This window comes from Pseudonocardia sp. TRM90224 (assembly GCF_021245725.1).
Lineage (GTDB): Bacteria > Actinomycetota > Actinomycetes > Mycobacteriales > Pseudonocardiaceae > Pseudonocardia.
This window is the reverse complement of record NZ_JAJGSX010000043.1, coordinates 1-57,671: the sequence shown is the minus strand read 5'-3', so window position 1 is coordinate 57,671 and position 57,671 is coordinate 1. Positions and strand designations below refer to the sequence as shown.

The window sequence follows — 57,671 nt, the reverse complement described above, 5'->3', positions numbered from 1 at the left end:
AGCCCTGGCCGCACGACGAACAGCGGTGATCGGGGCTCGCGTCGTGTCGGCCCGCGCTGTCGACCGCCGGATCCGCGCGCCTCGTCCATCGCGCGGAGACGATCTGAAGACCACGGCAACGCTCTCCATGACTGCGCACCGGCATGGGCGGCGCGCGATGCGGCCTGCCGATCAACCTGAGCAGCGGACGCTCGAAGTCGACGTGCAAGACCGGTACAGGCGGGCCCGGATGTCACGATCGCGAAAACTACGTCGGCTCACGCGCGCGGCACCGTCCACGCTCGATGACGCCGAGCACCACTTGCGCAAGCGGCCTTCCTCTGCCTCATCAACCCCGACGCGGTCACTGCGCTCGCCGATCGCGTTCACGCGCCTGCGCGCCCTACCCATCCCGGCCGGCTGACACCGGCCTCTCGACCCCGCGATCAGACGGCGCACCCGGCAGAACCGCAGGCCGGACACTCACCATGCCCGCAACCTACAACGGCCCGACCAGCACCAACAGAAGATCAACCACAAGCCTCATGAATCACCGAGGCTAAGAGTCTCAGCACGTCGCGTGTCCGTCCGTCCGCGGCTCGGACCTGCGCGTCAGCACTCACGCCGCGCCCGTAGGCCGAGCACGCCGGCATCTCGCTGTCAGCATGGACATCGGCTGCAACACGTCGCGACGCCGTCCGGCTCGGCCCCGGCGCCAAATGGGGCGATTACCTCGCCGAGGCGCTCGCCGCCGACGCTGATGACGTCGCGGCAGAACAGGATCCTCGTGCGGCGGGGTGAGCTGCGCAGCAATGTCCGTCCACGCCCGATAAGGTCCGCACCGTCGTGCTGCTGTCCAGCGACGGGATCAACGACTCGCTCCACCCGTGGCGACTGTCGAACGCGCGCGGAGGCTGCAGGGCACGTGATCATCTCGCCGCGGTCACCAGCGCCCGAGACGGCAGACCGACCAGTGGATCATGTTTCATGACCGCTTTACTACCACCCCGACAGGGTCAATAAGATCAACAACTCCCGAATCCCGGCTGCCGCGAACCGCGCCATACTGACGCGAACCTTCCCAACCTCACCCGAACGGCCCAGAAATCCTGGAGCAGATCCTGACCCCATACGCTCGTACTGTTAGGCGTGCTCCAGTTTTGCTCCAGATGTCGATCTTCGAGCTGATTTCAAGATCAACTGAAGATCGACACCGAGCAGGGCGAAGATCGCTAGCGGCGACGTTTCCGCAGGTAGATATGCTGATGGGCGGCTCCCCCGTCGAGTGGGAACCGCCCATCATGCCGTCGGGACGACAGGATTTGAACCTGCGACCCCTTGACCCCCAGTCAAGTGCGCTACCAAGCTGCGCCACGTCCCGGCCGCCCCCGAGGAGGCTCGATCAGCCTACCGCACGGGCTGAGCGACCCTGTCGGCCGGTCATGGCTCCCCCCAAGGACGCCGGTAATGCACTTGCTGGCCGCAACACCCGGGCGAGCCCGAGGGCTGCGACCCGCACAGTCTGTGCAACTGCAGCCGCCGGCAACACCGTCCATGGTCGCCCGGCGGAAGAGACTTTCGTAGGTACCCACCGGTAGATGATTTCTGACGGCGCTAGACAACTGCCTCCGACGCCGCATAGCCTTCACGAAGTCTGACAGCGATAGATTTTGGAGTATCGATGCGTGTACTGCTGACCGGTGCCTCAGGGACGATCGGCGAGGCGATCCTCAGGTCGCTGGTCGAGCACGGCCACGACGTCGTTGCCGTGCGCCGGGCGCCAGGTGGTTCAACGGGCTCGCAGGTCGAGGAGCGGGTCGCCGACCTGTACGAACCGGGTGCGCTCCGGCAGGTCGCGGAGGGGGTCGATGCTGCCGTGCACGCAGCGTCGAGCAACGACGAGCGGGCCGGCGCCCTCGATCGCTCCGTCGTCAGCGACCTGCTCGACGCCTTCGCCGGCACCGGCAAGGCGCTCGTCTACACCAGCGGGTTGTGGTTGCACGGGTCCTCCGGCGACGGCCCGATCCGCGAGGAGTCGCCACTGGCTCCGCCGGCAGTGGTGGCGTGGCGGCCGGCGATCGAGGAGCTCGTCGCGGGCGGGGCCGCGGGCGGTGTCCGGACCGTCCGGATCCGGCCGGCGCTCGTCCACGGGCACGGCCGCGGGTACGTGCCGTGGGTGCTCGGCGTGCACCCCGGACCCGTCGTGCGGATCTTCGGCACCGGCGCCAACCGCTGGTCGACGGTGCACGTCGACGACCTCGCCGACCTCTACGTCCGCGCTGTCGAGTCGGCGCCGGCGGGTTCGGTCTACCTCGGCGCGAGCGAGCGGCAGTCGGTCCGCGTCGCCGAGATCGCGCAGGCCGTCGCCGACCGCGCCGGCGCACGCGTCGAGAGCTGGAAGGCCGACGACGCCGAGCGCACCTGGGGCGTCATGCAGGAGCCGTTCCTGCTCGACCAGGTCGCGTCCGGCGAGAAGGCCTACCGCGAGCTGGGCTGGCTACCGAAACGGCCCGGCGTGCTCGACGACCTCAACGCGCGCTGACGTCGGCGACGAGCAGGTCCAGCAGTCCCCTCGCCCGCCCGGGCCCGCCCTTGAGCCGCCCCTTCAAGGCGAGCGTCGTTAGGCCGTGCAGGTACGCCCAGAGCAGGTCGGTCGTCTCGTCGTCCGCCGCCCGCGCGACCGTCCTGAGCAGCTGGAAGCATCGACGTGCCGGCTCGGGCGTCTCCGCCGTCCCGAACGGGACGTCGGGCAGGCTGTGCATGAGCTGGTACAGCTGCGGGTTGGCGGTGGCGAACTCCCACCATGCGTCCGCCATCGCCGGCAGATCGCCCTCCCCCGCCGCCGCGAGCCGGTCGGCGAGGTCGGCGAAACCGGAGTCGACGACAGCGAGCAGCAGGGCGCGCTTCCCGCCGAAGTACTCGTAGACGACGGGCGTTGTGTACCCGACCCGCTCCGCGACCTGCCGCACCGTCACACCGTCGTAGCCGCCCGCCTCCGCCAGCTCACGCGCAGCGCCGAGCAGCTCGGCGCGCAGTTGCGCACGCGCCTGCGTGCGCTCGGCATCACTGCCCTTGACGCGATAGCTCCCCCGCGGCACGACGCAAGGGTAGCCAGCCCACCACGAGCAGCAGCGCCGCCAGCGGCAACACCGTGACGAGGTAGGCGACGCGCAGGTCCACCGCCTCGCCGACGGCGACCAGCACGGCGGGTGCCGCCAAGATCGCCGTGCCCGACGCCAGCGCGCCGTACGCGGCCGAACGCGCGGCCGTCAGACCGGGCACGTGCACCAGCCGGGCCAGGCAGACGGGATACAGCGCGGCCACGCCGAGGCCGGCGATCCCGAGGCCCACGATGACGAGCGCGGGCGCGGAAGGCAGCGCGACGAGCAGCGTCCCCACGACGGTCACGGTGACGCTCAGCGGCACCGTCGCCAACCCACGCCGGATCAGCCACGGCGCCGCGAACCGGCCGGCCGCCATCCCGACGAGGAACGCGCTCACCGCGGCGACGGCGGCCGCTGCCGGCAGGCCCGTCGCCTGCAGCCGCGCGCCCGCCCAGATCGTGAAGCAGAACTCGATCGACACCGCCAGCACGAGCGCGACCCACGCAACGCCGACCGCACGCCGCGACGCCACCGCTTCGACCGGTTCCGGCACGGTCGCGGTATGGCCGCGCCACGCCCCGACCGCCAGCACGAGCAGCGGCGGCACGGCGACCAGCAGCGCGAGCCGGCCGGTCACGCCGACGCTGTCGAGCGCGCCTAGCGCCAGCGGGCCGAGCACGCCCGTTGTGCTCGCGACGGCGTTGACCCGGGCGAGCTGTGCCGCCGCCCCCGGCCCACGCAGCAGCGCGGGTGTCACCAGCACCAACCCGGCCGCGCCCAGGCCCAGGAGCAACGCGCCGGCCGCGGCGGCGCCGGCGCTCACCGCCGCGCCGAGCAGCGCCACCCCGACCGCGGCGACGACCGACGCGCCGGAAAGCGCGCGGTGCGGCCCGACCCGCAGGATCAACCGCCCCGCGGCCCCGACGACGAGCAGCCCAAGCCCGAACGACGACGACAGCCAGACCAGCTCGGCCGGCACGGCGTCGAGGTCGCGGGCCAGCAGCACCAGGCAGACCCCGAGGCTGTTGATCGTGAACCCGACGGCCGCCTGCCCGAGCCCGACCTGCCGGACCACCTGCCGTGTCGGCTCCACCGCACCTCCCAATTAACTCGTGACGCGAGCATAAGCGGCTGGAGAAGCCCATGGGAGGGTTTGTCGGTGCCGACACATGACGATTGGGAACGCCGGCTCGCCGCAGCATGGGCCGCTCTCGACGAGTACGGCGAACCCCGTGCCGCCGAGTTCCGCGAGCTCGTCGACGGACTGGTCGCCGAGCTGCCGGCCGGCAGCGCGATCGGGGCGTTCGAGCGGGCCTGCGCGTTCGACTCGACGGGCCATTCCGACCGGGCCGTTCCGCTCTACCGCGAGGCCATCGAGGCTGGCCTGACCGGCATCCGCCGCCGTCGTGCCGCCATCCAGATGGCCAGCTCGCTGCGCAACCTGGGCCGCGCGACGGAGTCGGTGGAGCTGCTGACCGCCGAGCTCGAGCAGCCGTCCGACGAGCTCGACGACGCCGTGAAGTGCGTGCTCGCGCTCGCCCTCACCGACATCGGACGCGAGCGTGAGGCCGTCTCGCTCGCGGTCGGCGCGCTCGCCCGGCACCTGCCGCGCTACCAACGCTCGATGGCGAACTACGCAAGGCACCTCGTCGAGACGTGAGCGTCGACAACGACGTTACGGCTGTTGTGAGCGCTAACAAACAGCCATTACGTCGTTGTCGACGGTTCGGCGGGGCGCGTTCCGGTTAGCCACGTGTGTGATCACTCGGTACGTCGCTGCGGCCGTGCTGGCCCGGATCGCCGACGAGGGCGCGCGGGTCGCCTTGATCCTGCTGGCTCTGCAGCGCACGGGTAGCCCCGCGCTCGGCGGCGCGCTCGTCGCCGCGCTGCTCGTCCCGCACGTCGTGGCCGCGCCGCTGACGGGCGCCCGCGCCGACCGGTCCGCCAGGCCGCACCTCGTCGTCGCTGCCTTGACCCTGCTCTTCGGCGCCGGGCTGGTCGCCGTCGACGCTGCCACGGGCCGCCTCCCGTTCCCGGTCGTGCTGTTGATCGCGCTGGTCGTCGGCTGCTGCGGACCCGCCGTCACCGGCGCGCTCTCCTCCTTGCTCTCGGCGCTCGTTCCGGCCGAACGGCTGCCGCGCGCGTCCGGTGCCGACGCGCTCTCCTACACGATCGCGGGCATGGCCGGCCCGGCCCTGGCCGGCGTCGTCGCGCAGGTGGCGTCGCCGAGCACCGCCGTGCTCGTGCTGGCGGGCGCCGCGGCGGCGGGAGCCGTGATGATCGCCCTGCTGCCGGTGCCGAAACGGCAGCCGGAGCCGGCGCCGGACGGCACGCTGCGCATCAGCATCCGGGCGATCACCCGCGACCGGCTGCTCGCCGCAACGACGTGGTCGGTCGCCCTGGCGCAGCTCGGGATCGGCGCGCTCCCGCTGATCGCGGCGGCGCTCGCCGTCCGTTATGGCTTCCCGGCGCTCACCGGCTACCTGCTCACGGCCTCCGCGGCGGGCGCGCTCGTCGGTTCGTTGCTCTGGACGGTGCGCCCGGCGGCGGACCGGCACGTCCCGCTCGCCGCGATGGCCGGTCTCGCCGGGGCAGGTCTGCCGCTCGCCGTCGCCGGGACGTTCAGCGATCCCGCGGTGATCGGCGTGCTGTTCGGCGTCTCGGGAGCGTTCACCGGGGCGTCGGCGGCGGCGGTCTTCGTGATCCGCCACCGCGAGGCGCCGGCGGCGGCGCGCAGCCAGGTCTTCACCCTCGTAGCGGGCATCAAGATGAGCGCCGCGGCCGGCGGCGCCGCACTCGCCGGGCTGGCCGCCGGCGCCCCGATCGAGGTGCAGCTCGCTTGCGCCGGGGCCGTTCCGATCATCGCGGGGATGCTCGGGTTCTTCCGCAGCCGCGGCGCCGTCACGTCCGCCAGCACCAGTAGTCTCGGCGGATATGGCAGGTGAGGACCTCACGGGGTCGAGTGTGGACGTCACAAATCCGGCAGAGAAGTCCCAACCGGACCTTTTGCATCCTGCTGCCGGCCCGGGCGCCCTGCTGCTCGGCGCGCTCGGTGTCGTCTTCGGCGACATCGGCACCAGCCCGCTCTACGCGCTGCAGACCGTGGTCCGCTCCGACGGCCTCCCGATCAACGAAGCGAGCATGTACGGCGTCATCTCGCTGATCGTCTGGTCGGTCACGATCATCGTCTCGATCAAGTACGTCAGCGTGATCATGCGCGCCGACAACGAGGGCGAAGGCGGCATCATGGCCCTGATCGCGCTCGTGCAGGGGGCGAAGCTGCGCGGGCGCATGGCGAAGGTCGCGCTCGTCGCGCTGGGGATCTTCGGGGCCGCCCTCTTCTACGGCGACGGGATGATCACCCCCGCGATCTCGGTGCTGTCGGCCGTCGAAGGGCTCAAGGTCGCCTCGCCGGCCCTCACCTCGTTCGTACTCCCGATCGCCCTCGCCGTGCTGACGCTCCTGTTCGTGATCCAGCGTTTCGGCACCCACGCGGTCGGACGGCTGTTCGGGCCGGTCATGGCGATCTGGTTCGCGATACTCGCGCTGGCCGGCCTGGCCGAGGTGGTCCGCGAGCCGGGGATCCTGCGCGCGCTCTCCCCCACCTACGGCATCCAGTTCTTCATCGACCACGGCGCCGTCTCGTTCTTGACGCTCGGCGCGGTCGTGCTGGCCGTCACCGGCGCCGAGGCGCTGTACGCCGACATGGGCCATTTCGGCTGGCTGTCGATCCGCAAGGCGTGGTTCTTCTTCGTCTTCCCCGCCCTGACCCTCAACTACCTCGGCCAGGCAGCGCTCGTGCTGAACTCGCCCGAGGCGATCGAGAACCCGTTCTTCCTGCTCATGCCGGAGTGGTCGCGGCTGCCGATGGTGCTGCTGGCGACCGTCGCGACGGTCGTCGCGTCGCAGGCGGTGATCTCCGGCGCCTTCTCCGTCACACGGCAGGCCGTGCAGCTCGGCTTCCTCCCCCGCCTGCGGATCCGGCACACGTCCTCCGCGGAGGGGCAGGTCTACGTCCCCGCGATCAACTGGCTGCTGTACGTCGCGGTCGTCGCGCTGGTCGTCGGGTTCGGCTCGTCCGAGGGTCTCGCGTCGGCCTACGGGATCGCCGTCACCGGCACGCTCGCCATCGACACCGTGCTGTTCTTCGTCGTCGTGCGGACGATCTGGGGCAAGCCGATGTGGATCGTCGTGCTCGGCGCAGCCGCGTTCCTGCTGGTCGACCTCTCGTTCTTCGTCGCGAACCTGCCCAAGATCACCCACGGCGGCTGGTTCCCGCTCGCGCTGGCGCTGGTGGTGTTCACGCTGCTCACGACGTGGCAGCGGGGCAGCGCGCTGGTGACGGCGCGGCGCGCGCAGACGGAGGGCAAGCTCAGCGACTTCGTCGAGGACGTCCGCACGATCGAGCCGCCGGTGTTCCGCGCACCCGGCACCGCGGTCTGCCTCACGTCCAGCGTCGGCGGGATGCCGCTCGCGCTGAAGGAGAACGTCGAGCACAACCACGTCGTGCACGAGGCCGTCGTCGTGGTCTCGGTGCAGACGTTGCGGATCCCGCACGTCCACCCCGACGACCGCGTGGTCGTCGACGACCTCGGCTACCGCGACGACGGGATCATGCACGTGCTCGCGCGGTTCGGCTTCCAGGACGAGCACAACGTCCCCGGCGCCCTGCGGCTCGCCGTCGAGAAGGGGCTGGAGGTCCCGATCGAGATCGCCGAGGCCACCTACTTCGTCTCGCGCATCACCATCGTGCGCGGCAACGCGCCGGGCATGAGCGGGTGGCGCAAGCAGCTGTTCCTCGCGATGGCCAACACCTCGACCAACCCGGTCGACGTCTTCTGCCTCCCGGAGCACCGCATCGTGACGATCGGCTCGTACGTCGACTTCTGATCGGCGCACGCGAGGGCGGGCCGACGAGTCCCGCCGGTCGACCAGAAGGGGTCAGGAAAGCCACTTTCATGCAACCACGTTGCATGAAAGTGGCTGTCAGGTGAATCGCTGCAGCCATCGTGGTGGATCGGCACACCCAACTCACAAGCACACTGGTCACGTCCCCTGCCCGGCCCCCGAGCATCCCTCCGCCCGCACGCCCCGGGCGTACGCCAAGCCGGGAAGTGAACGAACGGCACTTTCGTCCACTAGGTATGGACGAAAGTGCCGTTCGTTCACCGACCCAACCGCGGCCACCTGGTCGACGTTGCACACCATCGACACACGTTGCACCTGGCCGGCCATGTGCAACGCACACCCACCGTGTGCAACGTCGACTCCAAGCGGTCGCCGCAGCGCCGGACCGGGGTCAGGAAAGTGGCTTTCCTGACGTCCCGTGCCGGCCCGTCGCACGCGAGATGGGTGCGGGACGCACACGTTGCCGGGAAAGCCACGTTCCCGGCCCCACACGCCGGGAAAGTGGCTTTCCCGGCAACCCTCGCCCGACACGGCCGCAGCCGTTCCGCAAGCCGCGCCCCGCACGGATTCACATCCCTCGTCGCGGCCCGAAGGGCCATGACGGACTTTCCTGACCTTCCGCGCACACACCTCGGCCTGCGGCGCCCTCGGTCCCGCTCACCGGCCCGTGGGTGGGTGCACGGACAGCTGGCGCAGGCGCTCGTGCACAGGTTGATGCCGCCGTGCACACGTTCGAACCTGTGCACGAGAAGACGAACCTGTGCACAAGCAACCCGGGCCGTGACGGCCGGTCGGGTTGTGTGCGTTGCGCACGCGAGGTCAGGAAAGCCACTTTCCGGCCCTCACAGGGCAGGAAAGTGGCTTTCCAGCCCTCCCCGCCCCCTGGTTGACGGCGCGAACGGCACTTTCGAACGATAGGTTCGCCCGAAAGTGCCGCTCGCGCACTTCCCGGTGCTGGCCGAGGCGGGTGTGGTCGTCGAGTTGAGTGTGCTGAGGGCTGTCGCGACAGCCCTCAGCACACTCTCGATCGGCCAGTGCCAGGAACCTCGGGTGCCGGTCCACCGCGGTGGCTTTCCTAGCACCCCCAGCCACCCTCCGCACTCGGCCCGGCCTGGGCCGCGTGCGACCAGGCATGGCCACTCCCGGCCTGCCCTTGGCCACCCCGGGGGTACGCAGCGCACTACCGGTTCTTGACGTCGTCTTCCTTGTTGTCGAAGATCGTGTTCCCGCTCCCGGGCGACTTCTCAGAGCCGTTGAACAGCACCCCCGTGCGGCTGCCGAAGATCTGGTTGCCGGTGATCTCGAAGGCGCCGTCGGTGTCGATGTAGACGCCGTAGCGGGCGTTCTCGCCGATCGTGTTGTTGCGGACCATGGAGCCGGCTGCCTCGCTGACCAGCCGCACGCCGTCCTGCTTGTTGCCGCGTAGCTGGTTCTTCTCGATGATCGTGCCCTGCGAGGTCTGCCCGATCCCGATGCCGGACTCCGCGTTGTCGTAGACGCGGTTGCCGCTGATCGTGTTGCCCGACGACTCGTTGATGTTGATGCCCTGCACGGCGTTCGCGAACGTGTCGTTGTTCTCGATCAGGTTCTTGTCCGAGTGCAGGTACATGACGATGCCGTGGTGCTTGTTGCGGAACACGATGTTCTCGCGGATCCGGCTGTTGGTGCATTCCTCGGCGAGGATGATCCCGTGCTTGCCGTTGTCGTGGACGACGTTGCGCTCGATGACCATGTCGTGTGACCCGGTGTGCGGGTCGACGCCGTACAGGATGCTGTCGTGGATCTCGTTGTCGGTGACGACGAGCCCGTTCACGCCGAAGGAGTAGATCCCGTAGTAGAGGTGCGAGACCTTGCTGTTGGTGATCTTGCCGACGGTGCCCTCGGTCCGCCACGACAGGCCGTAGGACTCGACCTCGCTCCAGCCGAGGAAGCGCAGCTCCGACTTGTCGATCGTCAGCGACGCACCGTCGCGGGCCAGCAGGAAGCTGCGGCCGTCGAGGTGGTCGGTGTCGACCTTGTTCTGCTCCGGGTCCCACGACGTGATGCAGGCGCCGACGACCTCGATGCCACCGCCCAGCGCCTTGATCGTGGTGAAGCCCTTCGGCGTGCTCTGCATCTTGAGCCACCGCACTTCGGGGGCCGAGATGACGATGGACGCGCCCTCCGCGACGACGAGGTTGGCCCCGAGCACCCACTCCCCTTCACCGATCTGCTTCAACGCCGCGTCGTTCCCGATCGCCTTGGCGAGCTTCGCGAAGGGGACCTTCTCGCCCTTCGTCATCGTCACGGTGTTGGTGACGCGATCGAAGGTCGTCGTCGCGGTGCCGCCGCCGCTGTCGTCCCCAGCTGGGCCGGCCGCCGCCTCCTGCGTGCAGGGCGCGGCCGGGTCGATGACCACCGGCGGCGGGACGGGCTTGCGGGTCACCGGCTCGGGCGGGGTCGTCGAGCAGGCCGCCACGAACAGGCTCGCCAGCACCGCGAGCAGCAGGGCCGCGAGCGGCCGTCGGGAAAGAACGATTCGGGTCATTTGGGATCGCCTGTCTCGGCACAGGTCCCGCCCGCGGCCGGCGCCGGCGCCGCGGCGGCCGGGACGGAGAGGCGGAACCCGGCAAAATCGGTGTACTGGTCGACGGGTGAGGCCCACGAGGAGTCGCTCCCGCCGAAGAAGGTCGAGAAGAACAAGCCGTCGATGCGCAGGTCGGCGGCGCTGCGGAACTCCAGTCCCGTCACGTCGAGCACTTGCCGCCCGTCCTGCCACACGGTCACCCTCCCGTCCTTGCCGCCCGGGGTGTTGAGCTGGACGCGCTGTCGCATCGTCGTCCACTCACCAGGGGTGAACGACCAGCACCCCCGCCCGAGCGACGTGCCGTGCTCCTCGGAGCTCGGCAAGTAGGCGTAGACCTCGCCGGCGCCATCCGCCCGCCACATGTAGCGCGTGGACAGGCCGTCGGTGCCGTCCGGTATCTCCCGGCCGCCGGTGACGGTGCCGCCGTAGAAGCCGGGCAGCTTGCCGCCCTTGACGAAGTCGAAGCCCGCGGGGAAGCGCACGGAGTACTCCAACTCCGCCGTCTCGGCCGGGCCACCGGCCAGCTGCAGGTAGGCCTGCAGCCCGCCCTCCGGCCCGCCGGCGCTGCGGCTGGCCGACCCGGCGGGGTACGCGACGCGCAGCACCCGCCCGCCCGGCGCGCCGGGCTCGTCGAGCAGCGAGCCCTTGTCGAGGCCGAAGTCGCCGTCGTCGCTGTAGCGCAGCCCGTTGCCGAGGAACGACGTGAGCTCCGCGGACGTCACCCCGGTCGGGGGTGTCACAACAGGAACCCTGCCGGCCGCCGACGCCCCGCCGCAGCCCGCCATCGCCAGCAGGGCGACGGCCGAGGCCAGCAGCAGGCGCGTCGACGTACCGGAACCCATCAGGTGGCCGCCGGAAGCGGTGGCGGGGTCTGCCGCTTGCCACCGCCCACCTTGCGCTGACGGGTCAAGTGGATGAGCTCCAACGCGAACGCGAGCAGGATCAGCGGGACCCCGACGGCACCGAGCAGGTTCAGCGGTGGCAGACCGACGTCGTTGGTCTCGCCGCGGATCTCCACCGCGCCCCGGATCGCCTCGAGCGCGTGCACGCGCGAGTTGGTCAGCAGGAACGGGCTGCCGGGCGCGGTGTTCACCCCCAGCTCGACGGTGTCGACGTTGACCTGGTCGGCGTGCACGAGCTCGGCCGACCGCGAGTGGATGCCCTCGTCGGCCACGACGATCGAGGTGCCGGTGATCGAGGTCGGCGCACCGACGTCGATGCCGGTGAGGCCGCCGGAGATCTCCCCGCCGATGATCTTCGTGCCGGGGCTGTACGTGCGCACGGCGTCCGAAATGACGTCGTTGGCGATGATGTTCTCGATCACGACGCCGGTCGTGCCGCCGGTCGCGACGACGCCGTCACGGCCGCGGTCCACCGTGAGGCCCTTGACGTGGACCTCACCCGCTCCGCGCTCGATGCGCACGCCGGTGCGGGCGTCGGCGACCCTGCTGTCGTTGATCTGGATGTTGTGACCGCCGACCGCGACGCCCGCGACGCGGGCGCCCTCGATCGTCGAGCCGCGCACCTCCAGGCCCTTCGTGCTCTTCTCGATCACGACACCGCGGCGGCCGCCGCTCATGCGCAGCCCGTCGAGGACGATGGCCGAGCTGTTGACGTGGGTGAAGACGCCGATCGGCTGGTCGGTGGCCGCGAAGTCGCGCACCGTGACCTCGGTCGAGCGGCTGATGCGCAGCCCACCCGCGCGGTCGGCCGTCGTGTTGACGCCCTGCACCAGCGGCTTCGTCTGCCCGACTACCGCGACGCCGTAGGTCTTGTTGTCGTTGGTGGAGATGCCGCCGATCGGCCGGTCGGTGGAGTCGCCGGTGACGAGGACGCCGTTGGCGCCGTTCTTCTCCACCTTGACGTTCGTCATCACGGTCTTGAGGTCGCCCTGCATGACGATGCCGTCGCCGCTGGACTCCGAGACCATGACGTCGTCGAGCTCGACGCCCTGGGAGCGGGAGAGCTTCAGCCCGATGCTGTTCTTCGCCATCGACGTGCGGGCCATCTTGCCCGTGCTGTTGCGGTTGAAGACGATCGCCGGGTGCCCGTCGTCGTTGCCGGTGTCGATGGTGCCGAGGTCGTTGAACTGGGCATCCTCGGCGCGCAGCGATCCGTTGCCGGAGACGACGATGTAGGGCCGGCCCTTCGCGGTCGGGGCCAGCGGCTCGCCGTTGTCGCGGTTCGCCGACGTGACCGTGATGCCACGCACGACGAGCTTGCCGCCGCCGGTGTGCACGATCGCGGCCTCGGTCGGCTTGTCGCCGCCGCCGAGCTGCAGGGTCTTGATGGAGCCGCCGCCCAGCTCGAACGTGACACCGGGGGTCAGCACGACCGCTGCGGTGAGCCGTGCGGTCTCGCCGTCGACGCTCATCCACGACGCCGGGAGCACCTTGTCGAGCGCCTCGACGGCAACCGGGCCCGCCACCCGCGGGATCTGCGAGTCGAGGTTTCCGTTGGACACGACGTCGACCCGCGTCGAGCGGATGACGATCATGCGGGACGGCCGGCCGCGCTTCTCCCAGGAGAGGCGCACTTTCCGCTGCGCCTCGGCCAGCTCGGCTGCCTTCTCCGCGGCCTCGCGGGCCGCTTCGGCGGCCTGGCGGGCGGCCTCGGCGGCCTGCTCGCGCGCGATCGCCGCCGGGTCGTTGGCCGGGTCGGGCACCGGATCCGGGGTCTGGGTCGGCGGGTTCGGGTCAGGATTGGGGTTGGGATTCGGGTTCGGATCCGGGTCGGGATTCGGATCCGGGTCGGGGTTCGGGTTGGGATCGGGGTTCGGATTGGGATCCGGGTTCGGGTCGGGGTTCGGCGCGAGCTTCGACCCCGGACCGCCCACCGCCGGAGCACCCGACCCCGCCGACGCCGACGCCGACGACGGGCCCGGGCCTGCGGCCCCGACCATCGCAACGATCACCGCTACCGCGAGCACCGCGGCGGACCGGTGTCGCCACCGGTCCGCCGTGCTCCTACTCCTGCTCGTCACGCCGGCACGTCCTCGGGATAGTCCGGGTGCGGCGGGCGCCGCTGGGGTGGGGAGTGGGGCGGCCGCTGCTGCGGCGGCCCCTGGGGCGGTCCCTGCGGGTGCGGACCCGGCCGGCCCTGCGGACGCGGGCCATTGGGACCGTTCGGACCGAACTGCGGAGGCGGCCCCTGCGGCCGCGGGCCGTTCGGACCGTGCGGTCCCTGCGGGAACGGCGGACCTTGCGGCCGCGGACCCGGACCGTGCGGTCCCGGACCGTGTGGACCGTTCGGATGCGGTGGCCCTTGCCGTTGCGGCGGCCGCCCTTGCGGGTGCGGCGGGCCTTGGCGGTGTGGTCCCTGCGGGTACGGACCGCCCGGACCCGGTCCACCAGGTCCACCCGGTCGCGGGCCCTGCAGGTGCGGTGGCGGCGGCCCCTGTGGCCGTGGCCGCTGCCCCTCGCGGGGCGGACCCTGCGGGGGCCCCGGCGGGCGGCCGCCCGCCCCGACCCCGGCGCCCTGCGGCTGCAGCTCGCGCGAGGGATCGAGCTCCTCGTCGTGCATGTCGAGGTCATCGCGGAACTGCTCGCCGAGCACGACGTCGCCGTCGTCGCCGGCATCGTCGGTCCGCACGACCTCGCCGTTCTCCACCGCGACCTGGCGGGTGAGCCAGCGCTGCTTGCGGATCGTCAGCAAGGCGCCGATCTTGATGAACGCCATGATCCAGGAGACGAACACGTACCCGGGGACGAACAAGAACGACGACGGTCGTCGCCTCAGGTGCGGCAGCAGCTTGGCCGAACGGCTGATCTGCCACCACGCGGCCAGCACGATGCAGAAGATCCAGTGCTGCTGGATCAAGGAGTAGATCATGAAGATCGGGCCCAGCAGCAGCGTGAAGCTGCTGACGCCCTTGTCGATCATCGTGTAGGCCAGGAAGGGGTGCTTCCACACCCACTTCCGCGACAGCGCACGCAGGTCGGAACGCCATGTGTTGCGGGCCCACCGCAGGCGCTGCTTGTAGAAGATGCGCCAGCCGCTCGGGAACGTCGACCACACCTCGGCGGTGCGCTGCATGTACGTCAAATGACCACGCTCCAGGATCAGCGTGGTCAGCCGCTTGTCGTCCCCCGAGAGGCACTGGACACCCATGAACGTCTCGTGCATGAAGTCCGGCTCGATCTCCATCAGGAGCTCGCGGCGGTAGATCGCCGTGCGCCCCGACAGGCACGAGACCGCCTGGCCGAGCAGGCTCTGGCTGGCGTTCTCGTCGAAGTAGCGGTGATCGAGGAACATGTCGGTGATGCGGGCCAGGAAGCCCTTCGTGCCGTAGACGCTCTGCCGGGTGCCGACCCCGCCGATGCGGGGGTCGGCAAACGGCTTGCACACCTCGGAGGCCACGTTCTTCGCCCAGATCGTGTCCGAGTCGACGAGCGCCACCAGCGGGAACCGTGCGGCATTCCACCCCTTGCGCAGCGCGTCGCGCTTGCCGGGGACGTCGGTGATGACGACCCGGACGGGGTAGCGACGCGCGACCTCCTGGCACTTCTTGTCGGACACGTCGATGACGAGGATGACCTCGTTGACCTTGTTGGCGAGCCAGGACTCGATCGCCATCGCGAAGATCTCGGGATCTTCCTGGTACGTCGGTACGACCACGCTCATCGGCAGCCGGAAGTCGTTCCTGATCGGCTTGTACAGCACTGCCGGGATCCGCCGGACCAGCCAGCATCCCCATCGGATGAGCCCGAGCACGCCGAGCGGCGTGCCCAGGACGTAGTAGTACAGCGGTAGGGTCATGCCAGCTCGGCGCCCGCCGCCTCCGCAGTGGCTGCGTCGACCTCACGGCTGACGACGGCCTCGAGACGCTCGTTGGTGTCCACCACCGCTTCCAGCAGCGGCATGTCGACACCGATCCCGGCGGCGAAGCCGAGGAAGCCGTTGGTGTCCTTCGGGAGGCAGACACCGCCGTAGGGGGCGCCGCCGCGGATGCCGTAGTTCGGGTTGATCGAGCCCTCGGCCGACTTCGCCACGGTCGAGGCGATCGGGTCGAGGTCGAGCCCGATCTCCTGCGCGACCAGCCACATCTCGTTCCAGAAGCTGATCTTCGCAGCGTTGAAGACGTTGTGGGCGCACTTGATGAACTCGGCCTCGGCCGGGTCCGAGAACGTGCGCAGCTCGCCGCCGAATGGCAGCAGCAGCTCGCGCAGCGCGGCGAGGGTGTCCTCGTCGCGGCTGGCGATGACCGTCATCCACGGGTTGCGGAAGTCCTCGGCCGCGGAGACGGCGCGCAGGAACTCCGGGTTCGACGCCAGACCGAAGTCGACGCCGGCCTTCTTGCCCGAGTGCTCCTCGAGCGACGTGCGCACGAGACCCTCGGTCGTGCCGGGCGGCACGGTGGAGCGCACGACGACGGTGTGCCGCGCCGTGGCGGTGGCCAGCGCCTTGCCGACGGAGGCGGCGCCGGCGGCGAACGCGTTCAGGTTGTACTCGCGGCCGACGTGCGGGGTCGGCAGCGTCAGCAGGATGAAGGCCTCGGGCTCGTCCGAGAGGTCGATCTCGTCGCGCGCGTCGTAGCCGCGCGAGCGCAGGTCGTCGAGCCGGTGCTGCGCTACATCGATGAAGGTGACCTGGTGCCCCGCGCCGAGGAACCCCTCACCGGTCGCAGTCCCGACAACCCCGGATCCCACGATGAAAATTCTCGATGACCTCATCGACTGTGCCCCCTCCAACCATCGACCAGCATCTGGGTGATCGCCACGGACGGCATCCTGTCCTGGCGGCCGTGACGGGCGGCAGGGGCGTTCAGGGTGCCGGCTCGGGCCGGGAAATTCGTTCCGCCGGGGGGTGCTGACGCGGAAATCCGCAGGTCAGAGGGACAGTCCCGACGAACGACGCAACTGGCGTAGTTCACACTTGTTCAACGATGAGGGCCCTGATGGTCACGAATAGGTGTCTTCGCGAGCGATCAGCGGCAATGTTTATGCGCCGAAAGGTGGGGGTACCTGAGAGCGCCGGACTCAGATGCCGGAACCGATCACCCTGTGTGCGTAACCGTCAACCCGTAGAGGACCACCTGACCAGTGGCAGCCGGGTCCTCGCCGCGGCTGGGATTCGACTGAACGTAACTACCGGCCTTGAAGTACCAGCCGGTCCCACTCACCGGGATCGGCTGCGCGACCTTGCCGTTGTAGCTGACCTCGACACGGCCGCCCGACGCCTTGATCTGCAGGTCGTAGGGGGTGCCGAGGCGGTACGCCTCGTCGAGGACGATCGAGCCGTCGCCGTCGTCGTACTCCGCCAGCAGTCGCTCACCCTCGAGCCGGACCTCGATGACGTCGTCCTCTGCGTCGTGGATCTGCGCGGCGACGACGTCCTGCTTGACCAGTGGCAACTGGGTGATGGCCTGCCGCACCTGCATCGTGTGGGTGCCACTCCGATTGGACCAACTGGCCTTCTCGCTGCCCTTCATTTCGCGCAGCTCGGAGCGCGGATAGCTGCTCCCTTTGGTGGTGACACCGCCGGCGTTCGCCGTGAACACGACGCCGTCGCCGGTCTCGTTGAGCCGGAACCAGTCGCCGCTGTACCGGGCGAGATCGGGCTGGTAGACGTCGTCGGGGTCGTCCGTCTTGCCCGTCGGCAGCGTCAGGTACCAGTTGGTGAGATCGATGACCTCGCTCGGCAGCGACGCCTTCGCGCCGCTCTGCGGGCGGGCGTCGGACTGGGCGGTAGGCGGCGTCACCGGGGCCCCGCTCCCTCCGCCGGACGGGCCGCCGCAGGCCGCGAGCAGCGCGAACGAGGACAGCACAGACAGCACCGCCGTCAACGTGATCGGCAACGACGTGGGGCGATGCATGCGCTTCTCCACCGGGACCTTCCGCTCGGACCGCAGGCCCCGCGATCGGGACCCCTTGGGCAGCGAAGAATCTATCGGCGGCGGGTGAGGTCCTGGTGACGGGCGAACCGTCCCGTCGAGCGGAGGCATGAGGTCGGCGCCGAACGGCCGCTCGTACCGCTCGTCCGATTCGCCCGAACCATGGCGCCGTTCGGCGCAGTCGGCGACGACAACGACGTCAAGGCCGTTCGGGAGCGCTCTCCGCGGCCACGACGTCGTTCTCGACGCACCGCCGGACGAGCGCGGGCTCGTTGGTGGTGATCTCCTGCACGCCGATCTCCTGGAGCAGCCGGACGTCCGCGGGGGCGTCGACGGTCCAGACGCGAAAGCGTCTACCTGCGGCGACGGCCTTGCGGACGGCCTCGGGATCGGCGCGGACGGCCTCGACGGACGGGCCGGCGAGCACGCCGTCGGGGAGCGTGTCGGCGAGGCTTTCGGTGAGCTGGCAGAGGTGGTGCGGGTCGACATGCTCGGCCAGGTGCGCGACCGACCCGGGGTCGAAGCTCATGAACGAGACGAGCACGCCGTCGAGCCTCGACGTCGCCGCGTCCCAGCCCGATGCGCGAAGCTGCGCCAACACCGCGTCCTCCAACGCACGTCCGAACGGGGACGGGTGTTTGAGCTCGATCGCGATGCCGACCTCGCGCCCGGCTCCGCGCAGGATCGTGAGCAGCTCGGACAGGGTGAGGAGCTGCTCGGCGGGCGTCCCGTACGCCGCCGGGACGGGAACGCCCTTCCACGAGCTGACGTCGAGCGCGCGCAGCTGCGCCGCGGTCAGCTCGGCGACCGCGCCGGAGCCGTCCGACGTGCGGTCCACGGTCGGATCGTGCAGGCAGACGAGCTGCCCGTCGCTGGTCAGGTGCACGTCGCACTCGACGCCGTCGGCGCCGTCGGCGAGCGCCTGCAGCATCGCAGCCCGGGTGTGCTCGGCGAACTGCGCGCTGGCCCCGCGGTGCGCGTAGATCAAAGGCTCCATGGGCGGGAGCGTACGTGCGCATCTCGTGCGGAGGTTGCTTGAAGATCGGGTGCGCCTCGGCGAGCGGCACCGCGTCCGTCGACGGGCGGCCCGGCGACCGGCCGGGTAGTGATGGGCCGCGTCGACGAGAGGAAGTTCGAATCCGACAAACGGCTGATCTCATGCATAAGGGCGCATTCCGGCGAGCATCCCGCCGTCGACGGGCAGAACGACGCCCGTAACGAATGACGACGCCGGGCCGCAGAGCCAAACGACGGCTGCGGCGACCTCGTGCGGCAGCCCCGTCCTGCGCATCGGGACCGAGCGCGCCACCTGCTGCTGCGCCTGCTCCCCCGCCCGCTCCAGGTGCCCGGTCAGGATCGGGCCCGGCGCGATCACGTTGATCCGCACGTCCTGAGCTGCATAGTCGAGCGCGGCCGAGCGGGAGAGGCCGACGACGCCGAACTTCCCGGCCACGTAGCCGCCGATGCCGGCGACCCCCTCCACGCCCGCCGTCGACGCCATGTTGACGATCGCGCCGCCGCCCCCCGCGACCATCGCCGGGATCTCGTGCTTCATCGAGAGGAACACCCCGAGCAGGCTGGTGCGGGCGACGGTGTCGAAATCGGCGACGGCGACGTCCGCGAGTGGGGCCGGCCGGTGCCCGGGGCCGCCCGCGTTGTTGAACGCCGCGTCGAGGCGGCCGAACTCGGCGACGGTCCGCTCGACGAGCGCGCCGACAGCGTCGGGATCGGTGACGTCGGTCGGGACGACCAGCGCGGTGCCGCCCGCCGCGCGGATGCGCTCGGCGACGCCGTCCAACGCGTCCCGGTCGCGGGCGGCGAGCGCGACCCGCGCGCCGGCGGCGGCGAGCGCAACCGCGGCGGCCGCGCCGATGCCTCGGCTCGCGCCGGTGACGAGAGCGACCTTGCCGGAGAGGGGCTGGTCCCCCGTGCTGGAGGTGGTGGTCATGGCGTCGACCGTAGGAGCACGGGGATCCCCACCGAATCGGCGAAACCGCCAGTCGGTGGGTGCGGGTGTGCCGCCGGCCGCCCCCGCCCCGCCGCGACGGCCCCTGCGCTGCGGGTACGGCAGGATGGCCGCGGTGGATCACGAGCCGCAGCCTGCTGTCCCCGCGGCGCAAGCCGAGCCGACGCACGTCACCCCGAAGGCCCGCGCCGACGCGCGTTACCGCCAGCCGCACCGCCTGACGGCGCTGTCGGACGGCGTCTTCGCGATCGCGATGACGCTGCTGGCGTTGGAGATCAAGCTCCCGGAGGGCATCTCCCCCGCTGACCTCGACGGGTTCGTCGAGTCGCTCGGCGACCTGTTCTCCAGTCTCGGAGTCTTCGTGCTCGCGTTCTACGTGACGTCGGAGTACTGGATCGGCAACCACCGCGCGATGTCGTACGTGCACACGGTCGACGCGCGTGCGCTGGCGCGCACCATCAGCGTGCTGGTCGGGGTGGCCGTGCTGCCCATCTCGATGCGGCTGATCATCGACTGGGGTCAGTTCCCGCAGGCCTTCTCCATCACCGCGGCGGTCCTCGCCACGACCTCCGTGCTGGCCATGCGGCTCAACATGCACGTGCTGAAGCCGGAGCTGGCCGACGTCGACCCGCACGACCGGCGCCTGCTCGTCGTGCAGCCGCTCGTCTACGGCGTGGTCTACGCGCTGTCGATCCCGCTCGCGTTCCTCCTCTACTTCGGGTTCGGGCTCTCGGCGGCCTGGGCGGCGACGTTCTGGGCGGTCCTCTTCGTCGCCCGGCCGGTCACAAAGCGGATCGTCGCCCGATCGTCCGGGTGACGCGGCATCACCTCGTGCGGTGGCCACGGACGTTGCCGGGTTGATCGCGTGATCCAGGCGGCGCCTCGCAAGGCGCCGCCCGCAGCTCAGACCGGGCGTCTTTGCAAGGGCGGCAACGCCGCGAGGCGTCGTCTGGGCGCGCGAGCGACCCGGTGGACGTTTGTGGCCGCCGCACTAGCTGGTCCGGGCCTGTCGGCACGCCGGATTACCATCACCGGCGTGAGGCGCGGCCGAGCCGGGCCTCACACCTCTGTGGTGCGGAAATGGTGTCGAGGCGGGGGAAGCAGATGCCGAGAGTGATCCGGGTCGACGCATCGAGCAGGAAGTGGGGCACCCACGCGTCGATCACCGCTGCGCTCGCGACGGCCCCGGCCGGCGCCAACATCGCGGTCGCGCCAGGTGTCTACAACGAAAGGTTCGTCGTCGAGCGCCCGGTGGTGATCTTCGCGGAGTCCGGCCGCGGGACCGTCACGATCCAGTCGCACGAGGGCGTCGTGGTCGGCGTCCGCGCCCACACCACGCTCACCGATCTCACGTTGCGCAGCACCGCCGCCACCAACGGCGCCGCTGTGCGGATCGACGGCGCCGAGCTGGTCATGGAGCGGTGCGACGTCGACATCACCGACCACGGCGTCCGCGTGATGGGTGGCAGCTCCGCGCGCATCCGGTCCAGCGCCTTCACCCGTGGCGCGGTCGGGGTGGCCGTCGAGGGCGGCCGCGTCCGGGTCGAGGGCTGCACCTTCACCGACATGGCCTGCAACGGCGTCGCGTTCATCGGCGCGCTCGAGGCCCTCGTGAGGGACTGCACGATCCGCAGCTGCGGCTGCCACGGCATCAAGATCGACAGCGGCTCGGTGTGCACGATCGAGACGACCGACATCTCCGACATCTCCAACTCGTCGGTCTACGTCGACGGCAAGTCCCTGCCGACCATCCGCAAGTGCTACATCCACGACGGCAACGAGCGCGGCATCCGGTTCACCGGCAGCAGCACGGGCACGGTCGAGGACTGCGAGATCACCGGCATGGCCTCCAGCGGGATCCACGTGGAGAAGTCGAGCAACCCCGTCGTGCGGCGCACGAGCATGCGGGAATGCCGCGGCAACGGCATCTTCGTCAGCGACTACGGCCGCGGCCGGTTCGAGGACTGCAACGTCGAGCGGACGCACCTCGGCGCGGTCGGCGTGCAGACCTTCGGCAACCCGACGGTCGTCTCCACCACCATCCGGGGCGGCGACAAGCACGGCGTGCACGTCCTCGACAACGGCCGGGCCACGGTGGAGGTCATGGACGTGCACGACGTCCGCTTCCAGGCGTTCCGCGTCGAGGGCAACGGGCACCTCGTCGTCCGCGACGCCTGCACCTACGGCGCGGGCGACGCCGGGGTGTGGGTGCTGGGCAACTCGTCGGCCGAGTTCACCGAGGTGGAGGTGGCCCTCACCCGCAACGCCGCCATCGTCGACGGCACGGCCACCTTCGCGAAGAGCAGCCTGCACGACTGCTCCGAGTACGGCATCAACGTCCGCAACGGCGGTGCGAAGGTCACCATGGTCGACACCGAGATCGCGAAGATGGGCATCGACGGGATCCGGGTGCAGGACACCAACCTCCTGGAGGCCACCCGGGGCAGCATCCACGACTGCACCGGCGCCGGGGTGCGGGTCGGGGAGGGCGGCAGCGCCACGCTCGCCGACTGCCGGGTCGAGGCCAACACCGGCTCGGGTGTTGTGGTCGAGTCGAACCAGCAGGTGCTCGTCCGTGGCGGGGTGGTGAAGGGCAACCGCGGCGAGCAGATCGACGGCCGGAACCGGCCCACCGTCGTCGTCGAGCGGGTCGACCTCGGCGAGCGCCAGCGGCACGTCGGCACCGGAGGCGGCACGGATCAGGACCAGCGGACCACCTCCCGGCCTGCCGACGCCCCTTCGCAGGACGGGCTGCTCGCCGACCTCGCCGACCTCACCGGCCTGGCCGAGGTGAAGCAGCAGGTCACGTCGCTCGTCGACACGATCGCGGTCGCCGAACGCCGCCGGGCCGCAGGGCTGCCGGTGCCGACGATGAGCCGCCACCTCGTCTTCGCGGGCGCCCCCGGCACGGGCAAGACCACCGTGGCCCGGCTCTACGGGCAGATCCTCGCCTCGCTCGGCGTCCTGCGTACCGGACAGGTGGTCGAGGTCAGCCGCAGCGACCTGGTGTCGGAGAACGTCGGCGGCACCGCCCTCAAGACCACCAAGAAGTTCAACGAGGCCATCGGTGGCGTGTTCTTCATCGACGAGGCCTACTCGCTCGCGCGCCCGTCCGGCGGCGGCGTCGACTTCGGCCGCGAGGCCATCGACACGCTCGTGAAGCTGATGGAGGACCACCGCGACGACGTCGTGGTGATCGCCGCGGGCTACTCCGCGGAGATGCGGACGTTCCTGCAGTCCAACACCGGTCTCGCGTCGCGGTTCAGCCGCACCGTCGAGTTCCCCAACTACAGCCCGCAGGAGCTGCTGGAGATCGTGACGAGCCTGGCGACCGAGCACGGCTACGAGCTGGCTGCCGACGCCGGCGACGTGCTCGTGCAGCACTTCCGGACGATGAAGCGCGACGAGACGTTCGGCAACGGGCGCGTCGCGCGCCGGGTGTTCGAGGCGATGACCACCCGCCAGTCGCAACGCCTCGCAGCCATGCCCGACGCCACCGCCGACGACCTGCGGCTGCTCCTGCTCTCCGACCTCAACGACGTCGCCGAGGGGCTCGGGATGCGATCCGGTTCCCGCGCGCTCGACCAGGCCCAGATCTCCGCGCTCATGGCGGAGCTCGACGCGCTCGTCGGGCTGGGCAAGGCGAAGGAGGAGGTCACCGACGTCATCAGCCTGCTGGGCATGGCCCGGCGGCGGCGCGAGGCCGGCCTCCCCGAACCCGACCTCTCGCGCCACCTCGTGTTCGCCGGGCCGCCCGGCACCGGCAAGACGACCATGGCCCGGCTCTACGGGCGGCTGCTCGCCGCGCTGGGCGTGCTCGCCACCGGGCAGATCGTCGAGGTCAGCCGCGCCGACCTGGTCGCGCAGTACATCGGCCAGACGGCGCCGAAGACCAAGGAGGCGTTCGAACGCGCCCGCGGCGGCGTCCTGTTCATCGACGAGGCATACACGCTGGTCCGCGGCAACGAGAGCGGCAACGACTTCGGCCGGGAAGCCGTCGACACCCTGCTCAAGCTCATGGAGGACCACCGCGACGAGGTTGTTGTCATCGTCGCGGGCCACGCTGAGGACATGCACCGGTTCATCGAGTCCAACCCGGGGTTGGGTTCGCGGTTCAGCCGCTCGATCAGCTTCGACAGCTACGGGCCCGACGAGCTGGTGACGATCTTCTCGCGGCAGGCGGCGACCAGCGGCTACGACTGCTCCGCGGAGGCGCTCGACGCCGTGCGCGCGAAGTTCGAGGTGGCCGTGGGCTCGCCGGCGTTCGGCAACGCGCGCGAGGTCCGCCACGTCCTGAACGAGATGATCAGCAGGCAGGCCCGCCGGCTCGCAACCAACTTCGACGCCACCACCGAGGACCTGCGCACCCTCCTGCCCGAGGACCTGCCCCGCTAGCTGCGCTCGGGCGCTGGCAAGGTGTGCGTCCCGCACGCGAGGGCAGGAAAGCCACTTTCAGGCCCTGTGAGGGCAGGAAAGTGGCTTTCCTGCCCTCCACGGGAGCGCCTCGGAGCGTTCCACCCCCGCCGAATACCATCGGTTGCGTGTTGGTGCACTGTCCGTTGGTCGGAGGGCGATGAAGCCGAAGGTCGTCCGGGTCGACGCGTCCGGCTCGACGCGGGGCGGGTATCGGACCATCGGTGCCGCGCTCGCGGAGGCCCCTGACGGCGCCGCCATTGCGGTGGCCTCGGGGAACTACACCGAGCAGCTCGTGGTCGAGCGGCCCGTCACGATCTACGCGGAGTCCGGGCGCGGCGGGGCCGTGCTCAGCTGGCACGAGGGCGCGACGCTCTCCTGCGGCGCGCAGGCCGCCGTCACGGGGCTCACCGTGCGCAGCACGGCGGCGACCAACGGCGCGGCCGTCCGCGTCGAGGGCGGCGCGCTGATCATGGAGCACTGCGACGTCGACTCCGCCGACTACGGCGTGCGGGTCGTCGACGGCAGCACCGCCGTCGTGCGCGGCAGCCGCTTCACCCGCGGGTCGGTCGGGGTGGCGGTCGAGGGCGGGCGCGGTTGGATCGAGGACTGCGAGTTCGTCGACATGGCCTGCAACGGCGTCGCGTTCATCCGGTCGCTCGAAGGCAGCGTCGAGGGCAGCACGATCCGTGGCTGCGGCTGCCACGGCGTCAAGATCGACGACGGCGCGGTCTGCACGATCGAGCGCACCGACATCTCCGGCACGGCCCAGTCGGCGATCTTCGTGGGCGGCGCGTCGCTGCCCACGATCCGCAACTGCACGATCCACGAGTGCAACGAGCGCGGGGTTCAGGTCACCGGCCGCAGCACGGGCGTCGTCGAGGACTGCGTGATCACCGGGATGGCGTCGAGCGGGATCCACGTGGAGCAGTCGGCGAACCCGGTGGTGCGCCGCACCGTGATGCAGGGCTGCCGCGGCAACGGCATCTACGTCAGCGACTACGGCAGGGGCCGCTTCGAGGAGTGCCGGATCGAGGGCGCGCACCTCGCCGCCGTCGGTGTGAAGTCGTTCGGCAACCCGACGGTCGTCTCCAGCACGGTCGAGCGCGGTGAGCAGCACGGCGTGCACGTGCTCGACAACGGCCGCGGCACCGTGGAGCAGATCGACGTGCGGGACGTGCGGTTCCAGTCGTTCCGCGTCGAGGGCGGCGGCCATCTCGTCGTCAACGGCGCCGCGACCTCTGGCGCGGGCGACTGCGCGGTGTGGGTGCACGGCGGGTCGAGCGCCGAGTTCACGCGGCTCGAGGTGCGCGACACGACCAAGAACGCCGCGCTGGTCGACGGCAAGGCCACCTTCGAGAACTGCACCTTGCTCGACTGCACGGAGTACGGCATCAACCTGCGCAACGGCGGGGCCAAGGTCACCTTGCGCGACACCGAGATCGGCCGGATGGGCCTGGACGGGGTGTGGGTGCAGGAGTCCAACGAGCTGGAGGCCGTCTCCAGCCGGTTCCACGGCAACACCCAGGCCGGCGTGCGCGTCGGCGACGGTGGGCGGGCCACGCTGGAGGGCTGCCTCGTCGAGTCCAACACCGGCGCAGGCGTCGCCGTCGAGACGAGCCTGCCCGTCGTCGTGCGCGGCGGGGTGGTGCGCGGCAACGGCGGGCTGCCCGTCGAGGGCGGGGAACGTCCCGCGGTGGTGGTGGAGCGGGTCGACATCGACACGGCGACCACGTCCACGTCGGGCGAGCCCGGCACGACCGGCGAAGGTGGACGCAGCTCCAAGGACGGCCTGCTCGCCGACCTCGACGGGCTCATCGGCCTCGACGCGGTGAAGCAGCAGGTCACAGCGCTGGTCGACATGATCGCGGTGTCGCAGCGCCGGCGCGACGCCGGGCTGCCCGTGCCGACGATGAGCCGCCACCTCGTCTTCGCAGGCGCCCCCGGCACGGGCAAGACCACCGTCGCGCGGCTCTACGGCCAGATCCTCGCCTCGCTCGGCGTCCTGCGCACCGGACAGGTCATCGAGGTCAGCCGCACCGACCTCGTCTCGGAGAACGTCGGCGGCACCGCCCTCAAGACCACCAAGAAGTTCAACGAGGCCATCGGCGGGGTACTGTTCGTCGACGAGGCCTACGCGCTGGCGCCCCAGCCGGGCGGCGGGGTCGACTTCGGCCGGGAGGCCATCTCGACCCTGGTGAAGCTGATGGAGGACCACCGAGACGACGTCGTGGTGATCGCCGCGGGCTACTCGGCCGAGATGCGCACGTTCCTGCGCTCCAACACCGGCCTGGCCTCCCGGTTCAGCCGCACCATCGAGTTCCCCAGCTACAGCCCGCAGGAGCTGTTGAAGATCGTCGAGCGGCACGCGGGCGAGCACGGCTACGAGCTCGCACCCGACGTCCGCGAGGTGCTCATCGGCCACTTCGGCTCGATGAAGCGCGGCGACACCTTCGGCAACGGCCGCGTCGCGCGGCAGGTGTTCGAGGAGATGACGGCACGGCAGTCGCAGCGGCTCGCGGCGATGCCCGACGCCACCCCCGACGATCTGCGGCTGCTGTCGCTCCCCGACCTCGGTGAGGTCGGGGCCGGGCTCGGCATGCGCGCGGCACAGCGCTCCCACGATCCCGCCCAGGTCACGGCGCTGATGAACGAGCTCGGTGGGCTCGTCGGGCTGGAGAAGGCGAAGGAGGAGGTCACCGACGTCATCAGCCTGCTCGCCATCGCGCGGCGCCGACGGGCCGCCGGCCTCCCCGAGCCCGACCTCTCGCGCCACCTCGTCTTCGCGGGGCCGCCCGGCACCGGCAAGACGACCATGGCCCGGCTCTACGGGCGGCTGCTCGCCGCGCTGGGCGTGCTCGCCACCGGGCAGATGGTCGAGGTCAGCCGCGCCGACCTGGTCGGGCAGTACGTCGGGCAGACCGCGCCGAAGACCAAGGAGGCGTTCGAACGCGCCCGCGGCGGCGTCCTGTTCATCGACGAGGCCTCGGCACTGTCCCGCGGCCACGACGGCGCGCACGACTTCGGCCAAGAGGCCATCGACACCCTCCTGACCCTGATGGAGAACCACCGCGACGAGGTCGTCGTGATCGTTGCCGGGCCGCTGGAGGACATGCGGCGGTTCACCGCCTCGAATCCCGGCCTGTCGTCGCGGTTCAGCCGCACGGTCGTCTTCGACAGCTACACCACCGACGAGCTGCTCACGATCTTCACCGCGATGGCCACGACCAGCGGCTACGACTGCCCACCCGAGACGCTCGCCGCCGTCAGCGCCCGGTTCGACGCCCTGTCCGACAGCACAGGAGCGCGCAGTCCGTCGTTCGGCAACGCGCGGGAAGCCCGACGGGTGCTGAACGAGATGATCAGCCGGCAGGCCCGCAGGCTCGCGGCCGACCTCGAATCCACCACCGAGGAGCTGCGCCTCCTCACCCCCGACGACGTCACGTAGAAGGTCCCCACCGTTTTGCCAACCTGCACACCCTGAAAGGCGTGCAGGTTGGCAAAACGGTGGGGAAGTTCAGGCGGAGTCGGGGTGCAGCTCGTAGACCTCGGCGGTCAGCTTCGGCAGCGGGAAGCTCGCGCGCACGGTGAAGCCGCCCTCCGGGGACGGCGCCGCGGTGAGCTGCCCGCCCGCCGACGTGACGCGCTCGGCGAGGCCCATCAGGCCGGTGCCGCCCCTGACGAACGCGTCCCTGCGGCGCCGCAGCACCCGCGGGGCCGCTGTGTTGCGCACCTGCACCATCAGCTCGTCGGTGCGCCAGCGCAGCTCGAGCCGCACGGCGGAGCCGGAGGCGTGGCGCACCGCGTTGGTGATCGACTCCTGGGCCACCCGGTAGACCGCACGGCCCACACCGGGCGCCAGCTCGACCGGCTCGCCGTGGTGCACCAGCTCGACGTCGACACCGGCGGCGCTCGCGCCCGCGACGAGGGCGGCCAGCTCCGCGAGGCCCGCCACCTGCTCGGCCCCCGCGTCGAGCAGGCCCAGCGCGGCCCGCATCTCGGCGAGCGCGCGCTTCGCGAGCGAGCGGATCTGCTCGGCCGACTGCCGTGTCTCCTCCTCGGCCGTCGACGCCGCCAGCGCCGCGGCACCAACTGCGATCAGCGTCGCGTGGTGCCCGACGGCGTCGTGGATCTCCCGCCCGATCCGGGCCCGTTCCTGCGCGCGGGCGGCGTCCTGCGACGCGCTCATGGCGCTCTCCCGCGCGCTGGTCAGCTCGGCGAGGCTCGCGGTGAGCCGTTCCCGGGTGCTCAGCAGCAGCCCGAGCGCCGCGGGCGCGACGGCGTAGAGCCCGACGAACGCGAACGTGAGCGCTACCCGTTGCCACGGCAGGTCCTGCGTGAGCAGCACCGGCGTGACCGAGACGACGAGGGTCAGCAGCAGCCACGGGACGGTTGTGCGCAGCTGCGTCGCGCGCCGGCCCATCGTGAAGAGCGCGACGAGCGCGGCCGGCCAGCCCAACCCGCCGGCGAGCCCGGCCAGCCCGCCGATCAGCGCGAGCGGCGGCCAGATGTGCCGCAGCGGCAGCAGCAGGCAGCCGATGATCGCCACCGGCACCGACCACGTGAACGGCGGCACGGCCCAGAGCACCGCAACGAGCGGGATCCCCACCGCGGCCGCTTCGATCAGCCCGCGACGCACCCACTCGGGCAGCGCGCGCAGCGCCGGGAGCGACCGGAGCGTCGAGAACGAGGAGAGCAGCGGTGGGCGCACCCACCGCGGCCGGACGCCTGTCGACGCCGGTTCGGGCGCGACCGTTGCAGGCGCGACGCGCTCCTGCGACATCGTCATCGGCGTGCCTCCCTGCCCGATCACCGGCTACTGGACGCCCCAACCTTGCGCCAGCAGCGCGGCCTGGACCCTGTTCTCGGCACCCAGCTTGATGAGAAGTGCCGACACGTACTTCTTGACGGTAGCTTCGGCCAGCCCCAAACGACAGCCGATGGCCGCGTTGGAGTCGCCCGCGGCCAGCCGGCGCAGCACCTGGAGCTCGCGCAACGTGAGGTCGGGCGGACGCGTCGGCAGCGTCGGCGCCTCCGCGGCCAGCCGGGGCAGCAGCCGCGCGGTGATCCGCGGATCCAGCACCGCTCCACCCGCTGCGAGGTCGAGCACGGCCCTGACCAGGGCGTCCGGCTCGGCGTCCTTCAACAGGAAGCCCTGCACGCCGATCTTCAGCGCCTCGGCGACGTAGTCGTCGAGGTCGAACGTCGTCAACACGGCCGCAGGCGGGGCCTGTGGGCGGGCACACAGCACACGCAGCGCCGTGAGGCCATCGGTGCCCGGCATCTGGACGTCCACCAGCACGACGTCGGGCCGGTGTCGCTCGACCGCGGAGAGCATCTCCTTGCCGTCGCCGGCCAACCCGACGACCTGCACCGTGCCGGCCGCTTCCAGCACGGTCCGCAACCCGGCGCGCATGAGCGGCTCGTCGTCGGCGAGCACAACACGCACGGGTGTCGTACCTCGCGAACCTTCCGCCGCTGTCATGGACGGAGGGTAGCTCCTGATCGTCCGAACTGGTCAGCAGTGTTCTGGAGACTACTTCTTGGAGCGCTTCTCCCGCACCCGCACCGAGATCCGGACGGGCGAACCGGCGAAGCCGAACTCCTCACGCAGGCGCCGCTCGATGAACCGGCGGTACCCCGCCTCCAGGAACCCGCTCGTGAACAGCACGAACGTCGGCGGACGGGTGGTGGCCTGGGTGGCGAAGAGGATCTTGGGCTGCTTGCCGCCACGCACCGGCGGCGGGGTGGCGGCAACAACCTCGGATAGCCAGCCGTTGAGCCGGCCGGTCGGGATCCGCCGGTCCCACGACTCCAGCGCGGTCCGCAGCGCCGGTGCGATCTTCGCCACCGACCGTCCGGTGAGGGCCGAGACGTTGACCCGCTCCGCCCACTGCACCCGGACCAGGTCGCGCTCCAGCTCGCGCTTCATCGCGTTGCGGCGGTCCTCGTCGACGAGGTCCCACTTGTTGAACACCAGCACGAGCGCGCGCCCGGCCTCCTCGACCATGGTGATCACCCGTTGGTCCTGCTCGGCGATCGGCTCGGAGGCGTCGATCAGGACGACCGCGACCTCCGCGGCCTCGATCGCGGCCTGGGTGCGCAGGCTGGCGTAGTACTCCATGCCGCTCGCGGTCTTGACGCGCTTGCGCAGGCCTGCTGTGTCGACGAACCGCCACACCTCGCCGTCGAGCTCGACGAGCGAGTCGACGGGGTCGACGGTGGTGCCGGCGACGTCGTGCACGACCGAGCGGACCTCGCCGGAGACCCGGTTGAGCAGGCTCGACTTGCCCACGTTCGGCTTCCCGATCAGCGCGACCCGGCGCGGCCCGCCCCCGCCGGCGCCGAACTGGTCGCGCGGGCTCTCCGGGAGGGCTTCGAGCACGGCGTCGAGCAGGTCGCCGGAGCCGCGGCCGTGCAGGCCGCTCACCGGGTAGGGCTGCCCCAGCCCGAGGCGCCAGAGCGCCGCGGTGTCGGACGTGAGCCGGTCGTCGTCGACCTTCGTGGCGGCGAGCAGCACCGGCCGGTCGGAGCGGCGCAACACGCGCGCGACGGCCTCGTCGGTGCTGGTCGCGCCCACGCTGGCGTCGACGACGAGCATCACGGCGTCGGCCGAGCGGATCGCGTACTCGGCTTGCGCCGCAACAGCGGCCTGCAGACCGGTGGCGTCGGGTTCCCACCCGCCGGTGTCGACGAGGGTGAACCGGCGCCCGTTCCACAGCCCGTCGTAGGAGACGCGGTCGCGCGTCACCCCTGGGATGTCCTGCACGACCGCCTCCCGGCGCCCGATCAGGCGGTTGACCAGCGTCGACTTGCCGACGTTCGGACGGCCGACCACGGCGAGCACCGGGACCGGCGCGGCCGGCTCCGCCGGCTGCCCGTCGTCATCGACGGCGACGAACTCGTCGGGGTCGATCCCGAGCTCCGCCATCGTGGCGAAGGCGGTCCCGTCGACCGTGTCGTCTGTGCTGCTCACGTGGTGCTCCGTATTTCATCGAGTTCTCGGACCATCCCGGCCATCTCGGCCCTGATGGTCTCGGTCGCGGTGGCGAGGCCCGCTCGGCCACCACCGCTGCTGATCGTGATCGGCTCGCCGACCAGCACGTCCACGGGCGGGCGGAACCGGCGGCCCCGTCCGGCCGGCCGCCGGGTGCCGCGGCACACGACCGGCACGATCGTCGCACCCGCCGAGCGGGCGAGCCACGCCGCGCCGTGCTGCGCCGCCTCGACGTCACCCGCGCCGCGGGTGCCCTCCGGGAACACCCCGATCATCCCGCCGGCTTTCAGCACCCCGACGGCCGCCATCAACGGCCTGCGGTCGGGCGTCCCGCGCTTCACTCCGAGCTGCCCGATCCTGACCAGCCCCCAGCCGACGGGACCCGTGAACATTTCGTGCTTGACCAGGAACACCATGCGGCGCCGGAATAGTCCGAAGAGCACCGGCCCGTCGACGTACGAGCTGTGGTTGGCGACGAGCACCACCGGCCCGGACGACGTGAGGCGGTCGGCGTGGTGCACCCGAACCCGGAAGAACGGGAAGAAGATCCAGGTGCCGAGCCAGCGGGCGACGTCGTGCAGCCACGGCCACGCGCCGGGCGGCAGTTCCTGCGCCGACACGCCGGCCGATCCCCCAGCCGATCCCCCGGCCGTCACACCAGCCCTCGCTCCTGCACCAGGCGCAGCAGCTCGGCGAGCACGTCGTCGACGGTGAGCTCGTCGGTGTCGAGCACCAGCGCGTCGGGCGCGGCGTGCAGCGGGGAGGTCTTGCGGGTGGAGTCGAGCCGGTCGCGGCGCCGGACGTCGGCGAGGACCGTGGCGAGGTCGGCGTCGCGGCCGGCCTTGCGGTCCTGCGACCCGCGGCGGAAGGCCCTGATCTCCTCGGAAGCGGTCAGGTAGACCTTGAGCGGGGCTTCCGGCACGACGACGCTGCCGATGTCGCGGCCTTCGACGACGATCCCGCCGCCGTCGGTGAGCGCCTTCGCGATGTGCGCGCGCTGCCGCTCGACCAGCATCGTCCGGATCTCGGGCACTGCCGACACCGCGCTCACCGCGGCCGTGACGGCGCCGCCGCGGATCTCGTCCTCGACGTCCTCGCCGTCGAGGCGGATCGCGGGGGCGTCCGGGTCGGTCACCGACTCCATGGTCGCGCCGGTAGCGATCGCGACGATCGGCTCGGGCGGACCGTCGATGTCGACGCCCGCACGCAGCACCGCCAACGTCACCGCGCGGTACATGGCCCCGGTGTCGAGGTACGCGGCACCGGACTCGCGGGCGAGCCTGCGGGAGACGGTCGACTTCCCGGTCCCCGACGGGCCGTCCATCGCGACCACACCGTGCAGCCTGCCCGTCACCGTTCTCCACCCCTGTCCGGGCCAGCGGCCCCTGCTCGCCGCTTCACCGGCCACCTGTCCCACGCGCGCGGGACCGTCGACCATCATGCCGTCCGCCGAACTTCCCCATCGTTTTGGGTGGATGCGCGCGCAAAACGCGCGCATGTGCACAAAACGGTGGGGAAGTTCGGGCTGCCGGCGGCTACTGCGGCAGGTCGGTGCGCAGCGCCGCGGCTCCGCGGAGGTAGACGTGGCGCAGCTCGCCGCGGGGCAGCTCGGTGTCGACGTGCGCGAGCAGCCGCAGCGTGCGCGGCAGCGCGCCGGGCACCGCGATCTCCGACGCGCACATGAGCGGGACGTCGGTGAGGCCGAGCAGCCGCGCCGCGTACGCCGGGAACTCGGCGGTGAGGTCGGGGGTCGCGGTGAAGAGGATCGAGATGATGTCGTCGGCGGTCAGCGAGTTGCGCTTGAGCACGGCCGTCACCAGCTCCGCCGAGCCTTCGAGGATGTCGTCCCTGGTGTCGGAGTCGACCTGGATCGCGCCGCGGATCGCCCGTACCGGCATCCCTACATCCCCACCGAACGGTAGAGCGAGCCGACCTCTGCCCTGGTCAGCGGCCGCAGCTTGCCCGGGCGCTGGTTGCCGAGCTGCACGTCGCCGACGGCGGTGCGCACCAGCCGCTGCACGGGGTGCCCGACCTCGTCGAGCAGCCTGCGCACGACGTGCTTGCGACCCTCGTGGATCACCAGCTCGACCATCGACCGGCCCGCGTGGAAGTCGACGATCTTGAACGAGTGCACGGAGACCGGGCCGTCGTCGAGCTCGACGCCGGCACGCAGCCGCTTGCCGAGGTCGCGCGGCACCTGGCCCATCACCTCGGCCACGTACGTCTTCTCCACCTCGAACGACGGGTGCATCAGGCGGTGGCCGAGGTCGCCGTCGTTGGTCAGCAGCAGCAGACCCTCGGTCTCGGCGTCGAGCCGCCCGACGTGGAACAGCCGCGCCCGCTGCCCGCCGTCGAAGTGCTCCTCGACCCAGCCGCTCTCGACGACGAGGTCGCCGACGCACGGCCGTCCGCGGTCGTCGGACATCGTCGAGAGGATCCCGCGCGGCTTGTTCAGCGCGAGGTGGACCAGGTCGTCCTGCAGGACGATCCGGGAGCCGTCGACGTGCACGACGGCCGTCTGCGGGTCGACCCGCCGCCCCATCTCCTTGACGATCTTGCCGTCGACGCTCACCCGGCCGGCCGCGATCAGCTCCTCGGCAGCGCGCCGCGACGCAACGCCGGCCTGGGCGAGCACCTTCTGCAGGCGCACGCCGTCGGGGTGGGCGCCATCAGCGTGGGCGCCGGTCTTCACATCATTCATGTCGGTCTTCATCCGCCGGTCAGAGCTCGTCGATCGCGTCAATATCGGGGAGCAGCGGCGCCAAGGGCGGCAGCTCCTCCACCGACGAGAGCCCGAGTCGCTCCAGGAACAGCTCGGTCGTGCAGAAGAGCGTGCCCTGCGTCGCAGGGTCGACACCGGCCTCCTGCACCAGGCCACGGGTGAGCAGCGTGCGCAGCACCCCGTCGCAGTTCACACCCCGCACCGCCGACACGCGCGCACGCGTGACGGGCTGCCGGTAGGCCACCACGGCCAATGTCTCCAGCGCCGCCCTGGTGAGCCGGGCGCGCTGCCCGTCGAGGAGCAGCCGCTCGACGTACGGGGCGTACGTATCGCGTGTGTAGAAGCGCCAGCCCTCACCGGCCCGGCGCAGGTCGATGCCCCGCCCGGCCGCGGCGTAGCTCTCGGAGAGCCGCAGCAACGCCGGACGCACCCGCGCGACGGGCTGCGCCAACGCCAGCGCCAGCGTCTCCTCGTCGGTGGGCGCGTCGACGACCAGCAGCAACGCCTCCAGCGCCGCTTCGAGCGCGGTGTCTTCGGCGAGCTCGGGGTCGGCGTCGAGTTCAGCGCCATCCAGAGCAGCGCCACCCAGAGCAGCGCCATCCAGAGCAGCGCCACCCAGAGCAGCGTCATCGAGATCGGCGGCGGCCAGGTCATCGGCCAGTTCGGCGGCGACGAGGTCGCCGTCCAGTTCCGACCCTTCGGTCGGTAGGGAGGTGGGGCTCACTGGCCGGTCTTCACTCACGCTCATCAGGGGGTTCAGCCGGCGTCGCGCCGGGCTGGGCATCGGGTGTCCAGCGTACTGTGAGCTCGCCGAACGGCTCCGGCTGCTCCAGGTCGATGCAGGCTTCACGGTACATGTCGAGCACCGCGAGGAACCGCGCCACCACCTCCAGCGGCCCTGCGCAGTCGGCGGTCAGCGTCGCGAACGTGGCCGTGCCGAGCCGCGCCAGCCGTTCCCGCAGGATCGCCGCGTGTTCGGGGACGGACACCTGGGCGGCGTGCAGGTGGTCGAGGCCGACGGTCGGCGGCGGCTTCGGCCGGAACACCGTCGCGGCGAGCTCGGCGAACGTGTCGGGGTCGACGCCGAGCAGCACCTCGGGCAGCAGCGCCGCGAACCGCTCCTCCAACGCCACCGAGCGCGGGAACCGGCGCATCGCGCCCGCTTCGAGCTCGACGAACAGCTCCGCGACCTTCTTGTAGGCGCGGTACTGCAGCAGCCGGGCGAAGAGCAGGTCGCGCGCTTCGAGCAGCGCGAGGTCCTCGGCGTCCTCGACCTCGGCGTCGGGCAGCAGCCGGGCGGCCTTCAGGTCGAGCAGGGTCGCCGCGATGACGAGGAACTCCGTCGTCTCGTCGAGGTCGGCGTCGTCACCGAGCTGCGCGAGGTGCGCGATGAAGTCGTCGGTGACGGTGTGCAGCGCCATCTCGGTGATGTCGAGCTCGTGCTTGCCGATCAGCTGCAGCAGCAGGTCGAACGGCCCGGTGAAGTTGTGCAGCCGGACGGTGAAACGGGGACGCGCCGGCAACCCGGCGCCGTCGGGCGCAGGCACCGGCGGCTGCTCGCTGAGCAGCGTCACCGGGCGATGACCTCGCGGGCCAGCAGGCGGTAGGCCTCTGCCCCCGCGGACGTCGGGGCCCACGTCGTGATCGGCTCGCCGGCGACGGTCGTCTCCGGGAACCGGACCGTGCGGTTGATCACCGACTCGAACACCAGGTCGCCGAAGGCCTCGATGACCCGCTGGCGCACCTCCTTGGTGTGCAATGTGCGCGGGTCGAACATCGTCGCCAGGATCCCGATGATCTTCAGGTCGGGGTTGAGCCGGTCCTGGACCTTGTCGACGGTGTCCATTAGCAGCGCCACGCCGCGGAGGCTGAAGAACTCGCACGCCAGCGGGATGAGGATGTCGTCGGCGCAGGCCAGCGCGTTGATCGTGAGCAGGCCGAGCGACGGCTGGCAGTCGATCAGGATGACGTCGTAGCGGTCGAGCACCGGCTTGATGGCCCGCCCGAGCGCCTGCTCCCGGCCGACCTCGGTGACCAGCTGCACCTCGGCGGCGGACAGGTCGATGTTGCTGGGCAGCAGGTCCATGCCGTCGACGTTGGTCTTGCGGATCACGTCGTCGATCTCGACGGAGCGCTCCATCAAGAGGTTGTAGATGGTGGTCTCCAGCTCGTGCGCCTGCACGCCGAGACCGACCGAGAGCGCACCCTGCGGGTCGAAGTCCACCAGCAGTACCTTGCGGCCGTACTCGGCCAGCGAGGCGCCCAGGTTGATCGTGGACGTCGTCTTGCCCACGCCGCCCTTCTGGTTGGCGACGGCGATCACGCGCGCGGGACCGTGCTCTGTCAGTGGAGCCGGCTCAGGCACCTTCAAGCGGTGTCTCCCCACCGAGTCGAACGGGATCTCCGACTCGTCGTCGAGCGGCTCCGGGCTGGGGGCGAAGGGCCGCGTTGTGTCCATGCGGGCTCCGGTCTGTCGCGGGCGACCCCCGTCAGGGCCGTCTGCGCAGCGTAGGAGCACGGACGGACGACCGGCAACGCGCCCCGCCGTGTTGTGGTCGTCCGATCGGCCAGGGACGGCCGATGGAGCCGGGACGTTACCGGGCGGTGGCCGTCCGGCGTACGGAGGGTGGCCCGGCGTGTCGCAAAGATCATCCCTCCGTGATCAGGGCAGCACCGGCCGTGACCAGGTCTTGAAGCGCAGCGCTTCCCTGCTCCGCGTCGGTGACGACACCGGTCACCCCCGCGAGCGGCAGCACCGCGAACCGTGACGCTGCGCCGATCTTCTCCGCGCTCGCCATCACGAAGGTATCGGCCGCGCGACGGGACAAGGCGCGCTTCATGGCGGCCTCGTCGGCGTCGCCGGTGGTCAGCCCGGCCTCGTGGTGCACACCCGTGACGCCGAGCAGGAAGACGTCGGCCGAGACGCCGGCGGCCGATTCAGCCGCGGCCGCCCCGCAGGTCACCAGCGAGTGCCGGAACAGCCGTCCACCCAGCAGGAACACCTCGACGCCCGGATGGTCCACCAGCGCGACGGCCACCGCGGGGCTGTGCGTGACGATGGTGGCGGACAGGTCGCGGGGCAGCGCCCGCACGACGGCCAGCGCGGTCGTGCCGCCGTCGAGGATCGCCGTCGAGCCGGGACGCACGAGCGTGGCCGCGATCGCCGCGACCCGCTGCTTGCTCGCCACCGCCACGCCCTCCCGGACCGCGTGGTCGGCGACCGCGGGCGAGGCCGGCAGCGCGCCGCCGTAGACGCGCTGGCACAGCCCGGCGGCCGCCAGCTCGCGCAGGTCGCGCCGGACGCTGTCCTCCGAGACCCCCAGCTCCGCCGCGAGGTCCTTGGCGACGATCCGCCCGTCGACACGCAACCGGTCGAGCAGCAGGTCCTTGCGCTGAGCCGCCAGCATGCACGTTCTCCCTTGTTTGTTCCGACTTATGCACGTTACCGTGAGGAGCGTGAGCACACCACAGCTGATCCTCATCGCCGGCCCGTACCGCTCCAACACCGGGAACGACCCCGAGCTGATGGCCGCGAACCTCGCCAGGCTGGAGGAGGCCGCATGGCCGATCTTCCGCGCCGGGCACATCCCGATGATCGGCGAGTGGGTCGCCCTCCCCGTCCTGCGCGGCGCCGACCAGGATGAAGAGGTCTTCTACGCGACCGCCGAGCGGCTGCTCCAGCACTGCGACGCCGTGCTACGACTGCCCGGCGAGTCCACGGGCGCCGACCAGGACGTCGCGATCGCGAAGGAGCGCGGGATCCCGGTCTACTACGACGTGGCCGACGTCCCAGCGGCGTGACGATGCCGGTTCAGCTGCCGAGTTCTGCCGGATTGTTGATGCCCGCCGACAGCTGCCTGAGCGCCACCTCGAGATGGGCGAGCAACCGGTCCGGTGACCCCGGCTCCTCCCCCTCGACGTGCGCGAGGCGCCAGCTCAGGACCAGACATCCCGCCACGAGCCGCGGGTACATGTCCCGTTCCGGGTCCGTCCCCGTCCGGTCGGCGACGATCTGCCGGATCGTGCGGCCGACGTCGTCGTAGAGCGCGAGGAGCGGGGCGATCAGCTCGGGGTTGCGCTCGCACAGCGATCGCGTGTCGCGGAGCCAGCCGCCGGCGGGCGCGTCGTCGCGGCCGAGCACCTCCCGTGCCGCGTCGAGGAACGCGACATCGATCGGATCCGCTGCCGGCCGGTTCCGGAACGCGGCGGACAGGACGTTCCAGAAGTCCGCGTTGCCGTTGAGGATCGCCTCTTCCTTCGTGGCGAAGTAGTTGAAGAAGGTGCGCGCCGACACCCCGGCGTCCTCGGCGATGTCCTCGCAGCTGACCGCACGCACCCCATGCTGCAGGGCGAGGCGACGCGCTGCGTCGCCGAGGCTGCGGCGGGTCTGCAGCTTCTTGCGTTCCCGCAGCGTAGGGGCGGTCATCCCGGCAGATTACTGCGTGTCACCAGCGGACGGGCAGCGCATGCGCACCGTAGATGGTCATGTCGGTGCGCAGCGGGACGTCCTGCGGGTCGCAGGCGAGCGCGAGTGTCGGGAAGCGGTCCAACAGCTGCCGGTACCCGATCTTCATCTCGGTGCGCGCCAGCTGCTGGCCGAGGCACTGGTGGATACCGTGTCCGAACGCGACGTGGCTCGTGCGCGGCCGGGTGATGTCCAGCGTGTCCGGATCCTCCGCGAGGTGCGGATCGCGGTTCACCGCCGGCAGCGAGATCAACACCGTCTGACCTGCACCGATGCGCACACCGTCGATCTCGATATCGGACGTCGCGGTCCTCGGCAGGCCGAAGCTCGCCACGATGCTGAGGTAGCGCAGCAGCTCCTCGACGGCAGTGGGCATCAGCTCGGGCTGCTCGCGCAGCAACCGCATCTGCTCCGGGTTCTGCAGCAGCGTGAACGTGCCGAGCGAGAGCATGTTGGCCGTCGTCTCGTGCCCGGCGATCAGCAGCAGCATCGAGATGTTGATCAGCTCGGCGTCGGTGAGGTCGTAGCCGGCGATGAGCCCGGAGATCACCGCGTCGTCGGGCCGGGCCCGCTTGCCGGCCACGAGGTCGGCCATGAACTCCCCGACCTGCTGCCGGGCCTCGGTGAGCTGCTCGGGCGTCGCGTCCACCGACAGCAGCGTCTTGGTGGTGTGCTGGAACTCCGCGCGGCGCTCGTAGGGCACGCCGAGCAGCTCGCAGATGACCAGCGACGGCACCGGCAGCGCGAACTCGGCCACCAGGTCGCCCGGCGAGCCGGCCGCCGCCAGCGCGTCCAACCGCTCGGTCACGATCTCCTCGACCCGCGCCTCCAGCGCCTGCATGCGCCGGACGGTGAACTGTCCGGTCAGCATCTTGCGGTAATGCGCGTGGTCCGGGTCGTCCATCAGCAGGAACATCCCCGGCGGGACAGGGCCCTGGAACCGTTCGTTCAGCTCGGCGACCGGCAGTTCGGCCTTCGTGCGGTCGGCACTGAGGCGTGGGTCGGCGAGCAACGCACGCGCCGGAGCCAGCGCGGTCACCGCCCAGCCGGCCGCCCCGCTGGGCAGCCGGATCGGGCTGATCGGCGGGAGGCCCGCGAACTCGGCCGGCGGGTCGAAGCGCCGCCGCCCGAGCGGGAACGTCGGCAGGTGCGTGGGGTCGACCGTGGTGCTCACGTGCGGTGTCCTTTCCTCAGCCGGATCGGAATCAGCTCGGACGGCCGCTCACCAGCGGACCGGGAGCGCGTGCACGCCGTAGATGCCCATGTCGGTGCGCAGTGGCACGTCCTGCGGGTCGCAGGCCAGTTCGAGTGTCGGGAACCGGTCGAGCAGCTGCCGGTACCCGATCTTCATCTCGGTGCGCGCCAGCTGCTGGCCGAGGCACTGGTGGATACCGTGTCCGAACGCGACGTGGCTCGTGCGCGGCCGGGTGATGTCCAGCGTGTCCGGATCCTCCGCGAGGTGCGGATCGCGGTTCACCGCCGGCAACGAGATCAACACCGTCTCGCCTGCACTGATGCGCACCCCGTCGATCTCGATGTCCTCGGCGGCGACGCGGGCGAGACCCAGGCTGCCGACGATCGTCAGGTAACGCAGCAGCTCCTCGACGGCGGTGGGCATCAGCTCGGGGTCCGCGCGCAGCAACCGCATCTGCTCCGGGTTCTGCAGCAGCGCGAACGTGCCGAGCGAGAGCATGTTGGCCGTCGTCTCGTGCCCGGCGATCAGCAGCAGCATCGAGATGTTGACGAGCTCCTGGTCGGTGAGGGCGCCCGCCTCGATGAGCCCCGAGATCAGCGCGTCGTCGGGCTGCTTGCGCTTGGCGGCGACCAGCTCGGTCAGGAAGTCCCGCACCCGCCGCCTCGCCTCGAAGACCTCTTCCTGGGTCGCCGTCAGCGACAGCAGCGTCTTCGTCGTCTCCTGGAACTCCTCGCGGCTGTCGTACCGCACGCCGAGCAGCTCGCAGATGACCAGCGACGGCACCGGCAACGCGAACTCGGCCACCAGGTCACCCGGCGCCCCGGCGGCGACCAGCGCGTCGAGCTGGTCGCGGACGATCTCCTCGACCCGCCCTTCCAGCGCACGCATGCGCCGGACGGTGAACTGGCCGGTCAGCATCCTGCGGTAGTGCGCGTGCTCCGGGTCGTCCATCGCGATGAACATGCCGGGCTCGATCGCGTCGAAACGCCGGTTCAACCCGGGGATGGGCGACTCGGTCCGGCTGCGGTCGGAGCTGACGCGCGGGTCGGCGAGCAGCGCCTTCGCCGGAGCCAGCGCCGTGACCGCCCAACCGGTCGCCCCGCTGGGCATCCGGACCGGGCTGATCGGCGGCAGGCCGGCGAACTCGACCGGCGGGTCGAACTGCCGCCGTCCCATCGGGAACGTGGGCAGCGCAGCGGTGCTCATCGGGCACCCACTTCGGTGACAGCCTCGATGACCGCCGCCGGGCACGCTGCGCGGCCTGCCGGGCACCGTCCTGCAGCTCGGCGGGCGGGTGCTCCTGCAACAGCACGACCGTGCCGTCGTCGTCCTGGTCGAAGACTTCCGGCGCGGCGAGCACGCACTGCCCCGCGCCGATGCACCGATCCCTGCCCACCGTGATCTGCATGTCATCGACGCTACCCACGATCTTGCACTCACTGCAAGTTGCAGTTACTGCACATATGGGTGCAACCCGGGCACCACAGCCGAAAGTTCCCACCGTTTTGCCAACCTGCACGGCTTGGGGGTCCGCAAGTGGGCAAAACGGTGGGGAACTTCAGGCCTTACGGGTCAGGCAGGATCAGGCCGACCAGTCGGGGCGGCGGCCCAGGTAGCGCAGCAGCACGGCGGCGTCGCCGTCGCCGGCCTCCGGGGGAAGCGCCGCGGCGAACGCGCCGTACGCCCGCAGCGGCTCGACGATCTGCTGTGCGACGGGGAGCAGCTCGCGGGCGATCGAGTCGCTCAGCGGGCTGGGCTGCCCGCTCGCGACGGCGAGGTCCCACGCGTGGACGACGGCGTCGAGCGCGCACGCACCGACCCCCATCGCGGCGGACATCGAGTTCGGCGGGACGGGCACCGAGACCTCGGTGGCGTCGGCCGCAACAGCGGCCCACGCGTCGGCCGACTGCTTCAGCGCCAGCTCCGCGACGCTCCCCGGGGAGCTCTCGAGGGAGCCGGAGGGCGCGAAGGGGTCCTCCGACGGGCCGGGGCCACCCGTCAGGAACGCCGCGAACGCGATCTGGTCGCCCGCAGCGTGCTGGAGGACCTGCGTGGCGTTCCACTGGGCGCACGGGGTGGCCGCGTTCCAGTCGGTGACGCCGGCGACGGCGCCTCGCAGCGCGCCGTGCGCCTCTTCCAGAACCGGCCAGCTCGTCGTCTCATCGGTCATGTCAGGAACCCTTCTTGTCGTTGAGCGAGGTGAAGAACGCGCGGATGTCCTCCGCGAGCAGGTCGGGCGCGTCGTGCGCCGCCCAGTGGCCGCCCCGGTCGTACTCGTTCCAGGCCACCACGTTCTTGTGGTCGCGCTCGACGAACACGCGGATGGGCCGGAAGTCGTTGACGAAGCTGGCGAGCCCGATCGGGAACGTCGTCGGCTCGAGCTGCTCCGACGACTGGTCGTTCTCGTAGTAGAACCGCGCCGAGGACGCGGCGGTGTTGGTGAACCAGTAGATCGAGGCGATGGTGAGCACGTCGTCGGGGTCGAGGGCCTCGCCGAGCAGCTGGCCGATCCAGGCGAGCTGGCCCGCGGGCGAGTCCGCCAGCGCGTGCGAAAGCGTCTGCGGCTGCGCCTTCTGCGCCTTGTCGTGGATGGCGTAGTCGACGAACGACTGCAGGAAGCCCAGGTACGCCATGTCGTCCTGGGAGAGGCCGGCGAACTCGGCCGGGTCGCCCGACGGGAACGAGAAGATCTGGTTGACGTGCACGCCGAGCACGTGCGCCGCGTCGATCCGGCCGAGCAGCGGCCCGATGATCGCCCCGGCGTCGTTGCCGTGGACGCCGTAGCTGAAGTAGCCCAGCCGGCGCATCAGCTCGGCCCACGCCCGCGCCACCCGCGCGGCGTCCCACCCGCGCTCCCGCGTCGGCCCGGAGAACCCATGTCCCGGAATGGACGGAATGACGAGGTGGAAATCAGCGGTCAGCGACTCGACCAGTCCGAGGTACTCCACGAAGGTGTTCGGCCAGCCGTGCGTCAGGATCAATGGAACGGCGTTCGGGTTTTCCGACGGGATGTGCACGAAATGGACGTTCTGGCCGTCGATCGTGGTGGTGAACTGCGGGTAGCTGTTCAGTCGCGCCTCGTGCGCACGCCAGTCGTACGACTCCAGCCAGCGACCGACCAGCTTCTCCACGTAGGCCCTCGGCACCCCGTACTGCCAGCCAGGAGCCACAGGTCCGGACACGGGGACGCCTTCGAGCTCCGACGGCGGGAGCTCGTCGGTCCAGCGGGTCCGAGCCAGCCGGTCGCGCAGGTCGGCAAGCTCCTCGTCCCCGATCTCAATCGTGAACGGCGTGATGTTTTCCATGCAGGAAGTCTGCCCGAGTAAAACTGGTCAGTCGTAGTGACAGATGCATGGGCGGAGGTGCAAATTGCATGTGCGGCTCGGCATTCGGCCTAGAGCCAGCCCGATTCTGTCGCGATCCGGATAGCGTCGACACGGTTGCGGGCGCCGAGCTTGGTGACCGCGGAGGCGAGGTAGTTGCGCACGGTCCCGTAGGTCAGGAACAGCTCGGCGGAGACCTCGCGCGGCGAGGCGCCCGCGGCGGTCAGGCGCAGGACGTCGGCCTCGCGCTCGGTCAACGGGCTGTTCGCGACATCCAGCGCCCCGTAGGCGAGCTGCGGGTCGAGCACCCGCCCGCCCGCGGCGACCGTCCGGATCGCGGCGGCGAGGTCGGCCGGCCGCGAGTCCTTGAGCATGAATCCCGCGACGTTCGCGGCGAGCCCCCTGCGCAGGTCCCCCGGCTTGTTCACACCGGTGAGGATCAGCACCCGGCACGTCGGCAGCCGCTCGTGCAGCAGCGCCGCGGCGGACAGCCCGTCGAGCTCGGGCAGGCCGATGTCGAGCACCGCGACGTCCGGCTCGTGCTCGACTGCGGCCGGCACGATGGCCGCACCCGACTCGACGCCGGCGACGACATCGATGTCGGGCTCGAGCTTCAGCAACCCGACGAGCGCCTCCAGCAGGATGCGCACGTCCTCGGCCACCAAGACGCGGATCACACGCGAACGCTATCCGGTCACCGCAGCGCCCGCGGATGGCTCGTCGCGTACACCTCGCGCAAGGTGTCGACGGTGACATGCGTGTAGACCTGCGTCGTCGTCACCGACGCGTGCCCCAGCAGCTCCTGCACCACGCGGACGTCGGCGCCGCCGGCGAGCAGGTGGGTCGCGAAGCAGTGCCGCAGCGTGTGCGGCGAGACGGCGGCGGACAGGCCCGCGGTGTCGGCCGCGCCGTGCAGCGCATGCCATGCGCTCTGGCGGGTGAGGCGGGCGCCGCGCGCGTTGAGGAAGAGCGCCGGCGTGCCGCGCCCCTTCGCCGCGAGCGCGGGCCGCGCCTGCACGAGGTACGCGTCGACCGCCGCCAGCGCCGGCCGCCCGACCGGCACGATCCGCTGCTTGCCGCCCTTGCCGCGCAGCAGCACGGTGCGGTGGGCGGTGTCCAGGTCGTCGATGTCGACGCCGACGGCCTCGGAGATCCGCGCGCCCGTCGAATAGAGCAGCTCCAGCAACGCCCGGTCGCGGATCGGACCGGCGCCGGTCCCGACGCACCCGGCGAGCAGCTGCTCCACCTCGTCGACGCTCAACGTCTTCGGCAGCCGCGACGGCAGCGCCGGCGGCGTCACCTCCCGCGCGACGTCCGCGGCGACGAGCCCGTCGCGCAACGCGAACCGGTGCAGGCCCCGGACCGCCGCCAGGGCGCGGGCCGCCGACGACGCCGCAAGCGCCTGCGGGCCGCTGCGCAGCGCCGCGACGAAACCGGCGACATCCTGCTCACGCACGGCGTCTAGATCATCGAGCGAGGCAGTGGCGAGGTGATCGACATATCGGCGCAGGTCGTTGGCGTACGAGCGCAGCGTGTTGACCGCACTCCCCCGCTCCACGGCGAGGTGGTGCAGGTACGCCTCCACGACGTCGGCAGGTCGGGCCCCCACACCCCCATCGTCCCCCGCCGAGGCCACCTGCGTGTGCCGGGGCGCGCCGGGCCGTGGGCAGGAAAGCCACTTTCCTGCCCTGTGTGAGGGCCGGAAAGTGGCTTTCCTGCCCTCCCAGCCCTCGGGCGAGCGGCGCGGCGCGCCGGCAGTTGCGGGGCCGCGCCGGGGGCGTTCAGGAAAGCCACTTTCATGCAACGTCGTTGCATGAAAGTGGCTTTCCTGACGTCGGGCCGAAGGCCCAGGGCCCGCCGGTCAGACGAGCGCCGGGATGACCTCGCGCTCGAACAGCTCGATGCCCGAGCGGTCGTACGCGGCCTCGGCGAAGTTGAAGATGCCGTAGGTCATGCCGGCCTTCTTCAGCGCGGTGAGGTTCTCGACGATCTGCTCGGGCGTCCCGCACGCCGGCATGCCGCGGACCGCGCCGAGCTGCCGCTCGACCCCCTTCTCGCCGCCGAAGGGGCGGATGCGGTCGGCGAGCTCGGCCAGCCGGTCCTGCACCTCCGCCTCGGTGGAGCCGATGGCAACGTTGTAGTTGGCCGAGCGGGTGATCGCGTCGAAGTCGGTGCCGACGGTCTTGCAGTGCTCCTTGAGCAGCTCCGACTTGCGGTTGAAGCCTTCGAGCGTGCCGTCGAAGTTGGTGTAGCTCGCGTACTTCGCGGCGATCTTGAGCGTGACCTTCTCGCCGCCGCCCGCGATCCAGATCGGGATGCCGCCCTCCTGCAGCGGCAACGGACGCACCAGCGCGCCGTCGACCTGGTAGAACTTCCCGCTGAACGTGGCCCGTCCTTCCGTCCAGGCCTGCCGCATGATCTGCACGCCCTCGTCGAGCATCCGCAGCCGGTCCGGCCCGCTCGGGAACCCGTACCCGTACGCGCGCCACTCGTGCTCGTACCAGCCGGCGCCGATGCCCATCTCGATGCGGCCGCCGGAGACGATGTCGCAGGTCGCGGCGACCTTCGCGAGGTAGGCGGGGTTGCGGTAGCTCATGCACGTGCACATCTGGCCCAGCCGCACCCGCTCGGTGACCGCACCGAACGCCGACATGAGCGTCCACGCCTCGTGCACCGCCTCGTCGGTGGGCACGGGCACGGGGTGGAAGTGGTCGAACACCCAGATGGACTCCCACGGGCCGGCGTCGGCGTGCTGCGCCAGCCCCCTCATGGTTGCCCAGTGGTCCTTGGGATCGATGCCTACGAGGTCGTGCCGCCAGCCTTGGGGAACGAACAGTCCGAAGCGCATGGCACGCACCCTAGTGCGACGGGCCGGGACATCTGATGTGTGGCGGCCGCAGCCCGAGGCACGAGGCGCCTGGAAAGCCACTTTCCCGGCCCCACGCGCCTGGAAAGTGGCTTTCCAGGCACCCCCAGGTCACGGGCTCCAGGTGACCGGGAGCCGTTCCAACCCGCGGAAGACGTGCGTCGGACGCCATTCCAGCGGCCGGTCCGGCTCCACGAGCGCGATGTCGGGGAACCGGTCGAGAATCGACCGCAGCGCGATGTCGGTCTCCATCCGCGCGAGCGGCGCGCCGACGCAGAAGTGCGCGCCGTGCCCGAACGCGAGGTGCGGCGTCCAGCTGCGGGTGAGGTCGAACCGGTCGGGGTCGGGGAACGCGTCGGGGTCGCGGTTGGCCGCCGCCAGCGCGATGACGACGATGCTGCCCGCGGGGATCGTCGTCCCGCCCAGCTCGATGTCTTCGAGCGCGAACCGCGGGGACGTCTGCGCCGTCGATCCTTCGAACCGCAGCACCTCCTCGACGGCCGAGCGCATCAGGTCGGGCCGGCGCCGCAGCAGCGCACGCTGCTCGGGGTGGGTGAGCAGCGCCGCGAGCGCCGAGCCGATCAGGTTCGTGGTGGTCTCGTGGCCCGAGAAGAGCAGGAACCGGGTCATCTCGACGACCTCGTCGCGGCTGAGCGTGCCCTCGTCGGTCTGCGCGGTGATGAGGCCGCCGACGATGTCGCCGGGCGCGGCGCCGGGAGCGTCCGCGGCCGCGTCGTCGTAGCGGGCGTCCACCAGCCGCTCGACGTACGCTCCCAGGCGTTCGGCGCCCTCCTGCCGCGACATCGTCCGCTCGGCATCCGCCACCTGGGTGAGCGCGGCGGTCGTCCACGTCCGGAACGCGGCGCGGTCGTCGACCCGGACGCCCAGCAGGTCCTCGATCACGCTGAACGAGATCGGCAGCGCGATCTCCGCGATCGCGTCGGCCGTGCCGTTCGCCGCGATCCCGTCGAGGATGCCGGTGACGATCTGCTGCACCTTCGGCTTCATCCCGGCGACCTTGCGCGGCGTGAACGTGCTGCTCACGAGCCCGCGCAGGCGCGTGTGGTCGGGTGGGTCGCTGGTCAGCAGGTGGCGGCTCATGTCTTCGGGCCGGCCCGAGACGCGGCCGGCCGCCTCCAGCGCCGCCCATCCGTGGCGGGGGTCCTTCGCCAACCGGTCGTCGGCCAACGCTGCGCGTGCGACGTCGTAGCGGGTGATCAACCAGTGCTCGAGGCCATCCGGGGCGACGACCTTGATGACGGGGCCTTCAGCCCGCAGTTGCGCGTTCGTGGCGTGGGGGTCTGCATTCAGCCCATCGACGGTCACCCGAACGATCCTGGCGGATACCAGTGGTAACGACCAGGGACTGAAGAGATCTTCTGCGTAACTCTCGACAGTGCACATCGCACACCCAACCCGCCGCGCCATGGCATTCAGCCTCGTGACGGGCCATTGACCTGCGATTACGGTGACGCAATCCGGTCGCCGCAGAGGCTCCGTGACCGCACGACGCAGTCGGAACCGCAGAGGAGATCTGATGAGTTCGGTGGGTGTCGACGACTTCGCACTGGTCCGCGTCCCGCAGGAGCAGAGGTACTCCTGGTGGTCGGTCGCCGTCCAGCGCTTCGGCCAGGTGTCCGCGCTGAGCCAGTTCCTCCTCGGCTCGACGCTCGGGTTCGGGATGATGTTCTGGGACGCGTTCCTCGCGTTCACCCTCGGCGCGGTGATCCTCGAGCTGGTCGCGATCGGCGTCGGCATCATCGGCGCCCGCGAGGGGCTGCAGACCTCCGTGCTCGCCCGCTGGACCGGGTTCGGCCAGGGCGGCAGCGCCGTCGTCGGGGTCGCGATCGGCATCAGCCTGATCGGCTGGTTCGGCATCCAGTCGGGCGTCTCGGCAGCTGGGCTGGTCAGCCTGGTCGGGGTGCTGCCGGCGTGGCTGTGGGCGCTGCTGTTCGGGCTGGCGGTGACGTTCATCGTGCTCTGGGGCTTCGCCTCGATGAAGTGGGTCGCCTACATCACGGTGCCGGCGTTCATCGTGCTCGTCGCGTGGTCGATCGGCAGCGAGCTGTTCAACCACGACGTCGGCGCACTGGTCGCCTCCCCGCCGCCTGGTCCCGCGCTGACGCTCCTGCAGGGCACGACGCTCGTCGCCGGCGGTTTCATCGTCGGCGCCGTGATCACCGCCGACATGACCCGCTTCAACCGCTCCAGCGCTGACGTCGTCAAGCAGACGGTCGTCGGGTTCACGCTCGGCGAGTACATGATCGGCATGTCGGGGGTGCTGCTCGCGCACGCCATCCGGTCCGACGACATCATCACGATCGTCACCTCCTCGGTCGGCTGGGTCGGCACCCTGGTGATCATCCTGGGCACGCTGAAGATCAACGACTGGAACCTCTACAGCTCGGGCCTCGGTGTCGTGAACTTCGTCGGCACGGTGCTGGGCAAGCGGGTCAACCGCGCGGTGACGACGCTCATGCTCGGCGTCGCCGGCAGCCTGCTGGCCGCGGGCGGCATCCTCGACAGCTTCATCGGGTTCCTGTCGCTGCTGGGTGTCGCGTTCCCGCCGATCGCGGGGATCATGGTCGCCGAGTACTTCGTCGTGAAAACGTGGCGCCCGGAGCTCGAACGCTCCCGAGCCGCCGGCACGCTGCCGGAGACCGCACCGACGTGGGTACCGGCCACGCTCATCATCTGGGGCGCTGCCGCGCTCATCGGTCAGTTCGTCAGCTGGGGGCTGCCCAGCATCAACTCGCTCGTCGCCGCGTTCGTGCTCTACGTCGTGGCCGGCAAGCTCGGGCTGGTCCGCGGGGTCGGTGTGAGCCGGACCTTCGGGGAGTCGCCCGAGGTCACCACCAGTGTTCGGGAAGGGATCTGATGCGGATCGGGATCGACGTCGGCGGCACCAACACCGATGCGGTGCTCATGGACGGCAGCACCGTGCTCGCAGCGGTCAAGGCGGCCACCACACCCGACGTCACCTCGGGGATCGTGCTCGCACTGACGGACCTGCAGGCGCAGCACCCCTTCCCACCTGCGGACGTCCGCGCGGTGATGATCGGCACGACGCACTTCATCAACGCGCTCGTCGAGGCGCGCGGGCTCGCGCCGACCGCGGCGCTGCGGCTCGGGCTGCCCGCGACGGCGTCGCTGCCGCCGATGGTCGACTGGCCGCAGCGGCTGGTCGACGCGATCCAGGGCCGTGCCTACCTCGCGCACGGCGGCCACGAGTTCGACGGGCGCCCGATCTCGCCGCTGGACGAGCCGGAGCTGCGCCGCCACGCCGCCGACATGGCCGCGTCCGGCGTCCGGTCGGTGGCGATCTCGTCGGTGTTCTCCCCGGTCAACACGGAGTTCGAGCTGCGGGCGGCGGAGGTGATCGCCGAGGAGCTCGGCCCGGACGTCCCGATCTCGCTCTCCCACGAGATCGGCCGGGTCGGGCTGCTGGAGCGGGAGAACGCGACGATCATCAACGCGGCGCTGCGCGAGCTCGCCGCCCGGATCGTCGACGGGCTCGCCGCCTCCGTCGAGGGCCAGGGCATCTCCGCGCCGCTGTACCTGAGCCAGAACGACGGCACCCTGATGGACGTCGGGTTCTCCCGGCGCTACCCGGTTGCGACCTTCGCGTCGGGCCCGACCAACTCCATGCGCGGTGCCGCGGTCCTCTCCGGGCTCGCGACCTGCGCCGTCGTCGACGTCGGCGGCACCACCACCGACGTCGGCGTGCTCACCGGCGGGTTCCCGCGCGAGGCGACCGTCGAGGTCAGCGTCGCGGGGGTGCGCACCAACTTCCGCATGCCCGACGTGCTCAGCATCGGGCTCGGCGGCGGCAGCCTCGTGCGCGGCAGCGGCGCGGACGTCCGGGTCGGCCCCGAATCGGTCGGCTACCGCCTCACCGAGCAGGCACTCGTCTTCGGCGGCGACGTCCGCACGGCCACCGACTTCGCCGTCGCGGCCGGCCGGGTCGCGATCGGCGACCGCGCGCTCGTCGCGGGGCTCGACCCCGCCGAGGTCGCCGCCGCGCTCGACCGCATCGCCGCCGACGTCGCCGACGTCGTGGACCGCATGCGGATCTCCCCCGACCCGATGCCCGTCGTCGCCGTCGGCGGCGGCTCCGTGCTGCTGCCCGACGAGTTCCCCGGGCTGGGGCCGGTGCACCGGCCGGAACACTTCGCCGTCGCCAACGCCATCGGTGCAGCGATCGCGCAGGTCGGCGGCGAGGTCGACCGCGTGTTCGCGATCGAGCCCGGCCGCCGCGACGCCGCCGTCGACGAGGCCCGGCAGGAGGCCGTCGACCGCGCCGTCGTCGCCGGCGCCGACCCGGCGACCGTCGAGATCGTCGACTTCGACGAAGTGCCGATCCCCTACCTGCCGGGCAACGCCACGCGCATCCGCTGCAAGGCCGTCGGGGATCTGCGGATCGAGCACGCGGCAGGGCTGGGCTCATGACCACGACCGTCACACCCACCACCGGCACGTCCACCACCCAGATCGATCTCGACGACCTGGAAGCGCTCGCGCGCGGCGCGGCCGTGCTCGGCACCGGCGGCGGGGGCGACCCCTACATCGGGCGGCTGCTCGCCGCGCAGGCCATCCGCGAGCACGGGCCCGTCGCGCTCGTCCGGCCGGCCGACCTGCCCGACGACGCCTGCGTGCTGCCGGTCGCGATGATGGGCGCGCCGACCGTCATGGTCGAGAAGACCCCGGCGACCGAGCGGGTCGGGTACGCCGTCACGGCACTCGCCGAGCACCTCGGGGTCACGCCCACGCACATCGCCTGCATCGAGGCCGGCGGCCTGAACTCGACGTTCCCGCTGGTCGCAGCCGCGCAACTCGGCCTGCCGGTGGTCGACGCCGACGGGATGGGCCGCGCATTCCCCGAGCTGCAGATGGTGCTGCCGACGCTCTACGGGATCGCGGCCACGCCGATGTCGATCGCCGACGAGAAGGGCAACGTCGGGCTGCTCACCACGATCGACAACCGGTCGTCGGAGTCGCTGGCCCGGGCGTTGACGATCACCATGGGCTGCTCGGCGCTGATCTCCAACTACGCGATGCGCGGCGACCAGGCGCGCGAGTGCCTCGTCGACGGGACGCTGAGCCTGTGCGTCCGGATCGGGCGCGCGGTGGCCGAGGCGCGGGCCGCGCACGGCGACCCCGTCAGCGCCGCGACCCGCGAGCTGGGCGGGCGCGCGCTGCACAGCGGAAAGGTCACCGACGTCGCCCGGCGCACCACCACCGGGTTCGCCCGCGGCACGGCCGTCATCTCCGGGCCGGCGGGCGAGCTGACGCTGGAGTTCCAGAACGAGCACCTGGTCGCGGTGCGCGACGGCACCGTCGAGGTGACGACACCCGACCTGATCATCGTGCTCGACACCGACACCGGCGAACCGATCACCACGGAGGCGCTGCGCTTCGGCCACCGCGTGACGGTGCTGGCGGCGCCGTGCGACGAGCGCTGGCACTCCGAAGGAGGGATCGCGCTGACCGGGCCGCGGTACTTCGGCTACAGCACCGACCCGGTGCGCTGGGACGAACGAGCATGAGCTGGACGCTCACCCCCGCCGACCTGCCCGACCTGGCCCGCGGCGCCGCGCTGCTGGGGACCGGAGGCGGCGGTGACCCCTACATCGGTCGGTTGATGGTCGAGGCGGCGATGCGCGAGCACGGCCCGGTGACCGTGCTCGACCTCGACGACATCGACGACGACGCGTTCGTCGTCCCGACCGCGATGATGGGCGCGCCCACCGTCATGGTCGAGAAGATCCCGCGCGGCGACGAGGCCGTGCTGGCGCTGCGGGCGCTCGAGCGGGAGCTGGGCCGCACCGCCGACGCGACGATGCCGATCGAGTGCGGCGGCATCAACTCGATGATCCCGCTGGTCGTCGCGGCCCGCACCGGGCTGCCCGTCGTCGACGCCGACGGGATGGGACGCGCGTTCCCCGAGCTGCAGATGGAGACGTTCGGCGTCTACGGCGTCCCCGGCTCGCCCATGGTCGTCGCGGGCGACCACGGCGAGCACGTGCTGATCAACACCGGGCCCGACAACCGCCGCATGGAGTGGCTGGCCAGGGGCGCCGCGATCCGCATGGGCGGGGCCGCGCTGATCGCCGAGTACGCCATGTCCGGCGCCGACGCGAAACGCACCGCGGTGCCGCGCACGCTGTCGCTGGGCCTCGCGATCGGGCGTGGGCTGCGCGAGGCGCGCGAGCAGCTGCGCGACCCCGTGTCGGCGCTCGCCGAGGTGCTCGCGCCGACGCCGTACACGCACCTGCGGGTGCTGTTCGCCGGCAAGGTCGCCGACGTCGAGCGGCGCACCGTCGACGGCTTCGCCCGCGGCAAGGCCCGGTTCGTCTCCTTCGACGGCACCTCGACGCTGCGCACGTCGTTCCAGAACGAGAACCTCGTCGCCGAGGTCGACGGCGTCGTGCGCTGCATCGTCCCCGACCTGATCTGCGTCCTGGAGGCCGAGTCGGGCGAACCGATCACGACGGAGACGCTGCGCTACGGCCAGCGGGTCGTCGTCATCGGCATCTCGACCCCGGACATCATGCGAACCCCCGAAGCCCTCGCCGTCTTCGGCCCCGCGTGCTTCGGGCTGGACGAGGAGTTCCACCCCGTCGAGAACACGGGTGAGTCGCGCGTCCCAGAGCGGTGAGTCGCGCAATCGAGAGCGGTGAGTCGACACTTCCAGCACCGCGAGTCCCACGTTCCGGCACGCGAGTCCCACGCTCCAGCACGCGAGTCCCACGTTCCAGCGCGGTGAGTCGACACCTTCAGCACGGCGAGTCGACACCTTCAGCACGGTGAGTCGGGCGATCGGGCACGGTGAGGGAGCTTGGTCCGGTGTCGGGGTGGCATCATGCGCCGGTGGCGAACGTGCTGCTCACGACCGGTGACGTCGAGGCGTTCACCGTCGGTCTGACGCTGCTCGGCTCCGGCGGGGGCGGCAACCCGCACCCGTTCCGGCAGTCGCTGCGCCGTGCCCTCGACGCCGTCGGCGGTGAGTTCGAGCTGCGCGACCCCGCCGACCTCGGCGACGCCCCGGTCGTCGCCACCGGGATGCTCGGCGCAACGAGCGTCCTCACCGAGAAGCTGCCCAGCGGCCACGAGCTGCGCGACGCCGTGCACGCGCTGGCCCGCTGGTCCGGCACCGCGGCGGCCGCGATCATGCCCCTCGAGTCGGCGGGGCTGAACGGCCTGCTCGCCGTGACGACAGCCGCGGAGCTCGGCCTCCCACTGGTCGACGCGGACTTCATGGGCCGCGCGCTGCCCCGGGTCGACCAGTTCACCGCCGCCGCGACGGGCGCGTCCGTGACCCCGTTCGCGCTGGTCGAGCCCGGTGGGCAGGCCGTCCTCATCGATCATTCCAGCCCGCGGGCACTGGAGCGGATCGTGCGCTCGGTCGTCGCACAGGGCAGCGGGTGGGCCGGCAGCGCGCTCGGCCCGTATCCCGCCCGGTCGCTCGCCACCGGAGCCTGCGCCGGCACGCTCGCCAAGGCCCTGCTGCTCGGCCGCGCCCACGCCGAGACGGGCCCGGAGGCGTTCGCTGCGCGGCTCGGCGGCCGCGTGCTGGCCGCGGGCCGCACCGTCGAGATCGCCCGCATCCCCTCGGCCACATTCGGCCGCGCCGGCATCGCGATCGTCGACGACGGCGGCGCCGTGCTCCGCATCGAGGCCGAGAACGAGTACCTGCTGGCGCTGCTCGACGGCGTGCCGGTGGCCAGCTGCCCCGACCTGTTGTGCGTGCTCGACCGGCGCACGTCCGACCCGATCGCCGTCGACCTGCTGCGTCCCGGCGACGACGTGCTCGTGGTCGTCCTGCCCGGCCCGCCCTGGTGGCGCGCCACGCCGGAACGGCTGCGGCACGTCGACCCGCGCTCGTTCGGCCTCGACTGCGACGCCGTGCTGCTCCCGGACGTGGCATGAGGACGACCGTCCAGCTCTCCGCGCTGCTCGCGCACCCCGAGTGGGCGGGCGTGACGATCCTCGCTGCTGACGCCGACGGGACGGCCGTGCGCGCCGTCCAGACCGTCGCCGATCTGCGCGCCGACCCGGTTGTCGCCCGCCACTCGCTGCTGGCCGTCGCGCTCTCCGGCGACCGCGACGACTGGCACCTCGACGCGCTGCTGCGGCGCGCGGCCGCCGCGGGTGTGGTCGCGGTGCTGCTGCCCGGCACCGAGCCGCTGCGCCACGCGAGCCGCCTGCTCGCCGGCCGCGTCGGCATCACCGTGCTCGGCTCGCCCGACCCGCTCACCGTCGCGCTCGCGGCCACCCGGCTACTGCACGAGCCGGAGCAGGTGCTCGCCGAGCTGCTCACCCGCACCGCCGCCGTCTGCACCGTGGCCGCCGGCGGGGTCGACGAGGTCGTCGCCGAGCTGGCCCGGGCCTGGCGACGCCCGGTCTGGCTGCTCGACGGCACCGGTGAGGTCGTCGCCGGCACCCGCCCGCCCGACGCGGACGAGGCGACCGTGCTCACCCGGCCCGTCGGCGCAGGTCGCAGCCCCGCCCGGCTCGCGGCAGCCGTTCCCGCGGGCATCCCGGCCGAGGTCGCGGCGGTGGAGGCCGCGCTCGGCGTCGCGGCCGGCACGGTCGGGCACCGGCTCGCCGAGAAGCGCCTCGCGGTCGAGCGCGACGCCCGCCTGCGCATGTCGTTGCTGGCCGAGCTCATGCAGCCGGCGGCGGAGCCCGATCCCGGCACGCGCCGCCGCGCGCTCGACGCCGGGTGGCAGCTGGAGGGCTGGCACATCGGGATCCGCATCGACGTCCCCGCCTCCGTCGAGCCGGTGGCGATACGCCCCGAGGTGCTGCGCGCCTTCGACACCGCGCAGATCCGCGCGCTCGTCGTCGAGCAAGGCACCGGTTGGGGTGCCTGGACGACGTTCGCCGAGGAGCCCGCACCTGCCGAGCTGCAACGCCACGCGACGGCCGCCCGACGCGCGCAGAGCCTGCTGCGCTCGTCGCTGCCCAGCGCGATGGGCGTCGGGCGCGTGCAGCGTGGCGTCGCCGGGCTGGCGCGCACGCTCGGCGAGGCCGGTGACGCCGCGCGCCTCGCCGCGACCCGTTCCAGCAGCGGCTACTTCGTGCACGTCGACCGGCTCGGCCTCGGCCAGCTCCTGCTCGCCTGGACCCGCACCGACACGTTCCTCCCGGCCGCGCGCTCCATGCTGGAACCCCTGCGCGACCAGCCGGGGAACCTCCTGCGCACGCTCACCGCGTACCTCGACGCCGAGTCGTCGCTCACCGAGACCGCCGCCGTGCTCGGCGTCCACCGCAACACCGTCGCCGCCCGTATGGCCCGCGCGCAGGAGCTGCTCGGCGTCGACCTCGTCGACCCCGACGAACGCCTCGCCCTGCACCTCGCCTGCCGCAGCGTCCTCTTCCACACCTAGCCCCGAACTTCCCCACCGTTTTGGGTGGATGCGCGCCGATTTCGCGCGCAAGTGCCCAAAACGGTGGGGAGGTTCCGTGCATAAGAGGGCGTTCAGCCGTTTGCGATCTCCGTGCGAGGCAGCCGTGGTCTCGTGGGTCGTCACGCTCCCACCGAGAGCAAGGAGCACCACGATGACACGACTGGCCGATGGGTTGCTGCGACTGCTCGTCCCGAACGCCGCGGCGCTGGCCGCCCCCGCGGTGACGTGTCGCCGCGACGGCGAGATCGGGTGCGGCTGCTACGGCACCGTTCAGTGGCTCCGGCCCTGCTTCACCTGCACCAACGGCGACAGCTACTGCGAGGGACGCTGCTCCATCCCGGAGCCCTGCTGAACTTCCCTACCGTTTTGCCTATCTGCACGCCCAAAATGGCGTGCAGGTTGGCAAAACGGTGGGGAAGTTGGGTCAGCGGTCGGCGAAGCGGGTGGGGCGGTCCGTCCACGGCGCGTCGACGGGCCGGCCGGCCGTCGGGGAGCCGGCGAGCACGTGTGCCGCGAGCACCCCGGCGACGGTGCTGCTGTTGACGATCGTGCCGGAGAGCGCCATCCGCACCGCGACCGAGAGCGACACCCAGCGGGTGGTGAGGTCCGCCTCTTCGTCGTCGCCGAGGTCGGGGCGGCCGACCTCGGTGAGGCCACGGGCGAGGAACACCCGCACCGACTCGTCGGAGAACCCCGGCGACGGCGCGACGTCGACCAGCACCGACCACTCGGTGGCTTCGATGCCCGCCTCCTCGGCCAGCTCGCGCTGCGCGGCGGCGAGCGGGTCCTCGCCGCGGACGTCGAGCAGGCCGGCCGGCAGCTCCCACAGCCGCCGCCCGACGGGGTGGCGGTACTGGTGGATCATCATGATCCGGTCGTCGGCGTCGAGCGCGGCCACCGCGACGGCGCCGGGGTGCTCCACGACCTCGCGCACCGCCACCTTCCCGCCGGGCATCACGACCTCGTCGGACCGCAACGCCATGACCTTGCCGGTGTAGATGTCCTTCGACGACTGCACGGGGAAGCCGTGCCGCGGGCTCGTCATGATCCGTTCACCGCCGCCGCGGCCCGCTCGCGCGGCTTCGCCGGCAGCTCGACGGGCAGCCGCTCGGCGGCCCGGTACGCCAGCGCCGCCTTCACGAACGCCCCGAACAGCGGGTGCGGCCGGGTCGGGCGGCTCTTGAGCTCGGGGTGCGCCTGCGTGCCGACGAAGAACGGGTGCGTCTCGGCGGGCAGCTCGACGAACTCCACGAGCTTCCCGTCGGGCGAGGTGCCACCGAAGACCATCCCGGCCGCTTCGAGACGCTCGCGGTAGGAGTTGTTGACCTCGTAGCGGTGCCGGTGGCGCTCCGAGACCTCCGAGCTCGCGTACGCGTCGGCCACGACGGTGCCCGCGCCCAGCTTCGCCGGGTACGCGCCCAGCCGCATCGTCCCGCCCATGTCGCGCTCACCTGCGACGACGTCACGCTGGTCAGCCATCGTGGAGATCACCGGGTGCGGGGTGCGCTCGTCGAACTCCGTCGAGTTGGCGTTCTCCAGCTTCGCGACCGACCGCGCCACCTCGATCACCATGCACTGCAGCCCCAGGCACAGCCCGAGCGTCGGGATGCCGCGGGTGCGGGCGTAGGTGATCGCGCCCAGCTTGCCCTCGATGCCGCGCACCCCGAACCCGCCGGGGATGAGCACGCCGTCCAGCCCGTCGAGCGCGGCGGCCGCGCCGGCCGGGGTGCGGCACTCGTCCGAGGGCACCCAGACGATCTCGACGCGCGAGCGGTGCGCGAACCCGCCCGCGCGCAGCGCCTCGGTGACCGAGAGGTACGCGTCGGGCAGGTCGACGTACTTGCCCACGAGTGCGATCCGCGCGGTCTCGTCGGGGTGGTGCACGCGGTCGAGCAGGTCGCCCCACACCGTCCAGTCGACGTCGCGGAAGGGCAGCCCGAGCCGCCGCACCACGTACGCGTCGAGGCCCTCGCTGTGCAGCACACGCGGGATGTCGTAGATCGACGGCGCATCGGGGGCCGCGACGACGCCGTCGGTGTCGACGTCGCACATCAAGCTGATCTTGCGCTTGAGCCCCTCGGGGATCTCCCGGTCGGCGCGCAGCACCAGGCCGTCGGGCTGGATACCGATGTTGCGCAGAGCTGCGACGGAGTGCTGCGTCGGTTTCGTCTTGAGCTCGCCCGACGGCGCCAGGTACGGCACCAGCGACACGTGCAGGAAGAAGCAGTTGTCGCGTCCGACGTCGTGGCGCACCTGCCGGACGGCCTCCAGGAACGGCAGCGACTCGATGTCGCCGACCGTGCCGCCGACCTCGGTGATGACGAGGTCGGGGGTCTGCCCGTCCTCGTCGGGCTCCGCCATCGCGAGGATGCGGTCCTTGATCTCGTTGGTGATGTGCGGGATGACCTGGACGGTGTCGCCCAGGTACTCGCCGCGCCGCTCCTTGGCGATCACCGTGGAGTAGACCTGCCCGGTGGTCACGTTGGCCCGGCCGAAGAGGTTCCGGTCGAGGAAGCGCTCGTAGTGGCCGATGTCGAGATCGGTCTCGGCGCCGTCCTCGGTGACGAAGACCTCGCCGTGCTGGAACGGGTTCATCGTGCCCGGATCCACGTTCAGGTACGGATCCAGCTTCTGCATGATGACCCGCAAGCCGCGGGAGGTGAGGAGTTGGCCGAGGCTCGACGCCGTTAGGCCCTTACCCAGCGAGGACGCTACCCCGCCGGTGACAAAAAGATGACGCGTCCTGCGAGGCTGCACGGGGTTTCAGGGTACATAGCGCCCCGCGGGAGGGCGCCCTCGGCCCGGCGTGTCACACCCGCCACCACCCAGCCGTGTCGTTCCCATGGGGATGCGTGCGTTCCGCACGCGAGGGCAGGAAAGCCACTTTCCGGCCCTCACAGGGCAGGAAAGTGGCTTTCCTGC

General features: G+C 71.3%; 47 protein-coding genes, 1 tRNA gene and 1 pseudogene. 15 read left to right on the top strand and 34 right to left on the bottom strand.

Annotated elements, in window-relative coordinates:
• Positions 1 to 1,286: 1,286 nt before the first annotated feature.
• Positions 1,287 to 1,360 (bottom strand) — tRNA-Pro (locus LL648_RS36405).
• Between the two features lie 300 nt (positions 1,361 to 1,660).
• Here LL648_RS36405 and LL648_RS36400 point away from each other — a divergent pair.
• Positions 1,661 to 2,521, top strand: a complete 861-nt coding sequence (locus LL648_RS36400) for an NAD-dependent epimerase/dehydratase family protein (protein ID WP_232667387.1) — start codon at positions 1,661 to 1,663, stop codon at positions 2,519 to 2,521.
• On the opposite strand, the gene LL648_RS36395 is transcribed toward LL648_RS36400, so the two are convergent.
• Both LL648_RS36395 and LL648_RS36390 read right to left on the bottom strand, forming a co-directional pair.
• On the bottom strand, positions 2,508 to 3,077 hold the full coding sequence (locus tag LL648_RS36395; RefSeq protein WP_232667386.1) for a TetR/AcrR family transcriptional regulator: 570 nt from the start codon (positions 3,075 to 3,077) through the stop codon (positions 2,508 to 2,510). The genes LL648_RS36400 and LL648_RS36395 overlap by 14 nt on opposite strands.
• Complete coding sequence (locus tag LL648_RS36390) at positions 3,043 to 4,176, bottom strand: MFS transporter (protein ID WP_232667385.1); 1,134 nt, start codon at positions 4,174 to 4,176, stop codon at positions 3,043 to 3,045. Before LL648_RS36390 ends, LL648_RS36395 begins: the two co-directional genes overlap by 35 nt.
• Before the next feature lie 66 nt (positions 4,177 to 4,242).
• Here LL648_RS36390 and LL648_RS36385 point away from each other — a divergent pair, with 66 nt between their 5' ends.
• The 3 genes from LL648_RS36385 to LL648_RS36375 all read left to right on the top strand — a co-directional run bounded on the left by LL648_RS36385 (position 4,243) and on the right by LL648_RS36375 (position 7,973).
• Positions 4,243 to 4,743, top strand: coding sequence for a tetratricopeptide repeat protein (locus tag LL648_RS36385; RefSeq protein ID WP_232667384.1), 501 nt, complete (start codon positions 4,243 to 4,245; stop codon positions 4,741 to 4,743).
• A 97-nt stretch (positions 4,744 to 4,840) separates the two neighbouring features.
• Entirely contained in the window at positions 4,841 to 6,028 is a 1,188-nt protein-coding gene (locus LL648_RS36380) for an MFS transporter (protein ID WP_232667383.1), read from the top strand.
• A 61-nt stretch (positions 6,029 to 6,089) separates the two neighbouring features.
• Positions 6,090 to 7,973: a potassium transporter Kup gene (locus tag LL648_RS36375; protein WP_232667382.1), complete on the top strand. Its 1,884-nt coding sequence runs from the start codon at positions 6,090 to 6,092 to the stop codon at positions 7,971 to 7,973.
• A 1,198-nt stretch (positions 7,974 to 9,171) separates the two neighbouring features.
• Here LL648_RS36375 and LL648_RS36370 read toward each other — a convergent pair.
• The 8 genes from LL648_RS36370 to LL648_RS36335 form a co-directional block, all read right to left on the bottom strand.
• Entirely contained in the window at positions 9,172 to 10,518 is a 1,347-nt protein-coding gene (locus LL648_RS36370; protein WP_232667381.1) for a right-handed parallel beta-helix repeat-containing protein, read from the bottom strand.
• The gene (locus LL648_RS36365) at positions 10,515 to 11,399 is read right to left on the bottom strand and encodes a polysaccharide lyase (RefSeq protein ID WP_232667380.1); all 885 of its coding nucleotides are present in this window, start codon (positions 11,397 to 11,399) and stop codon (positions 10,515 to 10,517) included. Before LL648_RS36365 ends, LL648_RS36370 begins: the two co-directional genes overlap by 4 nt.
• Positions 11,399 to 13,540 carry a right-handed parallel beta-helix repeat-containing protein gene (locus LL648_RS45560; protein WP_232667379.1) on the bottom strand — a complete coding sequence of 714 codons (2,142 nt, stop codon included), beginning with the start codon at positions 13,538 to 13,540 and terminating at the stop codon, positions 11,399 to 11,401. Before LL648_RS45560 ends, LL648_RS36365 begins: the two co-directional genes overlap by 1 nt.
• The gene (locus LL648_RS36355; RefSeq protein ID WP_232667378.1) at positions 13,537 to 15,315 is read right to left on the bottom strand and encodes a glycosyltransferase; all 1,779 of its coding nucleotides are present in this window, start codon (positions 15,313 to 15,315) and stop codon (positions 13,537 to 13,539) included. The genes LL648_RS45560 and LL648_RS36355 overlap by 4 nt, the downstream gene beginning before the upstream one ends.
• Positions 15,312 to 16,205: a hypothetical protein gene (locus LL648_RS36350; RefSeq protein WP_232667377.1), complete on the bottom strand. Its 894-nt coding sequence runs from the start codon at positions 16,203 to 16,205 to the stop codon at positions 15,312 to 15,314. The genes LL648_RS36355 and LL648_RS36350 overlap by 4 nt, the downstream gene beginning before the upstream one ends.
• A gap of 347 nt (positions 16,206 to 16,552) precedes the next feature.
• Positions 16,553 to 17,371 carry a polysaccharide lyase family 7 protein gene (locus tag LL648_RS36345; RefSeq protein WP_232667376.1) on the bottom strand — a complete coding sequence of 273 codons (819 nt, stop codon included), beginning with the start codon at positions 17,369 to 17,371 and terminating at the stop codon, positions 16,553 to 16,555.
• A gap of 217 nt (positions 17,372 to 17,588) precedes the next feature.
• Positions 17,589 to 18,386: a glycerophosphodiester phosphodiesterase family protein gene (locus tag LL648_RS36340; RefSeq protein WP_232667375.1), complete on the bottom strand. Its 798-nt coding sequence runs from the start codon at positions 18,384 to 18,386 to the stop codon at positions 17,589 to 17,591.
• Between the two features lie 159 nt (positions 18,387 to 18,545).
• A complete protein-coding gene (locus LL648_RS36335) occupies positions 18,546 to 19,337 on the bottom strand; it encodes an SDR family NAD(P)-dependent oxidoreductase (RefSeq protein ID WP_232667374.1) in 792 nt (263 codons plus the stop codon).
• Between the two features lie 133 nt (positions 19,338 to 19,470).
• On the opposite strand from LL648_RS36335, the gene LL648_RS36330 reads away from it, so the two are divergent.
• The 3 genes from LL648_RS36330 to LL648_RS36320 all read left to right on the top strand — a co-directional run bounded on the left by LL648_RS36330 (position 19,471) and on the right by LL648_RS36320 (position 27,216).
• Positions 19,471 to 20,172: a TMEM175 family protein gene (locus LL648_RS36330; protein ID WP_232667373.1), complete on the top strand. Its 702-nt coding sequence runs from the start codon at positions 19,471 to 19,473 to the stop codon at positions 20,170 to 20,172.
• A 287-nt stretch (positions 20,173 to 20,459) separates the two neighbouring features.
• Positions 20,460 to 23,750 carry a right-handed parallel beta-helix repeat-containing protein gene (locus LL648_RS36325; RefSeq protein ID WP_232667372.1) on the top strand — a complete coding sequence of 1,097 codons (3,291 nt, stop codon included), beginning with the start codon at positions 20,460 to 20,462 and terminating at the stop codon, positions 23,748 to 23,750.
• 178 nt (positions 23,751 to 23,928) lie between these two features.
• Entirely contained in the window at positions 23,929 to 27,216 is a 3,288-nt protein-coding gene (locus tag LL648_RS36320) for a right-handed parallel beta-helix repeat-containing protein (RefSeq protein WP_232667371.1), read from the top strand.
• Between the two features lie 69 nt (positions 27,217 to 27,285).
• On the opposite strand, the gene LL648_RS36315 is transcribed toward LL648_RS36320, so the two are convergent.
• The 11 genes from LL648_RS36315 to LL648_RS36265 all read right to left on the bottom strand — a co-directional run bounded on the left by LL648_RS36315 (position 27,286) and on the right by LL648_RS36265 (position 36,894).
• On the bottom strand, positions 27,286 to 28,557 hold the full coding sequence (locus LL648_RS36315; protein ID WP_232667370.1) for a sensor histidine kinase: 1,272 nt from the start codon (positions 28,555 to 28,557) through the stop codon (positions 27,286 to 27,288).
• A gap of 27 nt (positions 28,558 to 28,584) precedes the next feature.
• The gene (locus LL648_RS36310) at positions 28,585 to 29,253 is read right to left on the bottom strand and encodes a response regulator (protein ID WP_232667369.1); all 669 of its coding nucleotides are present in this window, start codon (positions 29,251 to 29,253) and stop codon (positions 28,585 to 28,587) included.
• A 51-nt stretch (positions 29,254 to 29,304) separates the two neighbouring features.
• Positions 29,305 to 30,699 carry a ribosome biogenesis GTPase Der gene (gene der / locus LL648_RS36305; protein WP_232667390.1) on the bottom strand — a complete coding sequence of 465 codons (1,395 nt, stop codon included), beginning with the start codon at positions 30,697 to 30,699 and terminating at the stop codon, positions 29,305 to 29,307.
• Positions 30,700 to 30,740: 41 nt separating this feature from the next.
• A complete protein-coding gene (locus LL648_RS36300; protein WP_232667368.1) occupies positions 30,741 to 31,385 on the bottom strand; it encodes a lysophospholipid acyltransferase family protein in 645 nt (214 codons plus the stop codon).
• 32 nt (positions 31,386 to 31,417) lie between these two features.
• Complete coding sequence (gene cmk / locus LL648_RS36295; protein WP_232667367.1) at positions 31,418 to 32,119, bottom strand: (d)CMP kinase; 702 nt, start codon at positions 32,117 to 32,119, stop codon at positions 31,418 to 31,420.
• Between the two features lie 181 nt (positions 32,120 to 32,300).
• Positions 32,301 to 32,663, bottom strand: a complete 363-nt coding sequence (gene aroH, locus LL648_RS36290) for a chorismate mutase (protein ID WP_232667366.1) — start codon at positions 32,661 to 32,663, stop codon at positions 32,301 to 32,303.
• A 2-nt stretch (positions 32,664 to 32,665) separates the two neighbouring features.
• Complete coding sequence (locus LL648_RS36285; RefSeq protein WP_232667365.1) at positions 32,666 to 33,466, bottom strand: pseudouridine synthase; 801 nt, start codon at positions 33,464 to 33,466, stop codon at positions 32,666 to 32,668.
• Positions 33,467 to 33,485: 19 nt separating this feature from the next.
• Entirely contained in the window at positions 33,486 to 34,211 is a 726-nt protein-coding gene (scpB, locus tag LL648_RS36280) for an SMC-Scp complex subunit ScpB (RefSeq protein WP_232667364.1), read from the bottom strand.
• Between the two features lie 10 nt (positions 34,212 to 34,221).
• The gene (locus LL648_RS36275; RefSeq protein ID WP_374112157.1) at positions 34,222 to 35,055 is read right to left on the bottom strand and encodes a segregation and condensation protein A; all 834 of its coding nucleotides are present in this window, start codon (positions 35,053 to 35,055) and stop codon (positions 34,222 to 34,224) included.
• A gap of 2 nt (positions 35,056 to 35,057) precedes the next feature.
• A complete protein-coding gene (locus LL648_RS36270) occupies positions 35,058 to 35,945 on the bottom strand; it encodes a ParA family protein (protein ID WP_232667363.1) in 888 nt (295 codons plus the stop codon).
• Positions 35,946 to 36,135: 190 nt separating this feature from the next.
• Complete coding sequence (locus LL648_RS36265; RefSeq protein WP_232667362.1) at positions 36,136 to 36,894, bottom strand: DeoR/GlpR family DNA-binding transcription regulator; 759 nt, start codon at positions 36,892 to 36,894, stop codon at positions 36,136 to 36,138.
• A gap of 49 nt (positions 36,895 to 36,943) precedes the next feature.
• Between LL648_RS36265 and LL648_RS36260 the strand changes: the two genes are divergently transcribed.
• Positions 36,944 to 37,288, top strand: coding sequence for a DUF4406 domain-containing protein (locus tag LL648_RS36260; protein ID WP_232667361.1), 345 nt, complete (start codon positions 36,944 to 36,946; stop codon positions 37,286 to 37,288).
• Positions 37,289 to 37,298: 10 nt separating this feature from the next.
• On the opposite strand, the gene LL648_RS36255 is transcribed toward LL648_RS36260, so the two are convergent.
• From LL648_RS36255 to LL648_RS36210, 10 genes and pseudogenes are all read right to left on the bottom strand, one after another.
• Positions 37,299 to 37,913 (bottom strand): TetR/AcrR family transcriptional regulator, encoded by a 615-nt coding sequence (locus LL648_RS36255; RefSeq protein ID WP_232667360.1) that lies wholly within the window; start codon positions 37,911 to 37,913, stop codon positions 37,299 to 37,301.
• A 19-nt stretch (positions 37,914 to 37,932) separates the two neighbouring features.
• A complete protein-coding gene (locus LL648_RS36250; RefSeq protein ID WP_232667359.1) occupies positions 37,933 to 39,126 on the bottom strand; it encodes a cytochrome P450 in 1,194 nt (397 codons plus the stop codon).
• A gap of 48 nt (positions 39,127 to 39,174) precedes the next feature.
• Positions 39,175 to 40,353: a cytochrome P450 gene (locus tag LL648_RS36245; protein WP_232667358.1), complete on the bottom strand. Its 1,179-nt coding sequence runs from the start codon at positions 40,351 to 40,353 to the stop codon at positions 39,175 to 39,177.
• A 94-nt stretch (positions 40,354 to 40,447) separates the two neighbouring features.
• Positions 40,448 to 40,555: pseudogene (locus LL648_RS36240) on the bottom strand (ferredoxin); the annotation flags it as partial.
• A gap of 174 nt (positions 40,556 to 40,729) precedes the next feature.
• Positions 40,730 to 41,317 carry a TIGR03086 family metal-binding protein gene (locus LL648_RS36235; RefSeq protein WP_232667357.1) on the bottom strand — a complete coding sequence of 196 codons (588 nt, stop codon included), beginning with the start codon at positions 41,315 to 41,317 and terminating at the stop codon, positions 40,730 to 40,732.
• Between the two features lies 1 nt (position 41,318).
• Complete coding sequence (locus LL648_RS36230; protein ID WP_232667356.1) at positions 41,319 to 42,452, bottom strand: epoxide hydrolase family protein; 1,134 nt, start codon at positions 42,450 to 42,452, stop codon at positions 41,319 to 41,321.
• An 89-nt stretch (positions 42,453 to 42,541) separates the two neighbouring features.
• Positions 42,542 to 43,147, bottom strand: coding sequence for a response regulator transcription factor (locus LL648_RS36225; RefSeq protein ID WP_232667355.1), 606 nt, complete (start codon positions 43,145 to 43,147; stop codon positions 42,542 to 42,544).
• A 17-nt stretch (positions 43,148 to 43,164) separates the two neighbouring features.
• The gene (gene xerD, locus LL648_RS36220) at positions 43,165 to 44,079 is read right to left on the bottom strand and encodes a site-specific tyrosine recombinase XerD (RefSeq protein ID WP_232667354.1); all 915 of its coding nucleotides are present in this window, start codon (positions 44,077 to 44,079) and stop codon (positions 43,165 to 43,167) included.
• A gap of 252 nt (positions 44,080 to 44,331) precedes the next feature.
• A complete protein-coding gene (locus LL648_RS36215) occupies positions 44,332 to 45,318 on the bottom strand; it encodes an LLM class F420-dependent oxidoreductase (RefSeq protein ID WP_232667353.1) in 987 nt (328 codons plus the stop codon).
• A gap of 129 nt (positions 45,319 to 45,447) precedes the next feature.
• Entirely contained in the window at positions 45,448 to 46,662 is a 1,215-nt protein-coding gene (locus LL648_RS36210) for a cytochrome P450 family protein (protein ID WP_232667352.1), read from the bottom strand.
• Positions 46,663 to 46,870: 208 nt separating this feature from the next.
• Here LL648_RS36210 and LL648_RS36205 point away from each other — a divergent pair, with 208 nt between their 5' ends.
• The 7 genes from LL648_RS36205 (at position 46,871) to LL648_RS36175 (ending at position 55,101) form a co-directional block, all read left to right on the top strand.
• Positions 46,871 to 48,214 (top strand): purine-cytosine permease family protein, encoded by a 1,344-nt coding sequence (locus tag LL648_RS36205; RefSeq protein WP_232667388.1) that lies wholly within the window; start codon positions 46,871 to 46,873, stop codon positions 48,212 to 48,214.
• On the top strand, positions 48,214 to 49,785 hold the full coding sequence (locus LL648_RS36200; RefSeq protein WP_232667351.1) for a hydantoinase/oxoprolinase family protein: 1,572 nt from the start codon (positions 48,214 to 48,216) through the stop codon (positions 49,783 to 49,785). Before LL648_RS36205 ends, LL648_RS36200 begins: the two co-directional genes overlap by 1 nt.
• The gene (locus tag LL648_RS36195; protein ID WP_232667350.1) at positions 49,782 to 50,882 is read left to right on the top strand and encodes a DUF917 domain-containing protein; all 1,101 of its coding nucleotides are present in this window, start codon (positions 49,782 to 49,784) and stop codon (positions 50,880 to 50,882) included. The genes LL648_RS36200 and LL648_RS36195 overlap by 4 nt, the downstream gene beginning before the upstream one ends.
• The gene (locus LL648_RS36190; RefSeq protein WP_232667349.1) at positions 50,879 to 51,994 is read left to right on the top strand and encodes a DUF917 domain-containing protein; all 1,116 of its coding nucleotides are present in this window, start codon (positions 50,879 to 50,881) and stop codon (positions 51,992 to 51,994) included. The genes LL648_RS36195 and LL648_RS36190 overlap by 4 nt, the downstream gene beginning before the upstream one ends.
• Positions 51,995 to 52,206: 212 nt before the next feature.
• Positions 52,207 to 53,265 carry a DUF917 domain-containing protein gene (locus LL648_RS36185; RefSeq protein ID WP_232667348.1) on the top strand — a complete coding sequence of 353 codons (1,059 nt, stop codon included), beginning with the start codon at positions 52,207 to 52,209 and terminating at the stop codon, positions 53,263 to 53,265.
• Positions 53,262 to 54,728 (top strand): PucR family transcriptional regulator, encoded by a 1,467-nt coding sequence (locus LL648_RS36180; RefSeq protein WP_232667347.1) that lies wholly within the window; start codon positions 53,262 to 53,264, stop codon positions 54,726 to 54,728. The genes LL648_RS36185 and LL648_RS36180 overlap by 4 nt, the downstream gene beginning before the upstream one ends.
• A 172-nt stretch (positions 54,729 to 54,900) precedes the next feature.
• On the top strand, positions 54,901 to 55,101 hold the full coding sequence (locus tag LL648_RS36175; RefSeq protein WP_232667346.1) for a hypothetical protein: 201 nt from the start codon (positions 54,901 to 54,903) through the stop codon (positions 55,099 to 55,101).
• 72 nt (positions 55,102 to 55,173) lie between these two features.
• Here the strand turns inward: LL648_RS36175 and LL648_RS36170 are convergent, their stop codons facing one another.
• Positions 55,174 to 55,794, bottom strand: a complete 621-nt coding sequence (locus tag LL648_RS36170; RefSeq protein WP_232667345.1) for an NUDIX domain-containing protein — start codon at positions 55,792 to 55,794, stop codon at positions 55,174 to 55,176.
• The gene (locus LL648_RS36165) at positions 55,791 to 57,506 is read right to left on the bottom strand and encodes a CTP synthase (protein ID WP_232667344.1); all 1,716 of its coding nucleotides are present in this window, start codon (positions 57,504 to 57,506) and stop codon (positions 55,791 to 55,793) included. The genes LL648_RS36170 and LL648_RS36165 overlap by 4 nt, the downstream gene beginning before the upstream one ends.
• Positions 57,507 to 57,671: the final 165 nt, after the last annotated feature.

Bases quoted from the DNA above. Each gene is read 5' to 3' on its own strand.
- LL648_RS36400 (WP_232667387.1), top strand. From the start codon at position 1,661: ATGCGTGTACTGCTGACCGGTGCCTCAGGGACGATCGGCGAGGCGATC.
- LL648_RS36370 (WP_232667381.1), bottom strand. From the start codon at position 10,518: ATGACCCGAATCGTTCTTTCCCGACGGCCGCTCGCGGCCCTGCTGCTC.
- LL648_RS36365 (WP_232667380.1), bottom strand. From the start codon at position 11,399: ATGGGTTCCGGTACGTCGACGCGCCTGCTGCTGGCCTCGGCCGTCGCC.
- LL648_RS36355 (WP_232667378.1), bottom strand. From the start codon at position 15,315: ATGACCCTACCGCTGTACTACTACGTCCTGGGCACGCCGCTCGGCGTG.
- LL648_RS36345 (WP_232667376.1), bottom strand. From the start codon at position 17,371: ATGCATCGCCCCACGTCGTTGCCGATCACGTTGACGGCGGTGCTGTCT.
- LL648_RS36340 (WP_232667375.1), bottom strand. From the start codon at position 18,386: ATGGAGCCTTTGATCTACGCGCACCGCGGGGCCAGCGCGCAGTTCGCC.
- LL648_RS36335 (WP_232667374.1), bottom strand. From the start codon at position 19,337: ATGACCACCACCTCCAGCACGGGGGACCAGCCCCTCTCCGGCAAGGTC.
- LL648_RS36325 (WP_232667372.1), top strand. From the start codon at position 20,460: ATGCCGAGAGTGATCCGGGTCGACGCATCGAGCAGGAAGTGGGGCACC.
- LL648_RS36320 (WP_232667371.1), top strand. From the start codon at position 23,929: ATGAAGCCGAAGGTCGTCCGGGTCGACGCGTCCGGCTCGACGCGGGGC.
- LL648_RS36315 (WP_232667370.1), bottom strand. From the start codon at position 28,557: ATGACGATGTCGCAGGAGCGCGTCGCGCCTGCAACGGTCGCGCCCGAA.
- LL648_RS36310 (WP_232667369.1), bottom strand. From the start codon at position 29,253: ATGACAGCGGCGGAAGGTTCGCGAGGTACGACACCCGTGCGTGTTGTG.
- der (WP_232667390.1), bottom strand. From the start codon at position 30,699: ATGGCGGAGCTCGGGATCGACCCCGACGAGTTCGTCGCCGTCGATGAC.
- aroH (WP_232667366.1), bottom strand. From the start codon at position 32,663: ATGCCGGTACGGGCGATCCGCGGCGCGATCCAGGTCGACTCCGACACC.
- LL648_RS36285 (WP_232667365.1), bottom strand. From the start codon at position 33,466: ATGAATGATGTGAAGACCGGCGCCCACGCTGATGGCGCCCACCCCGAC.
- LL648_RS36270 (WP_232667363.1), bottom strand. From the start codon at position 35,945: ATGGACACAACGCGGCCCTTCGCCCCCAGCCCGGAGCCGCTCGACGAC.
- LL648_RS36265 (WP_232667362.1), bottom strand. From the start codon at position 36,894: ATGCTGGCGGCTCAGCGCAAGGACCTGCTGCTCGACCGGTTGCGTGTC.
- LL648_RS36255 (WP_232667360.1), bottom strand. From the start codon at position 37,913: ATGACCGCCCCTACGCTGCGGGAACGCAAGAAGCTGCAGACCCGCCGC.
- LL648_RS36245 (WP_232667358.1), bottom strand. From the start codon at position 40,353: ATGAGCACCGCTGCGCTGCCCACGTTCCCGATGGGACGGCGGCAGTTC.
- LL648_RS36235 (WP_232667357.1), bottom strand. From the start codon at position 41,317: ATGACCGATGAGACGACGAGCTGGCCGGTTCTGGAAGAGGCGCACGGC.
- LL648_RS36230 (WP_232667356.1), bottom strand. From the start codon at position 42,452: ATGGAAAACATCACGCCGTTCACGATTGAGATCGGGGACGAGGAGCTT.
- LL648_RS36215 (WP_232667353.1), bottom strand. From the start codon at position 45,318: ATGCGCTTCGGACTGTTCGTTCCCCAAGGCTGGCGGCACGACCTCGTA.
- LL648_RS36200 (WP_232667351.1), top strand. From the start codon at position 48,214: ATGCGGATCGGGATCGACGTCGGCGGCACCAACACCGATGCGGTGCTC.
- LL648_RS36195 (WP_232667350.1), top strand. From the start codon at position 49,782: ATGACCACGACCGTCACACCCACCACCGGCACGTCCACCACCCAGATC.
- LL648_RS36190 (WP_232667349.1), top strand. From the start codon at position 50,879: ATGAGCTGGACGCTCACCCCCGCCGACCTGCCCGACCTGGCCCGCGGC.
- LL648_RS36180 (WP_232667347.1), top strand. From the start codon at position 53,262: ATGAGGACGACCGTCCAGCTCTCCGCGCTGCTCGCGCACCCCGAGTGG.
- LL648_RS36175 (WP_232667346.1), top strand. From the start codon at position 54,901: ATGACACGACTGGCCGATGGGTTGCTGCGACTGCTCGTCCCGAACGCC.
- LL648_RS36170 (WP_232667345.1), bottom strand. From the start codon at position 55,794: ATGACGAGCCCGCGGCACGGCTTCCCCGTGCAGTCGTCGAAGGACATC.